Source organism: Winogradskyella psychrotolerans RS-3, assembly GCF_000427335.1.
Lineage (GTDB): Bacteria > Bacteroidota > Bacteroidia > Flavobacteriales > Flavobacteriaceae > Winogradskyella > Winogradskyella psychrotolerans.
In genome coordinates, this window is the sequence record NZ_ATMR01000128.1 from 1 (window position 1) to 57,671 (window position 57,671).

Sequence of the window (57,671 nt, forward strand, 5' to 3'; positions counted from 1 at the left end):
TTTTTTGTGAAGTCATTTCGAGTGGACCGAAGCAATCTCTTACAAGTTATTTATTTACTCAAAGCTTTGATAATACGTTCTTAGTCAATTATGATATTTCGATAAAAACATACAGTTTAAACTTAATTTTACTTTTAAGTATTCAATATGTTTAGTAATAGTTAAAATAAAATAGTATCACATGTTGAAATAAAACTCTGATAATGAGAGCTTAAATATATGATTGTTAGGTTTATTATTTTTTCAGGAGGTATAGATGAAGTAAATATCAAAAATTTAGCATATATTCGTCTAAACGCATATTTCATCGTTAAATTGTGTTTATCCTAACCTAACTTACCCAAGAATGATTGTAGAGCAGTTATCTCTAAACGATTCAACATGGCATAATAGCATAAACAATATTGAGATTGTACCCAATGTAATCTTATTATTTGTGTCTCCTTTGTTTTATGCTAAAGCAGATTTGGTTAATCACTTATTGAAAATATACCCTGAGGTAGACCTCTTGGGGTGTTCTACTGCAGGTGAAATATCTGGAATTACGGTTTCTGACGAAACCGTATCATTAACGGCAATTAAATTTGAAAAAGTACAGCATAGATTAGAAACAGTCGAAGTAGGAAATAGAGACGAAAGTTTTAATGCAGGTTTTAGTTTAGCTCAAAAACTTAGGTCTAATGATTTAAAACATATTCTATTATTTAGTGATGGGCTTAATGTTAATGGTTCAGATTTGGTGTCTGGTTTAAGAAGTATGTTACCAGAAACGGGTATTACCGGAGCTTTAGCTGGAGATGGTTACAATTTTAAGGAAACCTTTGTGATTTCAAATGGTCTAATATCAGATGGCATTGTTGTTGGATTAGGCTTATATGGAGATCATTTAAAAGTGGGTTACAGTTCTAAGAGCGGATGGGATGGTTTTGGTATTGAGCGATTGGTAACTAAATCAGACAATAACGTATTGTACGAATTAGATGGTTTGCCGGCATTAAAAATTTATAAATCATTTTTAGGCGATAGGGTAACAGACCTGTCAAGAGGAGCTTTGCGTTTTCCGCTTAGCATACGTGTCAATGAAACTGAAGAACCAGTTGTTAGAACAGTTGTAAGCTTCAATGAAGAGCATCAAAGTTTAACGTTTACGGACAGAATACCTGAAGGTGCGTTAGTTCGTTTAATGAATTCTAATGTTAATCGATTAATTGATGGAGCAAAGGATTCTGCTAAAGAGGCTACTAATGTAATTAATAAAAATGCAGAACTAGCCATTTTAATCAGTTGTGCAGGAAGGCGATTAATGCTTAAACAGTTGGTTGAAGAAGAGGTTGATGCTGTTAGGAATATTATTGGAGAAAAGCCAAAAATCACAGGTATTTATTCTTATGGTGAAATAGGACCGTATAGAGAATTTGCACCATGTAAATTTCATAATCAAACTATAACAATTACAATATTATCGGAATGCTAAACGGTGATCGACATAGACTTTTAAGTAGGCAAATCGCTAAGGCAGGTTTTGACCCAGAAGATTTAGAAAAATTTAAATTTTTTTCGATGCTGTAAATGATGCCTATAATGGTTTTGATGATGATGTTAAAAATGCAGAAAATATTTTAGAAGAAAGCTCTAACGAACTTTTTAAAGCGAATCAAACTTTAAAATCTGAAGTTGTAAGAGCAGAATCTGAGATAAACATTATGGTTGATACGATTGAAGGTGTCATTTTTAAAACCGACATGGATGGCAATTTCAAGTATCTAAATAAAGGATGTTTAGAGTTAACAGGTATTTCAGCAGAAGACGCATTAAATAAAAATTATCTAGATTTTTTAATTGGTATTAATAATAGTGAAAACAAAAGACTTCAAACGTTTTTTTCGGACTACCATGAAGATTTTGTTACCCTGTTTAAATTTTTCAAACCCACAGGGGAGAAGGTATGGATTCAACTGCGTTTGGTGCTTACATACGATGATGATGGCTTAGCTAACGGCACTATTGGTACAATGACCGATGTTACGCAATTGAAGGAAACAGAAATTAAACTAAATCTAGCCAATAAAACTAAGGACGAATTTTTATCTACAATGTCACATGAAATCAGAACACCATTAAACGCCGTTATTGGTATGTCTGATATTCTATTAATGGAAAATTTTTTGCCAGAGCAATTAGAAAATCTTCAAGTATTAAAATATTCTAGTGAGCATTTATTAGCTTTAATTAATGATCTTTTAAATCTCAATAAATTTAAATCTAATGAAGTAAAATTAGCTGAAGATGATTTTAACCTTTCAGAACTAATTCAAAATATTCAATTACATTTTAAGCATACGGCGGTTAATAAGAGTCTAAGTTTTGAAACCATATTAGATAGCTGTATTCCTGCTGTTTTAAAAGGAGATAGTTTAAAACTATCTCAAGTCTTAAAAAACCTACTGAGTAATGCTTTTAAATTTACTCATAAAGGAGGTATTGTTTTTAAGGTAGAATTATTAAGTTCAGACTTAGATGTTACAATAATTAGATTTAGCGTAAAAGATTCGGGTATTGGAGTCTCTTATAATAAACAAAAAGATATTTTTAAAAGTTTTGTGCAAGCCAGTGATAACACGTCTCAATTATATGGTGGTTCTGGGCTTGGGTTATACATATGTAAAGAACTTTTAAGTATTCAATCTACAAGTCTGCAATTAGAAAGTGTTGAGGGAGAAGGGTCAAAATTTTGGTTTGATATTTCACTTAAAAATTCAGATAATGAAAGTGCTTTAAAACAAAATCATATATCAAAAACAAATCCAATTGCTTTAAAAGTGCTCGTAGCAGAAGATAACCAAATTAATGCTTTGGTACTTAAAAAGTTATTTAATAAGTGGGAAGTCACCTATGAAATAGCAAAAAACGGGCAAGAGCTTTTAGATATATATGATCAAAAAGATTTTGATTTAATTTTAATGGATTTGCAAATGCCAATATTAAATGGATATGACACCACTAGATTTATTAGAAAGATGAATGATAAAAGTAAATCTACAGTTCCAATTATTGCGCTTACTGCTTTTTCTCAGTCTGAAGTTAAAGAAAAGACAAAACGTTATAAAATGAATGGTTATCTCAGTAAACCATTTAATGTTAATGAACTGCATGAGCTTCTAAGTTTTTATAGTGTTAGAAAACAAGAAGCCGTTTAGAGGTTTTAATCTAAGATTTTAGTATTTTAGTACATGCAAGAAGACTTCCTTCATTACATATGGAAACATAAAGCCTTCAATACGTCTTTGTTACAAACAACAAAAGATGAGTCTATTGCTATTACTAATTTAGGCCAACACAATCATAATTCTGGTCCAGATTTCTTCAATGCGCAATTGAGTATTGCTAATCAGCTTTGGGCTGGTAATGTTGAAATTCATATTAAATCGTCGGATTGGTATGTGCATAATCATGAAGTTGATAAAGCTTATGATAATGTAATTCTTCATGTAGTTTGGGAGCACGATACCGAAATTTTTAGAAAAGATAATTCTGAAATTCCTACTCTAGAATTAAAACACTACGTTGATAAATCGCTACTCCATAAATATCAAAAACTGATGCAATCAAAATCGTGGATTAATTGCGAATCTGATTTCAATGGCGTTGATGATTTTCTACTTAATAATTGGTTAGAGCGTCTTTATATAGAGCGCTTAGAGGAGAAATCAAAAACTATTCAACACTTATTAGAATCTTCCAATAACGATTGGGAAACCGTGTTATTCAAAATGCTATTGAAAAACTTTGGTTTAAAAGTTAATGGTGATCCTTTTTTAAGTTTGGCAAATTCTTTTGATTTTTCTATAATTAGAAAATTGCAAAAGGATGTTTTAAATTTGGAAGCTTTGTTTTTTGGACAATCTGGTTTACTAGAAGAAAGTACTATTGAAGATATTTATTTTTTAGACCTTAAGCAGCGGTATGGATTCCTAAAACGAAAATTTGAATTAGATAACAATGGAGTTCTACCGTTACAGTTTTTTAGATTGAGACCGCCAAATTTTCCAACGATACGTTTATCTCAATTTGCTAATTTGTATAGTTCAGAACCGAATTTGTTTTCAAAAGTGATGGATTTAAATACACGACAGGAGTTTTATAACTTCTTAGATATAGGCGTTACGCAGTTTTGGATGACGCATTATACATTTGCAAAATCATCTAAGCCTTATAAAAAAGGAATCACCAAGTCTTTTATAGATTTATTAATTATTAATACAATTATTCCATTAAAATTCAGCTACGCAAAAGCACAAGGAAAATCGATTGAAGACACTATTTTTCAGCTTTTAAAAGACATTAAAATGGAAAACAATAGTATTGTGTCTAAATTTCTAGACTTAAAAACTATTGAGAAGAACTCCTTAAATTCTCAAGCTTTATTGCAATTAAAGCATCAGTATTGTGATAAAAATAAGTGTTTGCAATGTGCTATTGGTAATAGCTTTATCGTGAAAATTAAGTAACTTGCAACAAGTATCCTAAATAAACAATAGATATAAACGCATGAATTGGTTCTACAACCTCTTATTATATTTTCAAAAACGTGGCTATTATGTTTGTCAACGTATAGCAGATCGTTTAGGGATTAGAGCAAAAATTGTAAGAACTTCTTTTATATATCTTACGTTTGTTACTGTAGGTTTCGGATTTGCACTCTATTTATTCTTAGCCTTTTGGATGCGTATTAAAGATATCGTGTATACAAAACGGTCTTCAGTTTTCGATTTATAATTATGTTGATGTCATATGGATAATCCGTTATTAAAACTTTATAGGTCTAAGATCTACACAGCCATAATGATGTTGGTTTTGTTGCTTTGTATAGGCGTTTTAGGTTATAGATTTATTTCGGGGTATTTATGGCTAGATGCTGTTTATATGACGGTGATTACAGTAACAACTGTTGGTTTTGCGGAAGTCATCCCTCTCGATCCCGTTTCTAAAATTTTTACTATTTTTTTAATTTTAACCAGTGTGGTAATTGTTGGTTATGCCATTTCTATCATAACTGATTACATTCTTAGTAGAAATAATATGGAAGATATAAAACAACGTAAGATGCAAAAGAAAATTGATGCAATGCTCAATCATATCATTATTTGTGGTTATGGCCGTAACGGTAAACAAGCAGCAAAAAAACTAAGTGATTACGGAAAGCCTTTTGTAATTATAGAACGTAATAAAGATATTATTGAAAAATGTCAAGACGATACTATAGCTTTTATTGAAGGAAATGCCAACGAAGACGAAACCCTTTTTGCTGCAGGTATTGAAAAAGCGAGTACGCTAATTTGCGCCTTGCCAAATGATGCAGATAATTTATTTGTGGTATTATCGGCTCGGCAGATTAATGCTAAATTATCTATTATTAGTAGAGCTTCTGAGGAAACATCCTATAATAAATTGAAATTAGCAGGTGCTAACAATGTTATTTTACCAGATAAAATAGGAGGAGATCATATGGCATCTTTAGTGGTGATTCCAGATTTGGTAGAGTTTATCGACAACTTAGGTATTGTAGGAGAACGCAACATTAATATTGAAGAAGTTAAAGTAGAACAACTTTATAATATGAATGAAGTTAAAACAATAAGGGACTTGGATTTACGTAAAAACACGGGCTGTACAGTCATTGGTTTTAAGGATGATAAAGGCGAGTATATTGTGAATCCTGAAGCAGATACAAAATTAATTCCTGGCTCAAAAATCATTGTTTTAGGACGTCCAGAACAGATTATAAAATTGAATTCTGAGTACAATATTGAATAAGTAATACATTCATTTTATGAGTTGAGACTTTACAAGCTCAATTTTTTTTTGCATCTTGTCGTCTTTAAAACGCAATAACTAACCATAAAACTAACTAATAACTACAACTCATGAAGAAATATCTTCTATCAATTTTTACAATTTTATTACCCTTTTTGACTTTCGCACAAGAAACAACTTCCGAAAAAATTGATACTATTTTTAAGGATTACACAGGTTGGTTTGTTGAAGCTATTTTTTATGAAATTCCATTTTCGGAAACCTATAAAATTCCTTGGGTACTTATTGTATTAGTTGGAGGTGCTTTGTTTTTTACTATTTATTTTAAATTTATCAATATTACAGGTTTTAGAATGGCTATTAGAGTTGTTAGAGGACAGTATGAAGATATTGAAAAACATGGTGCTGATAATTTATATGGAGATAATGCATCAGAAAACTTAGCAGATATTCAGCAAATTGATGCTGATAAAATAAGTGCAGATACGCTTTACGGAGATAGTACAAGTAATGAAAAAGAAGATGTTATTGAAACGATAAGAGATGAAAGTGCAGACGGTGAAGTTTCGCACTTTCAAGCTTTAACAGCAGCACTGTCTGCTACTGTTGGTTTGGGTAATATTGCAGGTGTTGCCGTAGCCTTATCTATTGGTGGGCCTGGTGCAACATTTTGGATGATTGTTGCTGGTTTATTAGGTATGGCTTCAAAATTTGCAGAATGTACACTTGGTGTAAAATATAGAGATGTTGGTGAAGATGGTACCGTTTATGGTGGTCCAATGTATTACCTAACTAAAGGTTTAAAAGCCAAAGGTATGGGTGGTTTTGGTAAAGTATTAGCTGTATTATTTGCCATATTTGTTATAGGAGGATCTTTTGGAGGTGGAAATATGTTCCAAGCCAATCAAGCTGCTGCACAATTCGTTAAGGTATTCGATTTAGATCCAGCGTCTAACGCAGGTATGTATTTTGGTATGGTTATGGCTGTACTTGTGGCTATAGTAATTATTGGTGGAATTAAGCGTATTGCTAAGGTGACTGAAAAAGTAGTGCCGTTTATGGCTGGAATATATGTATTAGCGGCTTTAATAATTTTAGGAGCTAATTTTAGCTTAATTGATGATGCTTTCGCATTGATTTATCACGGAGCTTTTTCAGGACTAGGAATAGCAGGTGGACTTGTAGGTGTAATGATTCAAGGTATTAGAAGAGGTGCATTTTCTAACGAAGCAGGAGTTGGTTCTGCAGCTATTGCGCACTCTGCCGTACGTACAAAATATCCAGCTTCAGAAGGTATTGTGGCGCTTTTAGAACCGTTTGTAGATACTGTTGTAATTTGTACAATGACCGCTTTAGTAATTGTAATTACTAATTTTGATGGTCAATTTATGGAGTATGGAGTAGAAATTACAGAAGGTGTAGAACTTACAGCTATAGCTTTTGATTCTGTAATTCCACATTTCTCAATTATATTGACTATTGCAGTAATATTATTCGCTTTTTCAACTATGATTTCATGGTCGTACTACGGTATGCAAGGTTGGGTGTTTTTATTCGGAAAAGGTAAAATATCTGATTTAGCTTATAAAGTGTTGTTCTTATTCTTTGTTGTTGTTGGAGCGTCCATTAGTTTAGGTGCTGTTATTAATTTCTCTGATGCTATGATTTTTGCAATGGTAGTACCGAATATAATTGGTGTAATTATATTATCACCTATTATTAAAATGGAATTAAAGAAATACTACAAGGCAATTAATGTTAAGAATGATGCTATTGAAGAAGGTGCAGAAGATTTAAATGAAATATTATAAATAAACAATAATCTCATATGAAATCCCATTTCCAGTTTTCTAATCAACAGCGGAATGGGATTTTTCTATTGTTAGCAATTGTACTCATTGGTCAGTGTGTATATTGGTTTGCTCCCAATAGCTTTACGAGGTCTAATAAAGACCTTGCTGAAAATCAAAATCAATTAGAGGCTTTTAAAAACGAATTAGATTCACTTCGTTTGGTTGAACTAGAAAATAGTAAACCAAAAATCTATCCATTCAACCCCAATTACATTACAGATTATAAAGGCTATACTTTAGGAATGACCAATGAAGAAACCGATAGACTTCATAAATTTAGAGAAACAAATCAATGGGTGAATTCTGCCAAACAGTTTCAACACGTCACTAAAGTTTCAGATTCTTTTTTAGAAACTATTTCATCCTATTTTAAATTTCCAGAATGGGTAACGAATCCTAAACCAAAAACTCAAGCGTTTTCAAATTCCTATTCAAGTAACACAAAACCAAAATCATTTGATCAAAAAACAGATTTAAATAGCGCCACGGCTGCTCAATTAAAGAAAGTGTATGGAGTAGGTGAGAAGCTATCTGAACGTATTATTACCTATCGCACTAAATTTAGAGGTGGTTTTATTGCAGATATACAGTTGAGTGAAGTTTATGGTTTATCTCCAGAAGTTATAGAGCGTATTCAAAATGACTTCACGGTTAAAACACCACGAGCAATTAAAACCTTTAATATCAATACCGCAACTAGAGATGAATTAGTAACCATTCAGTATATAGATTATGAAGTCGCAAATAATATTATTGAAGAACGGACGCTAAGAGACGGCTTTAATTCTTTAGAGGATTTAACAAAAGTAGAAGATTTTCCTATCCAAAAAATCGAGATAATTAAGTTATATTTGCATCTCTAATAAACAATAATTTATGTCTAATTTATATTTCACTGAAGAGCACAATTTATTCCGGGAAAGTCTCAGGAGTTTCTTACAAAAAGAAGTGGTGCCGCATATTGACAAATGGGAAGAAACAGGTCACATAGAACGTTTCATCTGGAAGAAGTTTGGTGATATGGGATATTTTGGTTTGGCAACACCAGAAGCCTATGGTGGATTGGATTTAGATTTATTTTATACGGTGATTTTTCTTGAAGAATTACAACGCATCAACTCTGGTGGATTTGCAGCAGCAATGTGGGCACATGCTTATTTAGCAATGACACACTTAAACAAAGAAGGTAACCACGAGCAAAAAGAAAAATATCTTACACCAAGTGCATTAGGTGATGCTATAGGTTGTCTTTGTATTACAGAGCCTTTTGGCGGAAGTGACGTTGCAGGTATGCGAACAACGGCAGCTAAAAAAGGTGATACCTATGTAATTAACGGCTCTAAAACGTTTATTACCAATGGTGTTTATAGCGATTATTTAGTAGTTGCGGCTAAAACGAGTCCTGAATTAGGAAATAAAGGCATTAGTATTTTTGTAATGGATAGGGATACTCCTGGTATTTCTGCGACCAAATTAGATAAGTTAGGTTGGAGAGCGTCAGATACAGGGGAAATTGCATTTGATAATGTGGTGATTCCTGCTTCAAATATAATGGGAGAAGAAGGGCAAGGATTTCCATATATAATGCAACACTTTTCATTAGAGCGTTTAATTATGGGTGTAAATTCTCATGCTAGAGCACAATATGCTTTAGAATACGCAAAACAATACATGTCTGAAAGAACTGCTTTCGGAAGAACCATTGATAAATTTCAAGCCTTAAGACATACTTATGCAGATTGTGAAACACAAATGGAAATTTGTAAGCAATTCAATTATTACGTTGCTAAACGTTTAGATATGGGAGATTATGTTGTGAAAGAAGCGACGATGTCTAAGTTACAATCCACAAAGATGGCCGATGATGTTATTTACCAATGTCTGCAATTTTTAGGAGGTTACGGTTATATGGAAGATTATCCTTTAGCACGTATGTCTAGAGATAGTCGATTAGGACCAATTGGAGGAGGAACATCAGAAATACTAAAAGAAATCATTGCTAAAATGGTAATCGATAATAAAGATTATAAGCCAGCGACTTAATAGCGTATATAGAAATATATAATTTAAAATCCTGCTATTCGGCAGGATTTTTTTGTTCTTACTCAATATTAGTTGAAGTTAATAGTTATATTTAAAATTCATCAAACAAGTTTAATGAGCCTAAAATCGTTTTCAGATTATTTAGTACTAGAAAAGGCATATTCTAAGCACACAGTTTTAGCTTATACAAGAGATATTGAAAATTTTCAAGACTTTTTAAATCAGCATCACGATTCACAAAATGTAGCTCAAGTAGGTTATTCTGAATTAAGACAATGGATTGTTGCGTTGGTAGATCGTAAAATTTCTAACCGAACAATTAACAGAAAAGTATCATCATTAAATACGTATTATAAATTCTTACTTAAAACTGAAGATATTGATGTCAATCCTTTAAAAAAGCATAAAGCTTTAAAAGTAGGAAAGAAGGTTCAGCTTCCGTTTTCAGAGCAAGAATTAAAATCCGTGTTAGAAGACGCTATTGAAATCAATGATTTTGAAAGTGCCAGAAATCATTTGATTATCGAATTATTTTATGCAACAGGAATCAGACGTATTGAACTTGTAAACTTGAAGTTGTCAGATGTCGATAGTGGCAACCATCAAATAAAAGTAATTGGCAAACGCAATAAAGAACGTTACATTCCTTTAATAGATTCTATAACTAAATCTTTAATACGTTATTTAAGTTATAGAAGCGAATTAAATATAGAAGATAGGGAGGTTTTGTTTTTAACAAAAAAAGGTCTTAAAATTTACGAAAAGCTTGTTTACAGAATAATAAATAAGTATTTTAGTATAGCATCTACGAAAGCAAAATGCAGCCCTCATGTATTAAGACATTCGTTTGCAACGCACTTACTAAACCAAGGTGCAGATTTAAATGCAATAAAGGAACTTCTTGGACATACTAGTTTGGCAGCAACTCAAGTGTACACACACAATAGTATTGCCGAATTAAAAAAGGTACACGCCAAGGCACATCCCAGAAATCAAAGTTAAGTTCCACTTAACTTTTACAAATCCGTGTTAGGTTAAATCATCTAACGCTTATGTTTAATTTAAAATAAACGAAATGAAAGTAAACACCCAATCCGTAAATTTTACAGCAGATAGCAAATTAATTGAGTTCATTCAGAAACGAATGGATAAGCTAGATATGTTCTATGATAAAATAATTCAATCCGATGTATATCTGAAAGTTGAAAACACAAGCGATAAGGAGAATAAAATCTTTGAAGTTAAGCTTAGTGTCCCCGGGGATAGCTTTGTAGTGAAGAAACAATGTAAAACTTTTGAAGAAGGTGCAGATGCCGCAATTGCCTCATTAGGAAGGCAAATTAAAAAGCGAAAAGAAAAATTAAGGGCACATAGTTAAATTTTTTTAAAAAATGTTTTGAATAGTAAAATAAAGTCTTACATTTGCAGTCCGTTAGAAATAGCGGACTTTTTTATAGTCTCATTTAGATGATAAACAAGTAATAAAAGCCGATGTAGCTCAGCTGGCTAGAGCAGCTGATTTGTAATCAGCAGGTCGTGGGTTCGAGTCCCTCCATCGGCTCTTTAAGAGTTTAGTTTTTAGTAAAACAAACGCTTAATGTTTTTGAAATATTGAAATTAAGTTTTGGGGAGATACTCAAGCGGCCAACGAGGGCAGACTGTAAATCTGCTGACTACGTCTTCGCAGGTTCGAATCCTGCTCTCCCCACAAATATTTTTTAACGATTAGTTAATAAAAGTTATACCTTTGCAAAGCTAAAAGTAGAAAATGAACTAATCAACGCGCACAGCGAAGTGATTAAATTTGAAATATTGAAAACCATTAATTAAGTAAGATTAATTAAGAAATGCGAGAGTAGCTCAGTTGGTAGAGCGTCAGCCTTCCAAGCTGAATGTCGCCGGTTCGAACCCGGTCTCTCGCTCAAAATTTGCGAATTAAGACGCGTGATTTTCACTTCGTAAATCTAACCAATCGGTAATCGTAAATGAAATGCCGGTGTAGCTCAGGGGTAGAGCGTTTCCTTGGTAAGGAAGAGGTCACGAGTTCAATTCTCGTCATTGGCTCTTTTTTCTAAGATACATTTAGAATAACAATTGAACACTAATAATATAATAAGATTAAAATAAATTAAACATGGCAAAGGCAACTTTCGATCGTTCAAAACCGCACTTAAACATAGGTACTATTGGACACGTAGATCACGGTAAAACAACTTTAACTGCTGCTATTACTAAAGTATTAGCTGATGCAGGTTATTCTGAAGCAAGATCATTTGATCAAATTGATAATGCGCCGGAAGAAAAAGAAAGAGGTATTACAATTAATACTTCACACGTAGAATATGCAACAGCAAATCGTCATTACGCACACGTTGACTGTCCAGGTCACGCGGATTACGTAAAGAACATGGTTACTGGTGCTGCTCAAATGGACGGTGCTATTTTAGTTGTTGCTGCAACAGATGGACCTATGCCACAAACACGTGAGCATATCTTACTTGGTCGTCAGGTAGGTATTCCTCGTATGGTTGTATTCATGAATAAAGTGGATATGGTTGATGATGAAGAATTATTAGAATTAGTAGAAATGGAAATTAGAGATTTATTATCATTCTATCAGTATGATGGTGATAATGGACCTGTAATCGCTGGTTCTGCTTTAGGTGCACTTAACGGTGAACAAAAATGGGTAGATAGTGTATTAGAATTGATGGAATCAGTTGATTCATGGATTGAAGAGCCTACTCGTGATATGGATAAGCCTTTCTTAATGCCTATTGAAGATGTGTTCTCAATTACAGGTCGTGGAACTGTTGCTACAGGTCGTATCGAAACTGGTGTTGGTAATACAGGTGATCCAGTTGAGATTATCGGTATGGGTGCTGAGAAATTAACATCTACAATTACTGGTATTGAAATGTTCCGTCAAATATTAGATAGAGGTGAAGCTGGTGATAATGCTGGTATCTTATTAAGAGGTATTGAGAAGTCTCAAATCTCTAGAGGTATGGTTATTTGTAAGCCAGGTTCTGTAACACCACATGCTAAATTTAAAGCTGAGGTTTACGTTCTTAAAAAAGAAGAAGGTGGTCGTCATACACCATTCCATAATAACTACCGTCCACAGTTCTACGTTCGTACAACGGATGTAACTGGAAACATTATGCTTCCAGATGGTGTTGAAATGGTAATGCCAGGTGATAACTTAACTATTACTGTTGATTTAATTCAACCGATTGCAATGAACGTAGGTTTACGTTTCGCTATCCGTGAAGGTGGTAGAACAGTTGGTGCTGGTCAGGTTACTGAGATTTTAGACTAATCTATATAGTTAAAATATTTAATTAAGGTGTCTCGATAATTCGGGACGCCTTGATTATTGTTTACGGGTTTAGCTCAGTTGGTAGAGCACTGGTCTCCAAAACCAGGTGTCGTGAGTTCGAGTCTCTCAACCCGTGCAAAAAAGTATAAATGGATTATTTTTTTAATCCTTAATAAAAGTAATAATCAAATGGCAGGATTAATAACATATGTAAAGGAATCGTTTGGAGAGTTAAAGAACAATGTGTCTTGGACACCATGGCCAGAAGCTCAAAAATTAACAGTGATTGTTGCTGTGTTTTCAATTATTTTTTCATTAGCCATTTGGGGAGTTGATACTGTTTTTAGTAGAGCGGTAAAAGCTTATTTTGAAATGATTCACTAACAATTATACAAGAAGAGAGTATGTCTGATAAAAAATGGTATGTTGTTAGAGCGGTAAGCGGTCAAGAAAACAAAATCAAAACTTATATTGAAAATGAAATTTCAAGATTAGGTTTAGAAGATTTTGTTGATCAAGTTTTAGTCCCAACCGAAAAAGTAATTCAAATACGTAACGGAAAAAAATAAACAAAGAGAAGGTTTATTTTCCAGGTTACATTATGGTTCAAGCCAACTTAAGTGGTGAGATTCCTCACATTATTAAATCGATTACAAACGTTATCGGTTTCTTAGGTGAAACAAAAGGAGGTGATCCTGTACCGTTAAGACAATCTGAAGTAAACAGAATGTTAGGTAAGGTAGATGAATTGTCTGTAGAAGCAGATGCTAATGTAGCGATTCCATTTACAAAAGGGGAAACTGTAAAAGTTATCGATGGTCCATTCAATGGTTTTGATGGTACAATCGAGAAGATTAATGAAGAAAAGCGTAAGCTTGAAGTAATGGTTAAGATTTTTGGAAGAAAAACGCCATTAGAGTTAAGTTATATGCAAGTAGAAAAAGTTTAATAATTGTTACATAAAGAGCGTATTATCTATGCTTCCAATATAGATAAGCGTAATAAACATTAAAAAATGGCAAAAGAAATAGACAAAGTAGTTAAGCTACAAGTTCGGGGAGGTGCTGCGAATCCATCGCCACCGGTAGGACCCGCTTTAGGTGCCGCTGGAGTTAATATCATGGAGTTCTGTAAGCAGTTTAATGCTAGAACACAAGATAAACAAGGTAAAGTTTTACCTGTGGCAATCTCTGTTTACAAAGACAAATCATTTGACTTTGTAATCAAGACCCCACCAGCAGCAGTACAATTATTAGAAGCGGCCAAAGTAAAGAAAGGATCAGGAGAACCAAACCGACGTAAAGTAGCAAAAGTAACTTGGGATCAAGTAAAAGCGATTGCTGAAGACAAGATGGTAGATTTAAATGCCTTTGAAATCGGATCAGCTATGAAAATGGTTGCCGGTACAGCAAGATCGATGGGTATCACTGTTAAAGGAGGAGAAGCTCCAAACTAAATTTTTAGAAATGGCAAGATTAACAAAGAAGCAAAAAGAAGCAAGAGCAAAGGTTGATAATAACAAGATTTACTCTTTAGAAGAAGCTTCAGCTTTACTAAAAGAAATTACATACACAAAGTTTGATGCTTCTATCGATTTAGCGATCAGATTAGGTGTAGATCCACGTAAAGCCAATCAAATGGTTCGTGGTGTAGTTTCATTACCACACGGTACAGGTAAAGATATGAAGGTTCTTGCACTTGTAACTCCAGATAAAGAAGAAGAGGCTAAAGCAGCTGGCGCGGATTATGTTGGGTTAGATGAATACTTACAGAAAATTAAAGATGGTTGGACAGATGTTGACGTTATCGTTACTATGCCAAGTATTATGGGTAAGTTAGGACCATTAGGTAGAGTATTAGGACCAAGAGGTCTTATGCCTAACCCTAAGACAGGAACAGTAACTATGGATGTAGCTAAAGCAGTTGCAGAAGTAAAAGCTGGTAAGATAGATTTTAAAGTAGATAAAACAGGTATCGTACATGCACCGATAGGTAAAGCGTCGTTTGATACTGATAAAATTATTGGGAATGCTCAAGAATTATTATCTACAATTATGAAGTTAAAACCAACTGCTTCAAAGGGTGTTTATGTAAAGAGCATTTATATGTCTAGTACAATGAGCCCAAGTATAGCAGTTGATACAAAAATAGGATAGTAGTTAAACTTAGAATATTATGACAAGAGAAGAAAAATCCCAAGTAATTGAAGAGTTGACTGCTCAATTAGCAGATAATTCAAATATCTATTTAACAGATATTTCGGGATTAAATGCTGTAGCAACTTCAAACTTAAGAAGAGCATGTTTCAAAGCTAACATTAAATTAGCAGTTGTAAAGAATACACTTTTAGAGAAAGCTATGGAAGCATCGGATAGAGAATTCGGTGACTTACCTACAACTTTAAAAGGAAATACATCAGTAATGTATTCTGAAACAGGTAACGGTCCAGCGAAAGTAATTAAAGAATTCCGCAAAAAATCTGAAAAGCCTTTATTAAAAGGAGCATTTATTGAGGAGACGGTTTACATTGGCGACGATTTATTAGATACTTTAGTTGATATTAAGTCTAGAGAAGAACTTATTGGCGAAATAGTAGGCTTATTACAGTCTCCTGCTAAGAACGTTATCTCAGCACTTAAATCAAGTGGAGGAACTATTGCAGGCATCGTTAAAACATTATCCGAAAGAGAAGGATAATTTTAGAACTACACACATAGAAAATTATATTATAACACACATTATTAAACAATAGAAAAATGGCAGATTTAAAAGATTTCGCAGAACAATTAGTTAACTTAACAGTAAAAGAAGTTAATGAATTAGCAACAATATTAAAAGATGAGTACGGTATCGAGCCTGCTGCTGCTGCAGTAGCTATGGCTGGTCCAGCTGCAGGTGCAGAAGCTGCTGAAGAGCAAACTGAATTTGATGTTATCTTAAAAGCAGCAGGTGCTTCTAAGTTAGCTGTAGTGAAATTAGTTAAAGAATTAACTGGTTTAGGTTTAAAAGAAGCTAAAGGATTAGTTGATGATGCACCAAGCCCAATTAAGGAAGGTGTAACAAAAGACGAAGCAGAAGCTTTAAAATCTCAATTAGAAGAGGCTGGAGCTGAAGTTGAGCTTAAGTAAGCTTACTCATTTAACAATACAAGGTTTAGGTCTGGAGTCGTACTCTAAGACCTAAACCCTTTTGTGTATATAAACGTTATATACATTTTTTAGTTTTTATTTTAATAAAATCTCGTTCATCAATGTTAGCAAAAAAGGCTGAAAGAATTAATTTCTCTTCTATTGTAAATAGGACAGATTACCCAGACTTTTTGGATATCCAAATTAAATCCTTCCAGGATTTTTTCCAATTAGAAACAAAGTCAGAAGAAAGAGGTACTGAAGGTTTATACAACACCTTCATGGAGAACTTCCCAATAACAGACACGCGTAATCAATTCGTACTAGAATTTTTAGATTACTTTATCGATCCACCTAGATATTCTATAGAAGAATGTATTGAAAGAGGATTAACATACAGTGTGCCTTTAAAAGCAAGATTGAAATTGTATTGTACGGATCCAGAGCATGAGGATTTCGAAACAATCGTTCAAGATGTGTATTTAGGTACTATTCCTTACATGACTCCGAGTGGTACATTTTGTATCAATGGTGCAGAACGTGTTGTAGTTTCTCAATTACATAGATCACCTGGTGTGTTTTTTAGCCAGTCATTTCATGCTAATGGAACTAAATTGTATTCTGCCAGAGTAATTCCTTTTAAAGGATCATGGATAGAATTTGCAACTGATATCAATCAAGTAATGTATGCTTATATTGATAGAAAGAAAAAATTACCAGTTACTACGCTTTTCCGTGCTATCGGTTTTGAACGTGATAAAGATATTTTAGAGATTTTTGATCTTGCTGAAGAAGTAAAGGTTTCAAAATCTGGATTAAAGAAAGTTATCGGTCGTAAATTAGCTGCTCGTGTATTGAATACATGGCATGAGGATTTCGTTGATGAAGATACAGGTGAAGTGGTATCTATTGAGCGTAACGAAATTGTACTAGATCGTGATACAATTATAGACAAAGACAATATTGAAGAAATTCTTGACGCAGACGTAAAAACAATTCTTTTACATAAAGAAAGTGCGCAACAAGGAGATTACGCAATTATTCATAATACATTACAGAAAGATCCAACAAACTCTGAAAAAGAAGCTGTTGAGCACATCTACCGTCAATTACGTAACGCTGAGCCGCCAGATGAGGAGACTGCACGTGGTATTATTGATAAATTATTCTTTTCTGACCAACGTTACTCTTTAGGTGAAGTAGGTCGTTATAGAATGAACAAAAAATTACAGTTAGATATTGGTATGGACAAACAAGTTTTGACCAAATTAGATATCATAACTATCATAAAATATTTAATTGAACTTATCAATTCTAAAGCAGAGATTGATGATATTGACCACTTATCTAACCGTCGTGTACGTACAGTAGGTGAGCAATTATCTTCTCAGTTTGGTGTTGGTTTAGCACGTATGGCACGTACTATTCGTGAACGTATGAACGTTCGTGATAATGAAGTGTTTACTCCAATAGATTTAATTAATGCGAAGACATTATCGTCTGTTATTAATTCATTCTTTGGTACAAACCAGTTATCTCAATTTATGGATCAAACGAATCCTCTTGCAGAGATTACGCATAAGCGTCGTCTTTCAGCATTAGGACCAGGTGGTTTATCAAGAGAAAGAGCAGGTTTCGAAGTACGTGATGTTCACTATACACACTACGGACGTTTATGTCCTATTGAAACACCAGAAGGACCAAACATTGGTTTAATTTCTTCTTTATCTTGTTTTGCGAAAGTGAATGCTATGGGATTCATTGAAACTCCATATCGTAAAGTTGAGAACGGTGTTGTAGATATTAAAAATGCACCAATATATCTTAGTGCTGAAGAGGAAGAAGATATGTTAATTGCACAAGCAACTATTAAGGTTGATGACAATGGTAAAATATTAGCAGATAAAATTATCTCTCGTCAAGAAGGTGATTTCCCTGTTATCGAACCAACAAGCGTTAACTATACTGACGTTGCACCAAACCAAATTGCATCGATTTCAGCATCTTTAATTCCATTCTTGGAACATGATGATGCCAACCGTGCATTGATGGGATCTAACATGATGCGTCAGGCTGTACCATTATTACGTCCTGAAGCACCAATTGTAGGTACTGGTTTAGAGCGTCAAGTAGCATCAGACTCAAGAGTATTAATTAATGCAGAAGGAGCTGGTACTGTAGAGTATGTAGATGCTCAGAAAGTTACTATTAGATACGAACGTTCTGAAGAAGCTGCAATGGTTAGCTTTGAGAGTGATACTAAAACGTATCCATTAGTAAAATTCAGAAAAACCAATCAAGGTACATCAATTAACTTAAAGCCAATCGTTGAGAAAGGAGATAAAGTTGAAAAAGGACAAGTACTTTGTGAAGGTTATGCAACTGAAAATGGAGAATTAGCACTTGGTAGAAATATGAAAGTAGCCTTTATGCCTTGGAAAGGGTATAACTTTGAGGATGCAATTGTAATTTCTGAAAAAGTAGTTAGAGAAGATGTATTTACATCTATTCATATTGATGAATATTCTTTAGAAGTTAGAGATACAAAATTAGGTAACGAAGAGTTAACTAATGATATTCCTAATGTTTCTGAAGAAGCAACTAAAGATTTAGATGAAAATGGTATGATTCGCATTGGTGCGGAAATTAAGCCAGGTGATATCTTAATCGGTAAAATTACACCTAAAGGGGAGTCAGATCCTACACCAGAAGAAAAACTTTTAAGAGCAATTTTCGGTGATAAAGCAGGTGATGTAAAAGATGCATCTTTAAAAGCATCTCCATCGCTTCATGGTGTCGTAATTGATAAAAAATTATTTGCCAGAGCCGTTAAAGATAAGCGTAAGAGAGCTCAAGATAAAGAAGATATCGAAAAGCTAGAAGATGTTTACGATAACAGATTTGATGATCTTAAAAATGTTCTTGTTGATAAATTATTCAACATCGTTAATGGTAAGACTGCTCAAGGTATCTATAATGATTTAGGAGAAGAAATTATTCCTAAAGGTAAGAAGTATACATTAAAAATGTTAAACGCTGTAGATGATTATACGCACTTAACATCAGGAAAATGGACTACTGATGACCATACAAATGAACTTGTTGCAGATTTAATCCATAATTACAAGATTAAGGAAAATGATCTTCAAGGATCTTTAAGACGTGAGAAGTTTACAATCTCTGTTGGTGATGAATTACCTGCAGGTATCATTAAGTTAGCTAAAGTTTATATTGCTAAAAAACGTAAACTTAAAGTTGGTGATAAAATGGCAGGTCGTCACGGTAACAAAGGTATTGTTGCTCGTATCGTTCGTCAAGAAGATATGCCTTTCTTAGAAGATGGAACTCCAGTTGATATTGTATTAAATCCACTTGGTGTACCTTCTCGTATGAACATTGGTCAGATTTATGAAACCGTTTTAGGTTGGGCTGGTCAAGATTTAGGGAAAAAGTATGCAACTCCAATTTTCGATGGTGCAACTTTAGATCAAATCAACGCTTATACAGATGAAGCTGGTATTCCAAGATTTGGTCATACGTATCTTTATGATGGTGGAACAGGTGATCGTTTTGATCAACCAGCAACAGTTGGTGTGATTTATATGATTAAGCTTGGTCACATGATTGATGATAAAATGCACGCACGTTCAATAGGACCATACTCATTAATTACACAACAACCATTAGGTGGTAAAGCACAATTTGGTGGTCAACGTTTTGGTGAGATGGAAGTATGGGCACTTGAGGCATATGGAGCATCAAGCACACTACGTGAGATCCTTACTGTAAAATCAGATGATGTTATTGGTAGAGCTAAAACTTACGAAGCAATCGTTAAGGGAGAGCCAATGCCAGAACCAGGACTTCCAGAATCGTTCAACGTACTTATGCACGAATTGAAAGGTTTAGGATTAGATATTAGATTAGAAGAATAATGTAAGGGCAACTTTCGAGTTGCCCATACATAACAAAAAATAACATGGCAAGAAGACAAGATAAAAATACAGTGCAGAAATTTAACAAAATTTCTATTGGTTTAGCGTCACCTGAGTCTGTTTTAGGAGCGTCTCGTGGTGAGGTATTAAAGCCAGAAACTATTAATTATCGAACACACAAACCAGAAAGAGATGGTTTGTTCTGTGAGCGTATTTTTGGTCCTGTGAAGGATTTTGAATGTGCTTGTGGTAAATATAAAAGAATCCGTTACAAAGGTATTGTTTGTGACCGTTGTGGTGTAGAAGTAACAGAAAAGAAAGTACGTAGAGATAGAGTAGGGCACATTAATTTAGTGGTACCTGTTGCGCATATCTGGTACTTCCGTTCGTTACCAAATAAAATAGGTTACCTTCTTGGATTACCATCTAAGAAATTAGATATGATTATCTATTATGAGCGTTACGTGGTTATTCAACCAGGTATTGCCATGAACGCAGAAGGTGAGCCAGTTCAAAAAATGGATTTCTTAACTGAAGAAGAATATTTAACTATTTTAGAATCTCTTCAAAAAGAAAACCAATATTTAGACGATACAGACCCTAACAAATTCATCGCTAAGATGGGTGCTGAGTGTCTTATCGATTTATTAGCGCGTATTGATTTAGATCAGTTATCTTACGATTTAAGACATAAAGCTAATAATGAAACATCTAAGCAACGTAAAACAGAAGCTTTAAAACGTTTACAAGTTGTTGAAGCGTTTAGAGATTCGAACTTAAACAGAGAAAACAGACCAGAATGGATGATCATGAAGGCTGTTCCTGTAATTCCACCAGAATTAAGACCTTTAGTGCCTTTAGATGGTGGTCGTTTTGCGACTTCAGATTTAAATGATTTATACCGTCGTGTAATTATCCGTAACAATCGTCTTAAGAGATTAGTGGAGATAAAAGCACCAGAAGTTATTTTACGTAATGAAAAACGTATGTTACAAGAATCAGTAGATTCATTGTTTGATAACACACGTAAATCATCTGCAGTAAAAACAGATTCTAACAGACCATTAAAATCATTATCAGATTCACTTAAAGGTAAGCAGGGACGTTTCCGTCAAAACTTACTTGGTAAGCGTGTGGATTATTCAGCACGTTCTGTAATTGTTGTTGGACCAGAATTGAGATTATTCGAATGTGGTTTACCAAAAGATATGGCTGCTGAGCTTTACAAGCCTTTTGTTATTAGAAAACTAATTGAAAGAGGAATTGTAAAAACTGTAAAATCTGCAAAGAAAATTATAGACAGAAAAGAACCTGTAGTTTGGGATATCTTAGAGAATGTTTTAAAAGGACATCCAGTGCTTTTAAACCGTGCTCCTACGTTACACAGACTTGGTATACAAGCATTCCAACCGAAACTTATCGAAGGTAAAGCAATTCAGTTGCACCCATTAGTGTGTACTGCATTTAATGCCGATTTCGATGGTGATCAGATGGCTGTGCATTTACCATTAGGACCAGAAGCTATTTTAGAATGTCAACTTTTAATGTTGGCTTCACATAATATATTGAATCCTGCAAATGGTTCACCAGTAACTGTACCTTCTCAGGATATGGTACTTGGTCTATATTATATGACTAAGTTGCGTGTAACTGATGAAACTTATACTGTAAAAGGTGAAGGTTTAACATTCTATTCTCCAGAAGAAGTAAATATTGCTTACAACGAGAGAAAAGTTGATTTAAATGCCGGAATTAAAGTAAGAACAAAAGACTTTAATGAAGAAGGAGAGTTAACAAGTCAAATTATAGAAACTACTGTAGGTCGTGTACTTTTTAACGAACATGTACCTGAAGCTGCTGGTTATATAAATGAGGTTTTAACAAAAAAATCATTAAGAGAAATTATTCACGGTATTCTTAAAAAGACAAGTGTACCTGAAACGGCTGATTTCTTAGATGCAATTAAAACTCAAGGTTATAAGTTTGCATTCCAAGGTGGATTATCATTTAGTTTAGGTGATATTATTATTCCAAAGGAGAAGCAAGGTATGATTGATGCTGCTAACAAGCAGGTTGATGGTATTATGGGTAACTATAACATGGGACTTATTACCAACAACGAACGTTATAATCAGGTTATTGATATTTGGACATCTACAAATGCTGAATTGACTGAATTGTCAATGAAACGTATTAGAGAAGACCAACAAGGATTTAACTCGGTGTTTATGATGCTTGATTCTGGTGCAAGGGGTTCTAAAGAACAAATTCGTCAGTTAACAGGTATGCGTGGATTAATGGCTAAGCCTAAAAAATCTACAGCTGCAGGTGGAGAAATTATTGAAAATCCAATTCTTTCTAACTTTAAGGAAGGTCTTTCAATTTTAGAATACTTTATTTCTACTCACGGTGCGCGTAAAGGTCTTGCGGATACGGCTCTTAAAACTGCCGATGCAGGTTACTTAACACGTCGTTTGGTAGATGTTTCTCAAGATGTAATTGTATACGAAGAAGATTGTGGCACATTAAGAGGTATTGAAGTTTCAGCACTTAAGAAGAACGAAGAAATCGTTGAAAACTTAGAAGCTAGAATCGTTGGTAGAACATCATTAAATGATGTATATAATCCATTAACTGAAGAGTTATTAGTGGAAGCAGGTGGTCATATTAATGATGCTATTGCTAAGAAAATTGGAAATTCTCCAATTGATGCTATAGAAGTGCGTTCTGCATTAACTTGTGAAGCTAAGAAAGGAATCTGTGTTAAATGTTACGGACGTAACCTTGCTACTGGTAAACTAGTACAAAGAGGTGAAGCTGTTGGTGTTGTAGCTGCTCAATCTATTGGGGAACCAGGAACACAGTTAACATTACGTACATTCCACGTAGGTGGTATTGCAGGTAACATTTCTGAAGAGAATAAATTAACTGTTAAGTTTGATGGTATTGCTGAGATTGAAGATTTAAAAACAGTTAAATCAAAAGATAAAGAAGGTAAAGAGGTTGATGTTGTTATCTCAAGAACTTCAGAATTGAAATTAGTAGATGCTAAGACGGGAATCGTCCTTAGTACAAATAATATCCCTTATGGTTCTTTCATCTATGTGAACAGTGGAAGCAAACTTAAGAGAGGTGATGTAATTTGTGAATGGGATCCATATAATGGTGTTATTATTTCAGAATTTGCTGGTAAAGTGAAGTATGAAAACATCGAACAAGGGGTAACATATCAAGTTGAAATTGATGAACAAACAGGTTTCCAAGAAAAAGTTATTTCAGAATCTAGAAACAAGAAGTTGATTCCAACTTTATTAATTGAAGATTCTAAAGGAGAAACTATACGTTCATACAACTTACCAGTTGGTGCTCACATTATGATTAATGATGGAGACAAGATTGATATAGGTAAGATTTTAGTTAAGATTCCTCGTAAATCATCTAAAGCGGGTGATATTACAGGTGGTCTTCCTCGTGTAACAGAATTATTTGAAGCACGTAACCCTTCTAATCCTGCTGTAGTTAGTGCGATTGATGGTGTTGTTTCATTCGGTAAAATTAAGCGTGGTAACCGTGAAATCATAATCGAGTCTAAATTAGGTGAGGTTAAGAAATACTTAGTAAAATTATCTAGTCAAATTCTTGTACAAGAAAACGATTACGTAAAAGCAGGTATGCCTTTATCTGATGGATCTATTACACCAAATGATATTCTTAACATTAAAGGCCCATCTGCGGTTCAACAATACTTAGTAAATGAAGTACAAGAAGTATATCGTTTACAAGGTGTGAAGATTAATGATAAGCACTTTGAGGTGGTTGTAAGACAGATGATGCGTAAAGTTAGAATCATTGATTCTGGTGATACTATTTTCTTAGAGAACCAATTAGTTCATAAATCAGATTTCATTGAAGAAAACGATAAGATTTTCGGAATGAAAGTGGTTGAGGATGCTGGTGATTCAGAAAACTTGAAATCAGGTCAAATTGTAAGTGTTAGAGATTTAAGAGATGAAAACTCAAGCTTACGTAGAGAAGATAAAAATCTTGTAACAGCGAGAGATGTTAGTCCTGCGACTGCAACTCCAATCTTACAAGGTATTACAAGAGCTTCACTACAAACTAAGTCGTTTATATCTGCAGCATCGTTCCAAGAAACTACTAAGGTTCTTAACGAAGCCGCTGTAAATGGTAAAGTTGATTCGCTTGAAGGACTTAAAGAAAATGTAATTGTTGGTCATAGAATTCCAGCAGGTACAGGTGTTAGAGATTACGAAAACATCATTGTAGGTTCTAGAGAAGAGTTTAATGAAATGATGAAGGCTAAAGAAGAAATGAACTTCAATTAGTAGTTGTCATTCCTACGAGATCTAAGATTAAAAAATTCATTAATATCGAATAACTAATTAATGATTAAAATAGGAATCTAAATAACAAAAAGCCTTCAAGCATTTATTTGCATGAAGGCTTTTTAATTTAAATAAATATAAACAAGGTTTTCATTCAGTGAGAAACATAAAATAAATTTATAATGGCAGACGAAAAGAATAATCCTAATAATAAAAAAGGTCAAATTAATATAGAGCTAGACGAGAAAATAGCAGAAGGTACATATTCTAACTTGGCAATAATTAACCATTCAGTATCAGAATTTGTGGTAGACTTTGTAAGCATTATGCCTGGTACTCCAAAAAGTAAAGTAAAGTCTCGGATTATCTTAACTCCACAGCACGCTAAACGTTTATTAAAAGCCTTAGGTGAAAATGTGACGCGTTTTGAAAAAGCACATGGTGAAATTAAGGATTATGAGCAACCACCAATTCCATTGAATTTTGGGCCAACTGGTCAAGCTTAAAGTATTAACTAGTATATAGTCATAAAAAAACCTTGTAATTATACATTCAAAGGTTTTTTGTTATTTGATTAATTCTTAAAATTTAAGCAACTTCCTTTTTATTTAAGTGATACTTTAAAGCACCAGAAGGACATTTGTTAATCTGATTAATAATGACATCAGATTGAGCGCCTTCTAAATCAATCCAAGGAATCACAGAATTTCTAAATACATTTGATAATTCTTTTGCACAAAATTCTGCATTCGTACAACAGCGAGGCTCGTAGGTTACAGTAATCTCACTGTTACTGAAAACGTTTTCGTTATTATCCATAATAAATAGATTAGTTTGGGGTTAATCTTAATTTTAAGCTAAAAATAGTTAGTAAACCTAATTTAAACAAAAGCTAAAAGCAAAAATCTTCGATAAAATGCGTGTTATTTTAACATTTTAAACTGACTTTAGCGTAGGTTTTATTCAAATTCAGAGGTCATGTGAAATGTTATATTTGGGTATTTTTGCTGTGTCATTTGTAAAGAAAACATAGAGTCAGCTAAAAACACCAACTGATTTTGTTTATCTTTAGCTAAGAAACGCTGTTTTACGCGCAAGAACTCTTTAAATTCAGTACTCTTTTTATCATTTGTTTCAACCCAACACGCTTTATGTACATTCAAGTTCTCATAGGTACATTTTGCTCCGTATTCATGTTCTAGTCTGTACTGGATAACTTCATATTGTAACGCTCCAACAGTACCAATTACCTTTCTACCATTTAAGTCTAAGGTAAATAATTGCGCAACTCCTTCATCCATCAACTGATCTATACCCTTATAGAGTTGTTTAGCTTTCATCGGATCTGCGTTGTTGATGTATCTAAAATGTTCTGGAGAGAAGCTTGGAACACCTTTATAGTTTAATATTTCTCCTTCAGTTAGTGTATCTCCAATTTTAAAACTTCCTGTATCTTGTAAACCAACAATGTCACCAGGATAAGAAATGTCAACAATCTCTTTCTTTTCAGCAAAAAAGGCATTCGGACTAGAAAACTTCATTTTCTTATTAAGTCTTACATGCAGATAAGGTGTATTACGTTTAAATTCCCCTGACACAATTTTAATAAACGCTAATCGGTTTCTGTGATTAGGATCCATGTTGGCATGAATCTTAAAAACAAATCCACTAAACTGATCCTCTTCAGGTTTAACTAATCGTTCCTCACTATTTTTTGATCTAGGTTTAGGTGCAATATCAACAAAACAATCTAATAGTTCTCTGACTCCAAAATTGTTTAAAGCAGAACCAAAGAAAACAGGTTGTTGCTTACCATTTAAATAGTCTTCTTTATTAAAGTGAGGATAAATTCCGTCTACTAATTCTATTTCCTCTCTTAAAGTATTGGCTGCCTTTTCACCTACAAGTTTATTCAATTCTGGTGAAGATAAATCTGAAATCTCAATAGTTTCTTCAATATCTTTTCGATTATCGCCAGAAAAAAGATTGATGTTTTTTTCCCATATGTTGTAAATCCCTTTAAAATCGTAGCCCATTCCGATAGGAAAGCTTAAAGGCACAACCTTTAAACCTAATTTTTGTTCAATTTCATCTAACAGATCAAAAGCATCTTTACCTTCTCTATCCATTTTATTAATAAAAACAATCATTGGGATGTTACGCATTCTACAAACTTCAACCAATTTTTCAGTCTGCTCTTCAACACCTTTGGCGACATCAATTACAACAATAACACTATCTACAGCAGTTAAAGTTCTAAAGGTGTCTTCAGCAAAATCTTTGTGACCAGGCGTATCAAGAATATTAATTTTTATACCATTATATTCAAAGGCTAAAACAGAAGTTGCTACAGAAATTCCACGCTGACGTTCAATTTCCATAAAGTCACTTGTGGCTCCTTTCTTTATTTTATTGCTTTTTACGGCACCAGCTTCTTGTATGGCACCACCAAATAAAAGTAGTTTTTCAGTTAAGGTCGTTTTACCAGCATCTGGATGCGAAATGATTCCAAAGGTTCGTCGTCTGTTTATTTCTTTTAAAAAGCTCATAGGTATTATTAAAAATCGAGTGCAAATATAGGAGTATAAAAAGATAAATTATAGAACCATAATAATTATAAGTTATTAAAAATAAATATTAATCTTTTAAAGACGTATGAAGAATATTTATTCTAGCTCTAAGAATATCTAATTGCTTTAGATAATATGTTCTTTTTTGTAAGAATTAAGTGTCAGAGATTCATTGTTTTAGATTATTGAGAGCGCTAAATGTTAAAAAAACGTGTATTTCGTCGAATAAAAATGCATATAATTTAATTTTAGTTAAATAATGTTAATTTCATAATATATTGTTATTTAAAGCTGTTATGGTTAGTTTTAATTTATGATTTTAAGTTAATTACTGAGTTTTTGCTATCTTGTTAACGATTTCTTAACACTTTTATTTTTTTATCCCTATTTAATAATTTTTCCCCTACGAAACATTGTTAACAAAACATAATTGATTTTTCTCAGCAGTTAAATGCTCATGCTTAATGTAAGAGTAATTATGTTTCGTTTTTGTTTAACAAGTCTGCCCATAGCTATTAATTTGCTAATGGTTAATGGATTATATATACTAACCTAACTATCATAAATTATGAGAGTACCTACTACCTTCTCTGCTTACGCGGCTATTAAAAGTTTTTTTTACATACCAAATCAGTATTATTCTTAATGGGTTTGGCGTTAACGCTATTTTCTTTTGTTAATTCAGCAGATTTAGGCGCAGATGAAAACATTAGTGAGGTTGATGTTCCAATCACCAATCCATGTAATACAGATTTCCCTACATCTATTACAGCATTAAATTATGATGATTTATCCGTTACATCTGATACTGACGGTATCTGTATTTTAGGTTGTGGTATAGATGATGAAGATTATTTAATTGATTCAAATGACAGTAATTATACCACTTTAACTACACTCGTTGGCTTAGGTGTCACTCATACGCTAAGGGTGACTGATAATACTACGGATGAATTTTATACTGCAGGTGGTTTTGCAGGTTTTTTAATTGAAAACACCTCTGTGGTACAAGTTGATCTACTCAATAAAATGGTGATTACAACATATTTAGATGGAGTAGTGCAAGAGTTAAAGGAAAGTAGTTCGTTAGCTGTTGTAAATAGTGACTTATTATCGAGTAACCAATTTTATGTCGGATTTGAAACAACGCTAGATTTTGATGCTATTGAAATTTCGATATCAAGTATTGCGGGTGTTTTTTCTAGAACAAAAGTATATGCTGCTGTCACTGAAAATTTTTGTGCAGGACCAGAATTAGTATGTAATACTCCAACCATGTTTGCCAAACCAGAATTTCCTGCTAGAATAGTGGAGGAACACACTGGGATGGGCGGATTTTTAAGTGTTGGAAATGTTATTGATGCTGAAGCAGCTGTAGATTCTAATACAAATAACTATGCGAGTATCAATATTATTTTAGGAGCCTTAGCATCAGGGAGTTTAGCTATAAAAGATGAGTTTACAGACTATCCAGCAAATACATATGCTGGATTTGATATTGAAAATTCATCCGTACTAAATTTAGATTTATTTGATAGGGTTACTATTACAACCTATTTGGATGGTTTACTTCAAGAAAGTCAAACAGGAAGCTCAGAACTCATAGCTTTAGATAGTGCTTTACTATTAACAGGAACTGAACGCTCGCGTGTTGGTTTCGTATCAACGTTACCTTTTAATGAGGTTCAAATCAGTATTAATCAAACTGTTTCAGTAGACTTAGGAAGTACGAGAGTTTACGGATTAGTTTTAGAATCATTTTGTGAAGGAGAATTAGACTGTAATACAGCAACAGTATTAAGCAATCCATCGCAGCCGGTAATTATTAATACTTCGAATACAGGAGTAGACGGTTTAGCTTGTGTGGGTTGTGAAGTTGATAATGCTATAAATGTAATCAGTGAAAGCAATTCAGATTTTGCAATGATAAATGTTGTTGCAGGTGTGGCTAATTCAGCTTCTATTTCAGTAGAAAATGTATTAACTACGTTTCCATCAGGAAGTACAGCAGGATTTATAATTAGAGATACCAATGATTTATTAGAAGTCGATTTATTAAACTCGCTAACATTAACCACCTATTTAGATGGTATAGTGCAAGAGTCTGAAACATCGAGTAGTTTACTAGCACTCGAGGCTTTAGGATTAATAAATATTACACCTTCATATACTGATGGATTTTATTTAGTAGGTTTTGAAACGAGTCTTCCCTATGATGAAGTCAGAATAACAGTTGGTGCGTTGGTAGCTGTTATAAACAGTATAGAGGTTTATGGAAGTTATGTAGACACCTCAATTAAAATTGAGGGAACGATTGTCAATGAGACTGTTCTTGGTGTTTCAGATGGGAGTATTTCCGTATCTGTATCAGGTGGTACGCCTCCGTATTCATATTTATGGAGTCCAAACGGCGAAACTTCAAATTCAATTAGCGGTTTATCTCCAGGAACTTATACGGTAACGGTTACGGATGCTTTAGACTGTGTAGATACGGTTGAATTTATTGTTTATACAGATGGTGTTCAATATCCTGTACCTTGTAATACTCTCGATCCCGTAGAAATTACATCAATGGGTTTTACGGATTTATCAGTGTTTAAAAATACGACAGGGATCTGTGCTATAGGATGTGGTGTTGATAATGAAGGGAATCTATTAGATGAAGATAATAACAACTACGCAACCCTAGCAACGGTCGTTGGTTTAGGTGTAACGCATTCGTTAACAGTAACAGACGAAACGGTTGATGAATTTTTTACAGGAGGTGGTTATGCTGGTATGTTAATAGAGAACAATTCTATTCTTCAAGCAGATTTATTGGAAGCTATTGTAATCACAACCTATTTAGATGGTGTAGAACAAGAATCAGAAACAAATACAGCTTTAGCTGTAGTGAATAGTACATTATTAGGAACTGATAAATATTATGTAGGGTTTTATACAACCATGGATTATGATGCCGTTGAAATTTCAATATCAAGTTTATTGAATGTGCTTTCTACTACTAATGTCTATCATGCTGTGACCAACAGTTTTTGTGAAGGTCCAGATTTAATATGTAATACGCCAACAGCATTGACAAAACCAAGTTTTCCGGTAAGAATTGTGGACGAACGCACAGGTACCGGTGGGATATTAAGTGTTGGAAGTATTAATAATACAAATCGTCTTTTTGATTCAAATACGGGGAATTATGCTACAATCGATTTGTTAGCAAGTGTTGCGGGTACTGTTTCATTAGCGGTTAAAGATGAAATAACGGATTATCCGGCGATGACTTATGCAGGATTTGATATTGAAAATGCAACGCTTTTAAATACACAATTGTTTGATGCTATAACGGTTTCGACCTATCTAGACGGCACATTTGTTGAGTCGCGCACAGGGTCAACTGAGCTTGTTCCTGTAAATTCAGGTTTATTACTAACTAGTAACGAAGCTTTAAGAGTGGGATTTGTTTCAACAGCTCCTTTTGATGAAGTGCAAATCACCCTTTCTCAACTTGTATCCTTAAATTTAGGAAGTACACGCGTCTATAGTGTGGTGTTAGAATCCTTTTGTCCTGGAACGATAAATTGTGATGAGCCTTATGTATTATCTAATCCAAACGATTCTGTAATTATCAATTCATACAGAACAGGAACAGAAGGCATAGCTTGTGTGGCATGTGAAGTTGATAATTCTCAACATGTAATTTCTCAAGATGGAAGTGATTTTGCCCTAATTAATGTTGTAGCAGGAGTTGCAAGTACAGCTTCAATTTCTGTACAAGATGTACTTTTAGATTATCCGATTGGTACAAGAGCAGGTTTTATTATAAGAGATACAAATGATTTATTAGAAGTTGATTTATTAAACTCAATAACACTGACAACTTATCTTGATGGTCTTCAACAAGAACAAAAAACAGCAGGTAATCTATTAGCTTTAGAAGCATTGGGTTTAATTAATATTACTCCATTAACTACTGATGGTTTATACATTGTTGCTTTTAATGCTGCTTTAAGCTTTGATGAAATACAAATTACCATCGCATCACTCGTAGGTGTTATTAATTCAATTGAAGTGTATGGTGGTTATATTGACGCCACAAATTCAATATTATGTGATACAGCAAAAATTGCGATTGTAAAAACAGGAGTCTTTAATGATGAGAATAGTGATAACTGTAGCGATTCTGGTGAAACCATAACTTATAATTTTAGTGTAACTAATGAAGGAGTTGTCGATTTAGCTTCAGTAGAATTAACGGACTTAATGTTAGGTGGAGTACTTACTTTGGTTTCTGGAGATGATGATGCCGATAATGAATTAGACGTTGATGAAACTTGGCTATATGCAGCTAATTATACATTAACGCCACCTGATATAGATGCGGGTGTCGTGAGTAACCAAGCTACGGTTGAAGCTGTAAATGTTATCGATGGTACAACGGAAACAGACCTTTCAGATAATGACAGTGTTTTTGAAGATAACCCAACTGAAACAATTCTATGTCAATCTGCAGATATCGCAGTAATTAAAACAGCTGTCTTTAATGATGAGAATAATGATAGTTGTAGTGATTCTGGCGAAACTATAACGTATACATTTAATGTTACTAACGAAGGAAATACAAGTATTACTTCAGTAGTGTTAACGGATGCCATGTTAGGTGGAATTATCGCTTTAGCATCTGGAGATGATGATGCAGATAACGAATTAGATAGTGATGAAACTTGGATCTATACAGCGAATTATACAGTAGTACAATCTGATATTGATTCGGGTATTTTAAATAATCAAGCGACGGTTACAGGAATAGATAGTATCGATGGTTCAGAGGTAACAGATCTTTCTGATGATAATAGTGTTCTAGAAGATCATCCAACCGAAACAATTTTATGCCAATCAGCAGATATCGCAATAATTAAAACAGCTGTTTTTAATGACGAGAATAATGATAATTGTACGGATTCTGGAGAAACTATAACGTATACATTTAATGTTACTAACGAAGGAAATACAAGTATTACTGCGGTAGAATTAACTGATACTATGTTAGGTGGAATTATCACTTTGGCATCTGGAGATGATGATGCTGATGATGTATTAGATGTAGATGAAACTTGGATCTATACGACGAATTATACAGTAGTGCAATCTGATATTGATGCTGGTATTGTCAGTAATCAAGCGACTGTTACAGGAATAGATAGTATTGATGGTTCAATAGTAACAGATCTGTCTGATGACAATAGTGTTTTAGAAGATGAAGCAACTGAAACAGATTTATGTCAAACAGCAGAAATTGCTGTAATCAAAACAGGCATTTATAACGATGATAATACAGACGGTTGCGGGAATGAAGGTGAAACTATTACGTATACATTTTCAGTTACTAACGAAGGAAATACGGCCATTACTACAGTAGAGTTAACAGATACTATGCTAGGAGGAATAATCGCTTTAGCATCAGGAGATGATGATACAAATAATGAATTAGATGTTGATGAAACTTGGATCTATACAGCAGATTATACGCTATTGCAAACAGATATCGATGCTGGTGTTGTCAATAATCAAGCGACCGTAACAGGAGTAGATAGTATTGATGGTTCAACGGTAACAGATCTTTCAGATGATAATAGTGTTTTAGAAGACGATGCCACTGAAACTGACTTATGTCAATCTGCAGAAATTGCAGTCATTAAAACGGGTGTATTCAATGATGAGAACAATGATAGTTGTAGCGATGCAGGTGAAACGATTACGTATACGTTTAACGTAACCAACGAAGGGAATTCAAGTATTATTTCTGTAGAATTAACAGACACAATGTTAGGAGGAATAATCGGTTTAGAGTCTGGCGATACAGATGCGGATAATGAATTAGATGCTAATGAAACTTGGATTTATACAGCAACGTACACACTAACACAATCTGATATTGATGCAGGTGCTGTAAACAACCAAGCGACCGTAACAGGAATCAATATTATAGATAGTTCAGTATTAACGGATTTATCAGATGATAATAGCGTTTTGGAAGATGAAGTTACTGAAACCATTTTATGTCAAACAACTGAAATTGCCTTAATAAAAACGGGAGACGTTAACGACGCTAATAACGATGGGTGTGGTAACGTAGATGAAACAATTACTTACACATTTACGGTAACTAATAAAGGAAATACGACTATCACTTCAGTCGAGCTTTCCGATACGATGTTAGGAGGAATAATCGCTTTAGAGTCTGGGGATGATGATTCTGATAATGAATTAGATGTTGATGAAACCTGGATTTATACAGCAAATTATATACTAACCCAATCTGATATTGATGCAGGTGTTGTAACTAACCAAGCTACGGTTACAGGTTTAGATAATATAGACGGTTCTATCGTAACAGATCTTTCAGATGATGATAGTGTTTCTGAAGATGATGTCACTGAAACATCAGTATGTCAATCAGCTGTAATAGCATTAATAAAAACAGCAGAAATTAATGACGAGGACAATGATGGATGTGGTAATGTAGATGAAACGATTACTTATACATTTACGGTGACTAACGAAGGAAATACAACTATTACCTCAGTAGAATTAAATGATACGATGTTAGGTGGAGTTATTGCTTTAGCGTTTGGAGATGATGATTCTGATAATGAATTAGGAGTTAATGAAACCTGGGTTTATACAGCAGACTATGCATTAACACAATCCGATATTGATGCTGGTGTTGTAAATAATCAAGCGACTGTTACAGGTTTAGATAGTATAGATGGTTCTGTAGTAACAGATCTTTCAGACGATGATAGTGTTTCTGAAGATAATGTTACTGAAACGGCTTTATGTCAAACTGCAACAATAGCAGTTGTGAAAACCGGCATTTATAATGACGTAAATACTGATGGCTGTGCGGATGCAGGCGAAACAATTACATACAATTTTACGGTAACTAACGAAGGGAATTCAAGTATTACTTCGGTAGAGTTAACAGACACTATGTTAGGTGGAATAATGGACATGTCTTCTGGTGATGATGATGCGGATAATGAATTAGACGTCGATGAGGTTTGGTTCTATACAGCAGATTATATATTGACACAGGCAGATATTGATGCAGGTGTTGTAAATAACCAGGCCATTGTTACAGGAATTAGTATCATAAATGGTGCTGTATTAACCGATTTGTCTGATGATAATAGTGCATTAGAAAATGATATCACAGAAATGTTTTTATGCCAGAGAGCATCTATCGCAGTTGTAAAAACAGGCGTATTTAACGATGATAATTCAGATGGATGCGGAAATTTAGGGGAGACAATCACCTATACATTTGAAGTTACTAATGAGGGTAATATAAGTGTACCTGTAGTAGAGTTATGGGATAGTATGTTAGGTGGAGTAATGGTTTTAGCGTCTGGAGACGATGATGCTGATGCTGAGCTAGATGTTGATGAAACGTGGTGGTACACGGCAGATTATATGCTAACACAATCTGATATAGATGCAGGTGTTGTAAATAATCAAGCTACTCTTACGGGAATGAATATTATGGATGGTACCATGCTAACAGATTTATCAGATGATGATAATGCGATGGAAGATGATGTCACAACTACTGTAATATGTCAATCAGGATCGATATCTCTCGAAAAAGTAGGTGTATTTAATGATGAGAATAGAAATGGTGTTGCTGAGATAGGTGAGACTTTAACTTACACATTTACGGTTTATAATACAGGATCAATTACGCTCTATAATATTAGTATAGAAGATCCGCTTCCAGGTATAGTGATTGAAGGCGGGCCGATTGTTTCTTTAGCGGCTGGCGAAATAGATGATTTTACTTTTACAGCAATATATACACTGACACAAGAGGATATTGATAATGGCGAGATAACAAATCAAGCTGTTGCTACTAGTACTGGATCGGATGGTGAAACCTACACCGATACATCTGATGATCCAAATAATTTTGATGATGTAGATAATAACGATGATGATGAACCAGATGATCCTACAATTACAGACTTGCCTGAAATATTGAGTTCAGACTTTGAAATATTTAATGCAATTACTCCAGATGGAGATGGTGAAAATGATTTCTTTAAAATAGTTGGGATAGAAGATTTTCCTAAGAATAATCTTAAAATATTTAATCGATGGGGAATTTTAATTTACGAAATGGATGGCTATGGAATAAATGGTAAAGTATTTAGAGGATTCTCAGATGGTAGAAGTACTATTAATAGGGATGAGGAACTACCTACAGGAACTTATTTCTATATACTGAGACGATTTGTCGGAAACCAAACATTAACTAATGAAGGATATTTATATATAAAAAATAACTAAACCCCAGAAATCTTATGAAATATTATTTTTTATTACTACTAGTTTTTATGAGTGTTAGTTTGAGCTTTTCTCAACAAGATTCGCAATACACACAATACATGTATAACACGCAAGTTATTAATCCTGGTTATATAGGGTCTAAAGATGTACTTAGTTTTGGACTGTTATATAGATCACAATGGGTAGGATTTGAAGGCGCACCAAAGACAGGGACATTTACAATAAGTTCTCCCATAGGAGAAACTAAAAAAATGGGAATAGGGCTTTCTATTGTAAGTGATCAAATTGGTCCTGCTGCAGAAACAAATATTGTTGTTGATTATTCATATTCTCTAATGTTTTCTGAGGTGTCAAGATTGTCATTTGGCGTAAAGGCAGGTGTGAACTTCTTAGACGTTGATTATACTAAGCTTAATATTTACGATGTTAATGATTATCAGTTTTCAGAGAATATAAATAATAAGCTTTATCCACAAATAGGTGCTGGAATATATTATAATACAGATAAAATGTATTTAGGGTTATCGGTTCCTAATCTTTTAAATTCAAAGCATTATAACACCGATAATATAGATAATATAAGTGTTGATGCACTCGCCATTGAGCGCTTACACTACTTTCTAATAGCAGGCTATGTTTTTGATATTAATGAGAATTTAAAATTTAAACCAGCAACGATGATTAAGATGGTTGATGGGTCTCCGCTTCAAGTTGATATCTCAGGAAACTTTCTGATTAATGAGAAATTTACATTGGGTGCAGCATATCGCTTTGATGCTGCAATTACTGCCATGGCAGGATTTCAAATTACCAATAAACTATTTATAGGTATGGGATATGATTATCAAACAACAGATATCGAAACTTACAGTGATGGCTCATATGAGGTATTCTTAAAATTTGATGTTTTCAAAAATGTCGAACGTATACTAACCCCTAGATTTTTCTAAACTTTTAAGATTATGAATACACGTATATATAAAATAATACTATGTTTTTTATCACTCATTTTCTTTGTGAGTTCTTTTGCTCAAACAGGGAAATTAGAAAAGGCAAATGTTAAATTCGATAAGTATCATTATATAGATGCTCGAGAAATTTATTTAAAAGTAGTCGATAATGGTTACCGATCTGCTGAAATTTATAGAAAGTTAAGCGAAACCTATTATTTTAATAGTGAGTATTCTGGAGCCTCTAAATGGTATTATAAATTATTAAATGAGTTTCCAGATGATTTGGTCGTTACTGATTATTTTAGAGCAGCACAATGTTTGAAAAGTTCAGGCGAACCGAGAGAAGCAGAACGTTTAATGGAAATTTATAAAACTAAAGGAGGCACGGCTCTAACTATAGATTCTTATAAAAATGTGGCAGATACGCTTTTTGAAAAAGGGGTGAATGATAAATTATTTGAGCTAGCTAAAATAACGGTCAATACTGAGTACTCAGATTTTGGTCCTGCATTCTACGGTGATAAAATTGTTTTTGCATCAAGTGATAAATCTGTAAATGCGTTTGAAGATCAATCTGTTGATCTTGCAGGATGGGATAAACAACCTTTTTTAGATTTGTATCAGGTTGTTGTAGATGAAGACATGAATCTTAAAGAGGTAGAACTTCTTAAAGGTGAGATTAATACGAAATATCATGAGTCTACTGCTGTTTTTTCTAAAGATGGAAATACAATGTATTTTACAAGAAATAATTTCTTAGACGGTAAGAAAAGAAAAGATAAAGATTTTGTCATCAGGCTTAAGATTTATAAGGCGACCAAGGCAGGAGATGCATGGGGAAATATTAAGGAGCTTCCGTTTAATAGCGATAGCTATTCTATTGGCCACCCAGCATTAAGCACTGATGAAAATAGACTTTATTTTGCTTCTGATATGCCTGGTACATTTGGAATGTCAGACTTATGGTATGTTGATGTTTTAGGAAACGATAGCTATACCAAACCTGTAAATATGGGTAATAAAATTAATACGGCTGCTAGAGAAACATTCCCATTTGTAAGTACAGAAAACAACTTGTACTTCTCTAGTGACGGTCATAAAGGGTATGGAGGCTTAGATATTTTTGTGACCAAATTAAACGAAGATGATTTTGGAGAGATCGCAACCTTTGGCGAGCCTATTAACAGTGTGAAAGATGATTTTAGCTTTATTATTAAAGAAGGACGAATTGGGTATTTTACGTCAAATAGAGACGGAGATGAAGGCAGTAAAAGTGATGATATTTATCAAATTTGGGAGCATTGCGAAATTACAATTCAAGGACCAATTACAGATGAAGATACAGGTGAATTAATACCTAATGCAGAAGTTACGCTGTTGGATAGTAACAATGACGAAATTCAAAAACTAGTTACAGGAGATGATGCATTATTTACATTCAATTTAGAGTGTAACCAAAGGTATGTCATTAGAGCAAAAAAAGAGGGGTATAATCCTAAAGAGGAAATCTTTGAAACGCCTAAAAATCCTAAGACCATTGAGATGCCAATTGTTTTAAATATTCCTTTGACGATGAAGGTTTCAGATCCTTGTCCACCTAATGATTTAGGTTGTAAGTTAACGTTGCAGCCCATTTATTTTGACTATGATCAATCTAATGTTCGCCTAGATGCAGAGATAGAATTAGCTAAAATATTAGCAGCATTAAATGAATATCCGCAATTAAGAATCCATATAGAATCTCATACGGATTCTAGAGGTAGAGATGCCTATAATCTAAAATTATCGCAACGTAGAGCTAAATCTACATTACAATGGTTATTAGATAAAGGAATTGCTAAAAACAGATTGTCAGCAAAAGGTTATGGAGAGTCTCAATTGATTAATAAATGTGTTAATAATGTTGAGTGTAGTGAAGAAGAACATCAATTAAATCGTAGATCAATGTTTATTATAAAAGAATAACTCATAATTTTCACCGAATATAAAATACCTTGACTGTGTTATATAGTCAAGGTTTTTTGCGTTATTTCAATTCCTTTTTATGAAAACATTAATGGATTTTAAAGTTTTACTTGGTATTTTTGCTACATGATCGAAGAACAAGTCATCTTAGTAGATGAAAATGATAATAAAATTGGTTTAATGCCAAAGATGGAAGCACATGAGAAGGCGCTTTTACATCGTGCATTTTCCGTATTTATATTTAATGATAAGAACGAACTAATGCTTCAGCAACGTGCTATGCACAAATATCATACTCCAGGTTTATGGACTAACACCTGTTGTAGTCATCAACGCGATGGTGAAAGTAATTTGGAAGCCGGTAAACGACGTTTGCAAGAGGAGATGGGTTTTGTAACAGATTTAGAAGAAAAGACCTCATTTATCTATAAAGCCCCTTTTGATAATGGATTAACAGAGCATGAATATGATCATGTCATGGTTGGATATTTTAACGATAACCCAAATATTAATCCGGAGGAAGTGGCGAGTTGGAAATGGATGTCATTAGAAGCTGTAAAAGCTGATATTGCTGAAAACCCACAACTATACACGGCTTGGTTCAAAATTATTTTTGAAAAATTTTACGAATTCATAAATGTTAACAAACAATAATGAAGGTTACAGTACATAGAAAAGCACATTTTAATGCAGCGCATAGATTATATAGAAAGGATTGGACTTTTGAAAAAAATGATGCCGTATTTGGTCTGTGTAATAACCCAAATTTTCATGGTCACAATTATGAGTTAATTGCGAGTGTTACAGGAGAAATTGATCCAGAAACGGGTTATGTTATTGATATTAAAACATTGAAGGATATTATTAAATTAGAAGTTGAAGATGCTTTTGATCATAAGAATTTAAATGTTGAAGTCCCAGAGTTTAAAGATTTAAATCCTACAGCAGAAAATATTGCTGTGGTTATTTACAATAAAATTAAACCAAAACTCAACGCTAAGTTTCATCTCGAAATCACATTGTACGAAACGCCTCGTAACTTTGTAACCTATTCAGGAAATTAATAAAGAAGCATGTTATATCCGTTAAAATTTCAACCGATTCTTAAAGATAAAATTTGGGGAGGAGAAAAGTTAAATCAGTACTTCAATAAAGCTTCGAGTTCAAAAAACCTAGGTGAGAGCTGGGAGATTAGTACAGTGCCAAATGATATTTCTGTTGTTGGTAATGGCCAATTAAAAGGACAATCACTTCAAGATTTAGTAAATAATTATAAATCAAATCTTTTAGGAGATAAAAACTGGAAACGTTTTGGTAACGAATTTCCTTTGCTCATAAAATTTATTGATGCAAAACAAGATCTAAGTATTCAGTTACATCCTAATGATGAATTGGCGAAAAAACGACACAATTCATTTGGTAAAACCGAGATGTGGTATGTAATGCAAGCCGATAAAGACGCTAATCTTATTGTTGGATTTAAAGGAGAGGTCGATAAAGAAACTTACTTAGAGAATTTAGAAAAGAATACGCTTACTGAAATTTTAAATTTTGACAACGTAAAAGAAGGAGATACCTATTTTATAGAAGCAGGAAGAGTCCATGCTATTGGTGCAGGCGTATTATTAGCAGAAATTCAGCAAACTAGTGATGTAACGTATCGTGTTTACGATTGGGATCGTGTTGATGATAATGGTAATGAGCGCGAATTACATAACGATATAGCCATTGATGCTTTTGATTTTGAAATGGAAAACGATTTTAGAATCGACTACCAAAAACAAAAAAATATATCTAACGAAATGGTAAGTTGCCATTTCTTTACTACAAATTTTATAGAAATAGCGTCTGAGCTAGACATTCAAAACACACACGATTCATTTGTAATATATATGTGTGTTGATGGAGATGTTGAGGTTTTGACTAAAGATTCTACAGAACATATTTCTAAAGGGGAAACCATTTTGATTCCTGCTGAAATTAAAAACTTTAAATTAAAATCGGTTTACGGTAAACTTCTAGAAGTGTACGTTTAAAACTTACGATAAAAAATAATAATGAGAATCAAATAACTAAAAGGATTTAGTACTTTTGCGGTTATTATAAAAAATAATTATCATGTCGAATAAAAGAGATTTAAAAAAAGATATCAACTACGTATTAGGAGATATTATTGAAGCAGTTTACGTTTGGGAATTAGCGAATGCTGAAAAGCCAACCAAAGAAAGCGAAGCTGTTATAGATGAAGCTATCGTAACGTTTGATGAGTTAATTGCTCGTGTTAATGATAGGGGTGCAGAAAATAAAAAAGCTCATTTTAAAGCGATTAGCGCAGATCTTGAAACTAAAGGAAGAGCTCTTATCGAAAAAATCAATAAATTAAAGTAAATTGATTTGCAAATTTGAAAATCTATTTTAAATTTGCGCTCGCTTACCGAAATAAGGTAAGCATTTTTTGCCGATGTAGCTCAGCTGGCTAGAGCAGCTGATTTGTAATCAGCAGGTCGTGGGTTCGAGTCCCTCCATCGGCTCTTAATTAAAACTTCAATTACTGTAAAGTAGTTGGAGTTTTTTTATTTGGTGCAAGCAATGATAAACGGCAGAAGAGAAGATTAGGCCGAACTTGCTTAAGTCAATTCAGTCCTTCAATAAGCTTTATAAAACAAAAAAATCCAATCATATTAATGATTGGATTTTTTAAATGCAGAAAGACTAGACGAAGTTTTTTATCGCGTACTAATTATTAGAATTTCTATTTGCTATAACTTCACTTAACTTTTTACCATATAGCGAATTTTTAATTTCAGGATTTAAATTGTTATAGATAGAATCTATATAAACCGGATTGGCATTTCGTGCTTCATATAAGGCTAAATATGGCGAGATTTCACTATCCTTATTATTCATGGCGTACTGAATGGTATAAGCATATTTACGCTTTATAAGGTGATCTGCTAATGTGTTCAAAGAATCTAGTGCAATACTGTCATTTTTTTGTTGAGCCTTAAAACTTGCTTCAATGATATCTAAATTTCTATTATTATAATTAGACATCACGCTTAGGTATTCTTCCAAAAGTTCTTGTTGTTTAGAACCTTTAATTTCAGAATCATAATTAAAACCTTTTAATGACGTTGAAATTTCAGTAATACCTTTATCTGCAAAAAACGGAATATAATGCTCAGCCCCATCATTTTTGAAAAGTTTTAAATAGAGTAGAATAGGCTCGTCTATATTGGTGTGTAGTGTGAATTCTGTTTGACCTTTAATAGTCATAGAATCTAAATCTACGATACTAGAATCTCCATCCTTTTGAAGATAAACGACTCCCTTTTTTAAACCTTTAATATTTCCTTTTAAGGTAAAGTTAGCGTCGTTGTTTTTACCACAAGAAACGGCTAATATTATTAAAATTATGAGACTTAGTACTTTGTTTAATTTTGTCATCTTTTTGCTAAATAATTAGGTGCGCAAATATCTTATAATAGTTTTAATATTACTAACTAACAGCTGCTAATTCCATTAAAATTGTACAACCAATGGCAGCAATAGTCCCAACCGCATATCCAAATACGGCAAGCAAAACTCCAACAGTAGCTAAAGAAGGGTGAAAAGCAGAAGCGACAATAGGAGCAGAGGCTGCGCCACCAACGTTAGCCTGACTTCCAACGGCTAAAAAGAAATAGGGTGCTTTAATAAGTTTAGCAACAACAATTAATAGTATGGCGTGAATTGTCATCCAAACAACACCGATTGCAATAAGTCCAAGGTTATCAAAAATCATTGTCAGATCCATTTTCATTCCGATACTAGCTACAAGAATGTAGATAAATACACTACCGAATTTACTCGCGCCAGCACCTTCATAATTTTTAGCTTTTGTGTTAGATAATACGATGGCGATTATAGTAGCAATACTAATCATCCAAAAGAATTTTGAACCTAAAAAGGTAAAGATATTACGTGTGGTTGGTGATTGAATATCTGCAACAATGCCCTCAAAAAGTGGGGCGAGAAAATTGGCACTTAAGTGTGCAATACTTACCGTACCAAAAGCAATGGCACAAATAACCATTATATCCGTAAGCGATGGATTTCGTTTTACTTTTTCAGAAAACGTTGACATTTTTTCTTTCAATTCCTCAATTGACGATGTGTCTGCTTTTAACCATTTATTAATACGATTTCTTTTTCCGATACCAATTAATATAATAGCCATCCAAATATTAGCGACAACAATATCTACAAATACCATTCCGCCGTATTTAGCTTGGTTGTATCCATAAATTTCTAACATCGCCGTTTGGTTGGCTCCGCCACCAATCCAACTTCCTGCTAGAGTAGAAAGGCCTCTCCAAACTGCATCTGGTCCAACACCACCAACAGTTTCTGGTGATACGCTTGCAATTAATATAATCGCAATTGGTCCACCGATTACGATGCCTATTGTTCCTGTGAAAAACATAACTAAAGCTTTCCAACCTAAATTGAAAACGGCTTTTAAATCAATACTCAAAGTCATTAATACTAAAGCAGCAGGTAGTAAGTAGCGGCTAGCCACATAATATAGACTAGAACTATGTTCTGTAATAACACCTGTGTCAGAAATCGTTGTCCATTCTGGTGAAATTAAACCTGTGGTTGTTAAAACAGCAGGAACCATATAGGCCATAAATAATCCTGGGACTATTTTGTAAAACTTAGCCCAAAATCCTGTTTTTATGGACTCGGTTATAAACACAAATCCTAAGGCTAACATTAAGAGCCCAAATACAATAGTATCATCAGTAAAAATCGGAGTATTATCCATGGTTTAGTTTATTTAGAACACGCAAAATACGAAAATTTAAAACTAAAAAAGTGACCGTTTCCGATCACTTTTTTTCTGTTGAATTATCCTTTGGCTTGGGTTGCCGGTTATGTTCTTTTAGATACTGCATTAGCATCCATTCTATCTGGCCATTAGTACTACGAAATTCGTCTGATGCCCATTTTTCAACGGCTTTCAGCATATCTTCATTCATTCGTAAAGCAAAGGCTTTCTTCTTAGACATATTAATGTTACTGTTTAAATTTTAATTTATAGGTCGCAATAGTGTTTTTAGCATTTTCTTCGTGTTGTGTACCAATTAAAAGGTTTTTACCGTTTTTTAATGTGATTTGAATTCCGACGTCGCCAGAAACGTTTAAGGCTTTTCCTTTAGATGATGTATTCCAAATTGCTGTACCTCTTATACCCCAACCACCATATTCTCTAAAAGGATTGTAGGTCCTTACATAAACGTTATCTATAGCATTCCATGTAATGGTTTTATAACTCCAATGAAACGGAAAAAATTGATAGTGAATGCCTTTTTCATCTATTCTGGTACTCAGCTTAAACAGAAATAGTATTGCAGAAGCCAAAATAATGAAACTAATAATTGATAATAATTCTGAGGTGGTTAACGTGTTAGGGTCTTCGATGTAAGTTTTTATTACAACACCAATAGGAACGAATAAACTGATTAGCATAAGTATAATTAACCATGGTTGATTAAAACGTTGTTCTTCTTTAAAGATTTTCATTATCTATTTTTATCACGTTCAAAAACTACGGTTGCCCAATTCACAGCAATATCCTTAACAACCCAACCCTCACGAGCATATTGATTAAGAAGATCTTCAAAATTTTGAATACGATTTCTAAAGCCTAATTTGGGTGTCACCACTTTATATTCTTTCATAATGTATCATTTTTACGGTCTGCCTTAAAAAACACGAAGGCAAATATAATTCCTATTAATGTTCCGATAATTGAACCAAATATTAAACTCGTTGCAATGGTATCTGTTATAGCACCAATAGTGGTACCTATGCTACTTCCAATAGCTGATCCTATACCGATACTATAAATCTGTTTTTGATTCATTTTAATGATTTAAAGTTCCTGTATTTAAAACTGGTGAGGCATCTTTATCTCCACAAAGCACAACCATAAGATTACTAACCATTGCTGCTTTTCGTTCTTCATCTAAATCGACAACATTTTTTTTGCTAAGCTGCTCAATGGCCATTTCTACCATGCTTACGGCTCCTTCTACAATTTTGTGACGTGCTGCAACAATCGCTGTGGCTTGCTGGCGCTTAAGCATAGCATTAGCAATTTCTTGCGCATAGGCCAAGTAGCCAATTCGTGCTTCTAAAACCTCGATGCCTGCAATGGATAAACGTTCGTCTATCTCTTTTTCTAAGGCGTTGCTCACTTCATTAACACTAGAGCGCAACGTAATATCTTCGTCTACACCTTCATCTGCAAAATTATCATAAGGATACATACTTGCTAGTTTACGAACAGCGGCATCGGTTTGCACACGAACAAAGTTTTCGTAATTATCTACATCAAAAGCTGCTTTATAAGTATTATGAACACGCCAAACTAAGATGGTGCTAATCATAATAGGGTTACCTAATTTATCATTCACCTTTAAGCGTTCGCTATCAAAATTGCTTGCTCTAAGTGAAATCTTCTTTTTAGTGTAAAACGGATTTACCCAATAGAAACCATTCTTTTTTACGGTACCAACGTATTTTCCAAATAAAAGTAGAACTCTAGAACCGTTAGGTTGTACCATTAAAAACCCGAAGGCTAATACCAATGCGAATACGATACCAAATACAGGCCATCCAGTTTCTGTAATTGGGATTAAGGCAATACTTCCAAAGAAGAGTAATATAAATAAAAATAGCATTAGGTAGCCATTGGCTGGGACGATGATTTTTTCTTCTTTCATAAGTTTAGAATTTGGTTGGTTAATTATTTTTTAATTCAAAGTGATATTAAAATGATATCATAAAGATATACTTAAATTCATAAGTATGCAATTTTTAAAAAAATAAAGTTTGGCACAAGGTTTGCACACTAATAATTGTAATGATTATTACAGCTGTTGTCAACTGATAACAGCACTACAAAGTCGTAACATTACATTGGTTGGTTAGTTAGAAAAAGCATCTCGTGGTTGGGATGCTTTTCATTTTATTAAGTTAGTTAAGTTAAAAAAGCATCTCATTTCTGATATTTATCAGTAGAGATGCTTTTTGTTTTATGTGGATAGAAAATAAGATTAAGACTTCATAAATGCTGTTACACCAGTTATAAGTTGCGGAGAAATAGCTCTAAACGATTCGTTGTACGATTTTGAATTTTCTAAATCGTCACCTTCAATTTCAAAAAGTACATGGTTCATGTTTTCTATAATCAATAGTTCTGCTTCGCTATTCGCTTCTTTTAGGACTTCAGCTTCACTAACAGAAACTTGAAGGTCTTTTGTGCCATTAATAATAAGAATTGGCATTTGTAGTTCTTTAATAATCTCAGTAGGATTGTAAGACATCCAATTCATCATAAAATCTTGTATGTCCGGACCAAATAGTGATCCCAATGCATCAGGAAAATCCGTTGTAGTTTCTCCTTTCTTTAATAAAGTGACGACACGCTGTGTTTCCTCACCTAGTTTTGGAGCCATTTTAGTGACTTGTTCTATGAGAACATCTCCTATATTATTACCAGCACCTGCCAGAGAAATAAATCCGTCAGCTTTATCTTTAGCGGATAACATACCAACTAAACTACCTTGGCTATGACCAACGATATAGATTTTATTGTAAGTCTCTTTGTCTTTAAAATAATTTAAAACATCTGATGCATCATTCACAAAATCATCGAACATGATGTCTTTAGCGACCTTATTTTGAAGAATTTGTTTTACAATACGCTTATCGTATCTAAATGTGGCAATGCCGTTTTCGGTAAGGCCTTCTGCTAATTTTTTTAAAGAGTTGTTTTTAAGGAAATTTTGATTACCATTTCTATTGGTGGGGCCAGAGCCTGCTATTATTATTGCTAAATTAGGTTTATCTATAGTTTTAGGAATAAGTAATGTGCCATCGATCCATTTTGAGATTGATAATTCTTCCTCATTATAAGTTTTATCTTGACTAAACCCAAGAGTGCTAACTAAACATAGAATGAAAATTAAATAGTGTTTCATTTTTTTAAATTTTTAAGAGGTATAAAGTTAATCCATATTAGACTGAATTCTATATTTGTTTCAAATTTTATACCAGTCTATGCGTCCTATTATGAAAATCACGCCACGTACAGAACTGTATTTCATCGTTGAAATGCCTCGTTTTATCTTTAAATGTTAAAATTACATGTATTTCAGCGATTAAATATGTTTTTTAGCGTTGTAATTGAAAATGAATTATATATTTGACTCGTACTAAAATTTAGTTTTTAGTTCAATGGATTAATTAATTAATATTTGCCTTGTGTTTTGTTGACTTAGAGACCCTAAATCTACTAGCATAAAAAAAAGCAAATAAATGAAAACCGAGATTGAGGGATCTCGGTTTTTTGTTTTTATGGCTTCAACTACGCTCAGCCACCAAGTCTATTATCAAAGATTCATAATGTCTCATAATAGAATTTGGAATGTAAATTAATTCCGCATTTGGCAACTAAAAATGTTGTTTCTCTTCTGAAAACAAATTCATAATTTTATTTTTGATTAAATTAGTGCATTGATATGAATTATAAAACGCTTATATATTTAGGAAGCCTGTTGTTAATCACTTTAGGTTTTAGTAAACAACAGATCTTACCTGATGGTTTTGTGTATGCTAAATCTGTAATTCCGGATTTAGATGTGGAGTTAAGATATTTCTCGCAAAACAATTTTGTTGGTGATACTATTGATGGTTATAATGCCAATCGTTTAATTATTACCAAAGGCACAGCGGAAAAATTAAAATTAGTTCAAAACGAGTTACAAGAGCAAAATCTTTGTCTTAAAGTTTATGATGGTTACAGACCACAACGTGCCGTGAATCATTTTATAACTTGGGCACGCAAGCTGAATGATACCGTTAACAAAGCCATTTTTTATCCTGAAGTTCAAAAGAAAAACTTATTTAAAGCGGGTTATATTGCATCACGATCTGGCCACAGTAGAGGTAGTACCGTCGATTTAACGATTACAGATGGTGAAACAGGGAAACCTTTAGATATGGGAAGTCCTTATGATTTTTTTGGTGAAGCCTCTTGGGTTGCTCATGATGCCTTAACGGACGAACAAAAGAAAAACAGACAGTTATTACAAACGGTTATGCTGAAACATAATTTTAGAAACTACTCAAAAGAGTGGTGGCATTTTGCATTACGTTGGGAGCCTTTCCCAAAGACCTATTTTGATTTTGAAGTAGAATAATCTAGTTTTTTTTAAGTAAATCAACCCAATTATAGGACCTAATGCTAAAACTACAAAAGCATAAGGTGCAAAAGCGATATCCGTAAATAAATAGTTTAATAATTGAATGCTGATTATTGTTAAGCTAAATCCAATACAATTTACTATGGTCAATGCTGTTCCAATAGATTGAACTTCACAATTTTGAGCAACCAAAGTAGAGAATAAAGGTGAATCTGCGATGACTACCATTCCCCACATTACTAGAAACAGAATAAAAATAGGTGTAGAGCTAATCATAAAAAATAACGGAGACAACAAACAACACAATCCGGAAATGGTTAATGCCCAAACAGCAGTTTTTTTGACGCCTAATTTATGAGAAATAAGTCCACCTAAAACACAAGACACCGTTCCTGAGGCTATAACAATAAAAGAATATAAAGGTATATTCAGTGATACATTATGTAGTTCTGAATGCATCATTAGTAGTATCGGAACAAATGTCCAAAAGGCATAGAGTTCCCACATGTGTCCAAAATATCCGAATGCTGCAGAGCGAAAACTAGAATTTTTAAAAACGTTTAACACCTTAGACATATCAAATTTAGCAGCGCGCTTTTGGTAAGGTCCATTAGGCACTAATATTACAATTAGAAAGCCACCTATTAACGCTAATGCTGAAGTTGCCCATATGACGACTTCCCATTTAAGATTAAATTCAAAAGACTGAATGAGATAGGGAAAAGCGGTGCCTAAAACTAAGGCTGCAATTAAAAAACTCAGTGATTTCCCTAAGCCTTTTTCAAAATGATCTGCTGCAATTTTCATTCCCACAGGATATATACCAGCTAAGCAAAATCCAGTGAGAAACCTAAAAACTAATAACGTGAAAATCGTATTACTAGAATATAGGATACCAAGATTAAATATGGCACCCAAAACAGCACAGATAAAAAATACACGAGATGGTGAAAATCGATCGCTTAGCGTAAAAATGGCAAAAATAAAAGTACCGATAATAAATCCGAATTGTACAGAAGAACTAATGTAGCCTAAGGATTCTGAACTAAGATTAAAGAACGAAATTAAATCGTCTATAATAGAGTTTCCTGCAAACCACAACGACGTACAACAAAATTGAGAAAAGATAATTATGGGGAGCACCCATTTTATAATCGTAGTCTGATTTTTCAAAAGTAACTTAGTTTAAATAGATCCAAGCCCAATACATCAAGCCAAACTGAAGCGGTAAGCGTAATATTAAAATCCATTTCGGAATTCCGGCAGCCGCTTTTTCGCTAGAAAGCATGTAAACATGAACTAAAAGAAACACGGCGAGCATTGCCATAATACCATAAATAGAAAATGCTTTTACTGCGGGAATACACAAACCTATGCCTAAGACTATTTCGGCAACTCCACTCAAATACACTAAAGCCTTATGATTTGGTAAATACCTTGGCATTATACGCATATACATTTTTGGCTTTATAAAATGTATGAGTCCTGCAATTATGTACATTGCAGCCATTATATAAAGTCCAATAGGTTCACTCATCTTTATAAGTTTTATAGGTCAATCCTATACCGTAATTAAATAGATTTTTATCTAATAAACTCGATTTAAATTGATCGCCTAAGTCGAATTTCAACCAATTATTGCCATTAATAAATACACGTTTTATAAAGGTGTTTTTTGTTTCCATTTGATCAGTAAAAGGTAATAATGGTCTAAAATTGGTTGGTATTTTTACAACGTCTCCTTGTCTAGATTTTATTTCTTTATATTTTTTATTCGGTAATAATTTGCCTTCATCGTTAGTATAGCCTAACACCTGAAGCGATACAAAAAAGCCATTTTCAGGAATAAAAAGGTTATAGTCCTCAATATTTAGTGTATAAGCATCTCCATCTTTTTCAGTGGCTCTAAAAACAGTCGTTTCATAGGTTAAAACCTTACCCGGTTTTCCATCATTATTTTCGTAGAATTGCACTTTAAATAGGGTAGAGAACTTTTTTTTATCACTGTTAGAGCGGTTTCTTTTATTCCAATCTTTTGATTCTAAAGCAATAGGGAATAGTACCTCTGAAAGTTGTTGATCTTTAGAAGTTGTTTTAGGGAAATAAACAGCAATTTCAGATTCAATAGTAGGTAACCAACATTTATAATAGTCGTCATCTAAATAAGGTTTTAGTTTCTCTTCTTTAAATTTTCGATCTATTTTATTAGCAATCATAACGGCATCTAATTGATGTGCTTCTGGTTGCATTACTAATTGATTTGGTAAATTATTTGTTGCAATATTTAGGTCCTTAAAACCTAAAGCGGATATAAATAATGAATCAATATCTGGATATAATTTTTTTGTAAAGACAAATTGACCTTCATCGTCAGCAAATAGACCGTTACCATTACCAAAAGATATGGTTGCGTAGCTCACAGGATATGTTGTGATGCTATCTTTAATTGTAATTTGAGCAAACGAGATTTGCCCAATGAATAAAAGAATAAATAAGAATTTCTGCATGGTTAAGCTTATAGATTTTAAAGATACATTATTTATACGCATAAAAAAACGCCTCATTTCGAGACGTTTTTTATATTGTTTACTAATCAGGATAATACCAAAATGGTATAGAAGCTTCAGTTTTTGATATAGTATCTGATTCTTTTAGTTCTCTTCGTTTTACATAAAGCATATGTTTACCTTCTTCTATGTTTTTAATACCAATATAAGTTTCAAAGCCATTTTGCTTTTTTACGGTTTTTCCAAGTACAAAATCGGTTTTATACAGAGTAGAATCAATTTCAACAGAATAGAGCGTATTAAAAGTTTTTAAATAGTCACTTTTTAATGAGCTATCATTGGAGCCAGAATTCATGGAACCTATTTCAGATGTAATCCCTCTAGTGTCTTCCTCAGGTTTTAAACTTGGGTTGAATTGGTAAATTTCGTCTTCTATAAATTTATCAAAAGCTATAAAGACTTTAACGTATGGTTCGCTAATTACTTTACTATTAATCGCAATATTTTTAATGAAATCAGATTCCTCAACTAACATATCTTCGTAATTTAAAGAATTAGAAATGTTATTGCTCGAGTCCTCAATAAAATTAAAATAGTTAGATTGATTGTAATATAAAGAAGTCATCCATATCAATAAAATATATATAGGAAGTAAAAAAAGACTCAGCCGTTTTCCAAATTTATTGTCTAGAAAATTATAAATTAATGGTCGGTATAAAAAGGAAAGTGTGATAATGCTAAAAACCCAGTAGAAAGGAAAATATACTTTGCTAAGCCATTTTTTCTTTTTAAATAACCGAGCGTAATAAAGTCGATAAAAGTTAGTAGCATACCAATAACTACAAATGCTAAAAGGATAATACCAACGTACGTAGAAAAATCACGAAAGGTATGACCATTAAAAAACACTGAAATTATTGTAGCAATTGATCCTATGATTAGAACAAGAGCGAGTAAATAAAAGATGAGTAAAAACGTGATTGCGAAAATAATGCTACAGTAGTCTTCTAATCTTGCAATATACCTATCAAACGAGCCTACTTTTATTTTTAGATAATTGCTAAATCGTTCGGTATAATTTAAAGTGTCGTATTCAATGTCTCCAGAAACATACCGTAATCCTAAGGCACCAATCCATAAGCCTCGTAAAAGCACATGGAGAAGTAAGTTAAAAATTAATATGGAACATGCAGAAAGTGCAAGAATTAAAATCAATGTAAAAAACAGATTATTATCGTTTTGAGACTGGTGATAGGCCATCTTCATTTCTAAAGCTGGATAGGCTGAGAATAATCCAAAAATAGCAAAACCAGAAATCAGCAATTCTAATTGCCAGCTTTCTTCTTGTAATCGATCTAATAATTTTTTAAACGCAGGTTTCTTGTAATCGTCGCTCATCTTTATATTGGGTAGATTGAAATTCAGGTTAAAATTAGACATATTCAATTAAAATCAATCTTTTTTATTCTATTTTGAAACGCTTTCTAAATTCTATCGTTTTTATAATAGAACTCATCTTGATTTTTTGTTTTTAGCCGAAAATGAGAAGAAATTTATTCAGACGAGTCTATTTTGGAAAGTCATAGCATAGCTACGCGTAAAAAAATAGATGAAGAATGTGTGAATTTCAGCCATTTTTTAGGAAATAGAAAAAGTCAATATGAGTTCTTAAAACCGCTAACCAACCCAATGCAGAAATTAGAAACTAAACTTATTAAGCTTTGCAAAAAAGGAAATCAAGTTGCGCAAATGCAAGTTTATGATAAGTATAGTCAAGCTATGTTCACCATTGCCTGTCGATATCTAAGTGAAGAAGATGCAAAAGATGCGATGCAAGAAGGCTTTTTAAAAGCCTTTAGACATATTGAATCTTATAAGCCAGAAGCCACTTTTGGAGCTTGGTTAAAACGGATTATCGTTAACCAATGTTTAGACGTTTTAAAGAAAAATAAAATAGAGTTTGAAGCGGTTGAGGTGTCAGAATTGCAGATTTCAAATGAGGATGATTGGCAATTTGATACTTCAATTACGAAACAAGAGATTTTATTTGCCATTGAGCAGATTAATGAAAAACATAGAATTGTAGTAAAGCTTTATTTATTAGAAGGCTACGATCACGAAGAGATTTCAGAGATATTAGAAATTCCCACAAAAACATCACGTACACATCTAAGACGTGGTAAATTAAAGTTACAAGATCTATTAAAACATAAGTATAATGAAGCAAGATATTAGAACCTTATTTACAGAGGAAGACGATTTAAAACCGCTTCCTAAAAATCATAGAAGTGAATTTGCAGATAAACTTAAGAAGCAATCCAAACCAAAACAGAATCCTTATGCTTGGTTAAGCGCTGCAGCTATATTGATTATTGCATTAGCTATAGGGTTTAATGTGAGGGACATGGAATCAAAACCAGAACTAAATCAAGTGTCTCCAATTATAGCACAAGTAGAAGCCGTAGAGGCAGAGTATCTTAAAGATATTGAAACCGAATGGCAGAGTTTTGTAGCTATCGCAGATGATGCCGTTTTGATAGAACGTTTCAGGAAAAAGCTAAAAGACCTAGATACAGATTACAAAGCTATTTCTGTTCAGTTTAAAGACGATTCTAATAACATTTTAGTCATTGAGGCATTGGTTGAAAATCTTCAAACGCGATTACAGATTTTAAAAGACATTCAAAATCACATCAACATATTAAATCAAACAAACGAACAATATGAAAACACTATTTAGATTATTATTTGTATTGCTCATCACAATGCAAACAGTATTAGGGCAAAATGTAAAAGTTTTCTCTAAAAGTTTTAAAACAGATAAAAATACAACCGCATATATTGAGATACCTGACGGTTCAGTGAAATTCGTGTCCTCACCAGACGATAGTATTCATATTGATTATGATATTAATTTTATTAAATTACCTAAAAAAGAACATCAAAGAATACTAGATAGTGTAAGAATTGAAGCGACTCAAGAAAACAATCTTATAAGTATTAAGAAACATCCAAATGTTAAGCAAAGTTTAAACGCATCTAGTTATGTATCTATTTTTTCATTAGATAGACTTATATACGAAGCAAAAGATACAACGACAATATCTAGAAAACTAAAGGAAGATATTTCAAATGAAATTACAGAAATTAAATCTTACAAATCATATCATGAAGCAAGAGCAAAAATCATATATGTTAATGATTTAAAGCGAAAAGAGAGACTTCTAAAAAAAGCAGTTAAATGGCAAAATAACAGAAATTTTAAAAGAAATTTTATAATTAAAATCCCAAAGCACATCAGTCTTAAAATTATTGCTAAAGGTAGTTTGCTAAATTTTCATGACGAATTTGATAATCAATTATCCCTTCGTTTAGATTATGGAAGACTCTACATCAATAGAATAGAAAACCCAAAAAATGAATTGAAAATTCATAATTCTTTATTGATTGCTCGTAATATTTCTGGTGGTAAACTAGAAACAGATAGAGTTTTTAAGGCTTTAATAACAGAATTAAATAATGTAGATATTGAATCTGAATTCTCAAAAATAGAAATTGGTGAATTAGGAAGCAATAATAAAATCACAGACTTTAATAGTGAATATTTCTTTTATAATTGGACTGAAGATTTTCAACGTTTCGATCTATTTTCCGACTACTCAAAAATTCATTTTTTCTATCCAAATTTAAATCATGGTTTGGAAGTCATTGGTTATAATACTAGGAATGTCGTGGGAAACGACAATTTTGAAGTAACAATGCAACCAAAAAGTAAGGAGAGAAATCGATTAATGTCCAAGCCATTAAACCCAAAAGAGAAATCTTCGGGTTTTATTTTCTTTGATATTATCAATGGTATTATTTACTCATACAACGATTCAATCAAAAAATAAAATTTAAATAATTCATTCTTAAAACAAACAAAAAAAGCACTTAGGGTCACTAAGTGCTTTTTATTTTTTCTAACAGCCAACAGCCAACAGCCAACAGCCAACAGCCAACAGCCAACAGCCAACAGCCAACAGCCAAGAGCTAATCTAATACCAACGCTTTTTCTTCTTCTTAGAAGCTTCACTTTTACGACCTTTCTTATACTTACTACCTTGTCTTTTATGGACAACAGGTTCCGCTTTCGGATCTAACGGATAAGGATGATCGGTTACTACCGGAATCTGAACATTAATAGCTTGTTCTATCTTTTTTACATAATTCTTCTCATCAGCAGAACACAGTGAATACGCATTACCTGTATGTCCGGCTCTACCAGTTCTACCAATACGATGTACATACGTTTCGGGTATGCCTGGCATATCAAAATTAAGAACGTTGTCTAACTCATTAATGTCAATGCCACGTGCTGCAACATCTGTAGCAATAAGGATTTTAACGTAACCGTTTTTAAATTTGTTTAAAGCCGTTTGTCTTTCACTTTGAGGTTTATCACCATGAATGCTATTTACTGAGAATCCATTTTTCAACAACGTTTCTTCAAGCTTATCTACACCATTTCTAGTACGTCTAAAAATAAGAACGTTACCTTCAATAGTGTTACGCATTAAATGTAAACACAGTTCAATTTTATTCTGTTTAGGCACATAATACAATGTCTGATTTACATTTTTAGCAACCGATTTTGTCGGAGTCACATCAATACGTTCAGGATCTTTAAGTAGTGTATTGGCTAATTCTTCAATTTTAAATGGAATCGTTGCCGAAAATAATAAGGTTTGTTTTTCTTGAGGACAAAGACGTTCTATCTTTTTTACATCATCAATAAAGCCCATGGCCAACATTAAATCGGCTTCATCCAAAACAAAAGTTTCAATGAAATCGAGATTAATATAATCTTGTTTGTGTAAATCGAGTAAACGACCAGGAGTGGCGACTAAAATATCGACACCTTTTTTTAATACATCTATTTGAGGTTCTATAGATGAACCACCAAAAACGACTAAAGACGTTAGATTCGTAAACTCAGCATAGGTTTTAAAATTCTTCTGAATCTGAATAGCCAATTCTCTTGTTGGACTTATAATTAGTGCTCTTATCTTTTTACCCTTTTTTGGTGCATCTTGCTTATCATACAATTTTTGCAAAATAGGTAACGCAAAAGCAGCTGTTTTTCCTGTACCTGTTTGTGCAGATACAATAACATCTTTACCCTCTAAAATTAGTGGAATAGAACGTTGTTGAACTAAAGTTGGTTCAACATAACCAGAAGCTGCAACAGCTTTTTGAATGGGTTTTATAAGATGTAAGTCTTTAAATGACATAGGTATTGTGTTTATTAAGTTTGTCATTCCTGCGAAAGCAGGAATCCACTTTGTTAATCGTAGCTTGTAGATTCCTGCCTTCGCAGGACCGACAAATAAGGTAACAAAGGTAGAATATTTGTTAATTCAAACTTTGGTATAAAAATTTTAAAATTACAAACCGCTTATTTCGAGTGATTTGTGAAGTGTAAGCAAGTAGCATCGAGAACTCTATTGATTCAATTACTTCTCGAAATACTCCGCTGAAAAAAAGGATTACTCTAAGTAACGTAATCTTATTAAAAACGTTCTTTTATCCAGTCGTTTTGTTCTTGTTCTGTTAAAAAGGTCCAAGCGATAAACCTACTAACTTTATGGCCTTGTCCCATTTCTATAGTTTTTACAACAGTCGCATTCACTTTTTCTAAAACTTTATAAGTTGGTTTTAGCGTCACTTCTTTCGAAATTAAACTTGTAAACCAGAAGCATTGTTTGCCAAAATGCTTGCTTTCATAAATCATGTCTTTTACAAAGCGTGCTTCACCTCCTTTGGTCCATAATTCGTTATGTTGTCCGCCAAAATTTAAAAGTGCTTTATTAGGGCGTTTCCCTTTAAGATTCCTTTGTTTTTTTAAGCTTGCTTTTTGAGCATCTTCTGCAGACGCATGAAACGGTGGATTACAAATAGAGAAATCTACTTTTTCTTCAGGTTTTAAAATATCATAAAAAAAGTTGTTCGCTTTCTCTTGACGTCTAATTTCTAGAGTAGATCTTAAATCATAATTTTTCTGCTCAATTTCTTTCGCAGATATAATAGCGGCTTCATCGGTATCACTTCCTATAAATGACCATCCATATTCATGATGACCAATAATAGGGTAAATACAATTGGCACCCACACCAATATCAATACCTTTAATATGATTTCCTTTAGGAATAACAGTGCCTTCACCTTTTAAAAGGTCGGCAATATTATGAATGTAATCTGCTCTTCCTGGAATCGGTGGGCATAAATAATGCTCAGGAATATCCCAGTAGTCTAATCCGTAATGGTGAATTAGTAAAGCCTTGTTCAATGCTTTAACAGCCGCAGGATTAAAAAAATCGATGGAATCGTCACCGTATTTATTAGGTGCAACATAAGGACTTAATTTTGGTGAACTTTTTATAAGTGCGTCAAAATTGTAGCGTGATCTATGTTGATTTCTTGGGTGAAGTTCTGATTTTACTTCAGGATGCTGTTTTTTCTTTTCCAATACTTAATAATTTATGGAGGCAAAGATAGTGGAAAAGAAATTGGGTTATTGAGACCTTAGCCTAAATAACCCAATTCATTTTGAATATAATAACAATGAAATTAATCTACTTTTTTGAAACGTAGCATTTCGTCACCAGCTTCATTGTAAAAAGTTAACGTTAACCCTTCTTTTTATACGTTGAAATGCTGTTAAATGCCTTGTCAAAACGATCTGGAATTGCCATATCCATACACATTTTTCGAGTGGATGCCATAGCGCCAAACTCAATAGTATCAGAAGTGATGTTTTTTATTTGTCCGGTGTAATTATTACAACCATTAGTTCCAGAAGCGCGCATTTCAGTGGTGTTTAGTTCAAGCGTTGGTACATTACTTGTGCTTTCTATCACTTTACCATTAATATGTGTGGCCGCCCAAATATCGTGAATCGCTAATTTTGGATCTTGCTTTTTTTCTAACACTTTTATAAGATCATATTGAATTGAAGATGCATCAGCAGGAACACCTTCAGCATCTAACTGTGTTTCTGTAACTTCAATTTTTTGTAAGTAACCAGGTTCAAAAGTGAAACCATTTATAGGTGCATAAAAATTAGACCATTCTGCATTTTCATGATTCTCGGCTTTTGAAATCTGCAAACATGTTGTTTTTCCGACTCCAGCATCGCAATCTACTTTGGCGCTGTTTACCCAATAGGTAGCTGTCGTTTTTTTTGTTGTGGAGCAAGAGGTTAGCATTACTGTTAAAATTACTACTGACATTGTTTTTAGTATAGTCATAAATATAAATATTGGTTATGATAGTTGAAAATCAAAAGTCTTGCCAATTTTAAATTAAACACCATAGTTTGATTACTATTCCATAGTAACTACCAAATCATCTTGTTTAACCATACTACCTTCAGATAAGCTTACCGATTTTATTTTTCCGGATTTATGTGCTGTAACGGTTGTTTCCATTTTCATGGCTTCAATGACGAACAAAGGATCATTTTCCTTAACGTTTGAACCCTTCTTTACTAAAACTTTATATAACGATCCTTGCAAAGGAGCTCCAATTTGGTTGGCATCTTCTTTATCAATTTTTACGTTTTCTACTTTAGTTATATTTAATGACGTATCAAAT

General features: G+C 33.3%; 49 protein-coding genes, 6 tRNA genes and 1 pseudogene (1 of these 56 running past the window's edge). 37 read left to right on the forward strand and 19 right to left on the reverse strand.

The window, feature by feature from the left end:
- Window positions 1–346 precede the first annotated feature (346 nt).
- From ADIWIN_RS13265 to ADIWIN_RS13385, 25 genes and pseudogenes are all read left to right on the forward strand, one after another.
- Window positions 347–1,474, forward strand: coding sequence for an FIST signal transduction protein (locus ADIWIN_RS13265; protein WP_020896652.1), 1,128 nt, complete (start codon window positions 347–349; stop codon window positions 1,472–1,474).
- Window positions 1,475–1,703: 229 nt separating this feature from the next.
- Window positions 1,704–3,197, forward strand: a complete 1,494-nt coding sequence (locus ADIWIN_RS13270) for a PAS domain-containing hybrid sensor histidine kinase/response regulator (protein WP_020896653.1) — start codon at window positions 1,704–1,706, stop codon at window positions 3,195–3,197.
- A 33-nt stretch (window positions 3,198–3,230) separates the two neighbouring features.
- Window positions 3,231–4,508 (forward strand): DUF2851 family protein, encoded by a 1,278-nt coding sequence (locus tag ADIWIN_RS13275; protein WP_040757360.1) that lies wholly within the window; start codon window positions 3,231–3,233, stop codon window positions 4,506–4,508.
- Window positions 4,509–4,548: 40 nt separating this feature from the next.
- Window positions 4,549–4,776 (forward strand): PspC domain-containing protein, encoded by a 228-nt coding sequence (locus tag ADIWIN_RS13280; RefSeq protein WP_020896655.1) that lies wholly within the window; start codon window positions 4,549–4,551, stop codon window positions 4,774–4,776.
- Window positions 4,777–4,791: 15 nt separating this feature from the next.
- On the forward strand, window positions 4,792–5,814 hold the full coding sequence (locus ADIWIN_RS13285; protein ID WP_020896656.1) for a potassium channel family protein: 1,023 nt from the start codon (window positions 4,792–4,794) through the stop codon (window positions 5,812–5,814).
- A gap of 110 nt (window positions 5,815–5,924) precedes the next feature.
- A complete protein-coding gene (locus tag ADIWIN_RS13290) occupies window positions 5,925–7,625 on the forward strand; it encodes an alanine/glycine:cation symporter family protein (protein WP_020896657.1) in 1,701 nt (566 codons plus the stop codon).
- Between the two features lie 17 nt (window positions 7,626–7,642).
- On the forward strand, window positions 7,643–8,530 hold the full coding sequence (locus tag ADIWIN_RS13295; protein ID WP_020896658.1) for a ComEA family DNA-binding protein: 888 nt from the start codon (window positions 7,643–7,645) through the stop codon (window positions 8,528–8,530).
- A 13-nt stretch (window positions 8,531–8,543) separates the two neighbouring features.
- Window positions 8,544–9,710, forward strand: coding sequence for an acyl-CoA dehydrogenase family protein (locus ADIWIN_RS13300; RefSeq protein ID WP_020896659.1), 1,167 nt, complete (start codon window positions 8,544–8,546; stop codon window positions 9,708–9,710).
- Window positions 9,711–9,824: 114 nt separating this feature from the next.
- Complete coding sequence (locus ADIWIN_RS13305) at window positions 9,825–10,712, forward strand: tyrosine-type recombinase/integrase (RefSeq protein WP_020896660.1); 888 nt, start codon at window positions 9,825–9,827, stop codon at window positions 10,710–10,712.
- A 73-nt stretch (window positions 10,713–10,785) separates the two neighbouring features.
- A complete protein-coding gene (hpf, locus tag ADIWIN_RS13310) occupies window positions 10,786–11,088 on the forward strand; it encodes a ribosome hibernation-promoting factor, HPF/YfiA family (RefSeq protein ID WP_020896661.1) in 303 nt (100 codons plus the stop codon).
- Window positions 11,089–11,197: 109 nt separating this feature from the next.
- A tRNA-Thr gene (locus ADIWIN_RS13315) sits at window positions 11,198–11,271 on the forward strand.
- A 65-nt stretch (window positions 11,272–11,336) separates the two neighbouring features.
- Window positions 11,337–11,418, forward strand: a tRNA-Tyr gene (locus ADIWIN_RS13320).
- 141 nt (window positions 11,419–11,559) lie between these two features.
- Window positions 11,560–11,632, forward strand: a tRNA-Gly gene (locus tag ADIWIN_RS13325).
- Between the two features lie 70 nt (window positions 11,633–11,702).
- Window positions 11,703–11,774, forward strand: a tRNA-Thr gene (locus ADIWIN_RS13330).
- A gap of 70 nt (window positions 11,775–11,844) precedes the next feature.
- Window positions 11,845–13,032, forward strand: a complete 1,188-nt coding sequence (gene tuf, locus ADIWIN_RS13335; RefSeq protein WP_020896662.1) for an elongation factor Tu — start codon at window positions 11,845–11,847, stop codon at window positions 13,030–13,032.
- A gap of 63 nt (window positions 13,033–13,095) precedes the next feature.
- Window positions 13,096–13,168, forward strand: a tRNA-Trp gene (locus ADIWIN_RS13340).
- 53 nt (window positions 13,169–13,221) lie between these two features.
- Window positions 13,222–13,416, forward strand: a complete 195-nt coding sequence (gene secE, locus ADIWIN_RS20105; RefSeq protein ID WP_020896663.1) for a preprotein translocase subunit SecE — start codon at window positions 13,222–13,224, stop codon at window positions 13,414–13,416.
- Between the two features lie 20 nt (window positions 13,417–13,436).
- Window positions 13,437–13,981 (forward strand): annotated as a pseudogene (gene nusG / locus ADIWIN_RS13350) (transcription termination/antitermination protein NusG).
- Between the two features lie 66 nt (window positions 13,982–14,047).
- Entirely contained in the window at window positions 14,048–14,488 is a 441-nt protein-coding gene (gene rplK, locus ADIWIN_RS13355) for a 50S ribosomal protein L11 (protein WP_020896666.1), read from the forward strand.
- A gap of 10 nt (window positions 14,489–14,498) precedes the next feature.
- Complete coding sequence (gene rplA, locus ADIWIN_RS13360) at window positions 14,499–15,188, forward strand: 50S ribosomal protein L1 (RefSeq protein WP_020896667.1); 690 nt, start codon at window positions 14,499–14,501, stop codon at window positions 15,186–15,188.
- Window positions 15,189–15,207: 19 nt separating this feature from the next.
- Window positions 15,208–15,729 (forward strand): 50S ribosomal protein L10, encoded by a 522-nt coding sequence (gene rplJ, locus ADIWIN_RS13365; protein ID WP_020896668.1) that lies wholly within the window; start codon window positions 15,208–15,210, stop codon window positions 15,727–15,729.
- A gap of 59 nt (window positions 15,730–15,788) precedes the next feature.
- Window positions 15,789–16,160, forward strand: a complete 372-nt coding sequence (rplL, locus tag ADIWIN_RS13370) for a 50S ribosomal protein L7/L12 (RefSeq protein ID WP_020896669.1) — start codon at window positions 15,789–15,791, stop codon at window positions 16,158–16,160.
- A gap of 122 nt (window positions 16,161–16,282) precedes the next feature.
- On the forward strand, window positions 16,283–20,095 hold the full coding sequence (gene rpoB, locus ADIWIN_RS13375) for a DNA-directed RNA polymerase subunit beta (RefSeq protein ID WP_020896670.1): 3,813 nt from the start codon (window positions 16,283–16,285) through the stop codon (window positions 20,093–20,095).
- 44 nt (window positions 20,096–20,139) lie between these two features.
- A complete protein-coding gene (gene rpoC / locus ADIWIN_RS13380; RefSeq protein ID WP_020896671.1) occupies window positions 20,140–24,441 on the forward strand; it encodes a DNA-directed RNA polymerase subunit beta' in 4,302 nt (1,433 codons plus the stop codon).
- Between the two features lie 182 nt (window positions 24,442–24,623).
- Window positions 24,624–24,947, forward strand: a complete 324-nt coding sequence (locus tag ADIWIN_RS13385) for a DUF3467 domain-containing protein (protein ID WP_020896672.1) — start codon at window positions 24,624–24,626, stop codon at window positions 24,945–24,947.
- Between the two features lie 82 nt (window positions 24,948–25,029).
- Here ADIWIN_RS13385 and ADIWIN_RS13390 read toward each other — a convergent pair whose 3' ends face one another.
- On the reverse strand, window positions 25,030–25,260 hold the full coding sequence (locus ADIWIN_RS13390; RefSeq protein WP_040757363.1) for a (4Fe-4S)-binding protein: 231 nt from the start codon (window positions 25,258–25,260) through the stop codon (window positions 25,030–25,032).
- A gap of 140 nt (window positions 25,261–25,400) precedes the next feature.
- Window positions 25,401–26,990, reverse strand: a complete 1,590-nt coding sequence (locus ADIWIN_RS13395; RefSeq protein WP_020896674.1) for a peptide chain release factor 3 — start codon at window positions 26,988–26,990, stop codon at window positions 25,401–25,403.
- Window positions 26,991–27,656: 666 nt separating this feature from the next.
- Between ADIWIN_RS13395 and ADIWIN_RS13400 the strand changes: the two genes are divergently transcribed.
- From ADIWIN_RS13400 to ADIWIN_RS13435, 8 genes are all read left to right on the forward strand, one after another.
- Complete coding sequence (locus ADIWIN_RS13400; protein ID WP_020896675.1) at window positions 27,657–35,354, forward strand: CLIPPER-2 domain-containing protein; 7,698 nt, start codon at window positions 27,657–27,659, stop codon at window positions 35,352–35,354.
- A 14-nt stretch (window positions 35,355–35,368) separates the two neighbouring features.
- Window positions 35,369–36,304 carry a PorP/SprF family type IX secretion system membrane protein gene (locus tag ADIWIN_RS13405; protein WP_020896676.1) on the forward strand — a complete coding sequence of 312 codons (936 nt, stop codon included), beginning with the start codon at window positions 35,369–35,371 and terminating at the stop codon, window positions 36,302–36,304.
- Between the two features lie 12 nt (window positions 36,305–36,316).
- Entirely contained in the window at window positions 36,317–38,272 is a 1,956-nt protein-coding gene (locus ADIWIN_RS13410; protein WP_020896677.1) for an OmpA family protein, read from the forward strand.
- Window positions 38,273–38,398: 126 nt separating this feature from the next.
- A complete protein-coding gene (gene idi, locus ADIWIN_RS13415) occupies window positions 38,399–38,926 on the forward strand; it encodes an isopentenyl-diphosphate Delta-isomerase (RefSeq protein WP_020896678.1) in 528 nt (175 codons plus the stop codon).
- Window positions 38,926–39,336, forward strand: coding sequence for a 6-pyruvoyl trahydropterin synthase family protein (locus tag ADIWIN_RS13420; RefSeq protein WP_020896679.1), 411 nt, complete (start codon window positions 38,926–38,928; stop codon window positions 39,334–39,336). Before idi ends, ADIWIN_RS13420 begins: the two co-directional genes overlap by 1 nt.
- Window positions 39,337–39,345: 9 nt before the next feature.
- The gene (locus ADIWIN_RS13425) at window positions 39,346–40,308 is read left to right on the forward strand and encodes a type I phosphomannose isomerase catalytic subunit (protein WP_020896680.1); all 963 of its coding nucleotides are present in this window, start codon (window positions 39,346–39,348) and stop codon (window positions 40,306–40,308) included.
- Between the two features lie 82 nt (window positions 40,309–40,390).
- Window positions 40,391–40,660 (forward strand): hypothetical protein, encoded by a 270-nt coding sequence (locus ADIWIN_RS13430; RefSeq protein ID WP_020896681.1) that lies wholly within the window; start codon window positions 40,391–40,393, stop codon window positions 40,658–40,660.
- Between the two features lie 69 nt (window positions 40,661–40,729).
- Window positions 40,730–40,803 (forward strand) — tRNA-Thr (locus ADIWIN_RS13435).
- A gap of 205 nt (window positions 40,804–41,008) precedes the next feature.
- Here the strand turns inward: ADIWIN_RS13435 and ADIWIN_RS13440 are convergent.
- From ADIWIN_RS13440 to ADIWIN_RS13470, 8 genes are all read right to left on the reverse strand, one after another.
- Window positions 41,009–41,719 carry a DUF4369 domain-containing protein gene (locus ADIWIN_RS13440; protein WP_020896682.1) on the reverse strand — a complete coding sequence of 237 codons (711 nt, stop codon included), beginning with the start codon at window positions 41,717–41,719 and terminating at the stop codon, window positions 41,009–41,011.
- A gap of 52 nt (window positions 41,720–41,771) precedes the next feature.
- Window positions 41,772–43,082 (reverse strand): DUF819 family protein, encoded by a 1,311-nt coding sequence (locus ADIWIN_RS13445; RefSeq protein WP_020896683.1) that lies wholly within the window; start codon window positions 43,080–43,082, stop codon window positions 41,772–41,774.
- Between the two features lie 64 nt (window positions 43,083–43,146).
- Window positions 43,147–43,326, reverse strand: coding sequence for a type II toxin-antitoxin system antitoxin (locus ADIWIN_RS13450; protein WP_020896684.1), 180 nt, complete (start codon window positions 43,324–43,326; stop codon window positions 43,147–43,149).
- Between the two features lie 7 nt (window positions 43,327–43,333).
- A complete protein-coding gene (locus tag ADIWIN_RS13455; RefSeq protein WP_020896685.1) occupies window positions 43,334–43,840 on the reverse strand; it encodes a hypothetical protein in 507 nt (168 codons plus the stop codon).
- Window positions 43,840–43,998, reverse strand: coding sequence for a DUF4177 domain-containing protein (locus ADIWIN_RS20110; RefSeq protein ID WP_020896686.1), 159 nt, complete (start codon window positions 43,996–43,998; stop codon window positions 43,840–43,842). Before ADIWIN_RS20110 ends, ADIWIN_RS13455 begins: the two co-directional genes overlap by 1 nt.
- Window positions 43,995–44,183: a hypothetical protein gene (locus ADIWIN_RS13460; protein ID WP_020896687.1), complete on the reverse strand. Its 189-nt coding sequence runs from the start codon at window positions 44,181–44,183 to the stop codon at window positions 43,995–43,997. The genes ADIWIN_RS20110 and ADIWIN_RS13460 overlap by 4 nt, the downstream gene beginning before the upstream one ends.
- 1 nt (window position 44,184) lies before the next feature.
- Window positions 44,185–45,045 (reverse strand): SPFH domain-containing protein, encoded by an 861-nt coding sequence (locus ADIWIN_RS13465; protein WP_020896688.1) that lies wholly within the window; start codon window positions 45,043–45,045, stop codon window positions 44,185–44,187.
- A gap of 333 nt (window positions 45,046–45,378) precedes the next feature.
- Complete coding sequence (locus ADIWIN_RS13470) at window positions 45,379–46,305, reverse strand: alpha/beta hydrolase family protein (protein WP_020896689.1); 927 nt, start codon at window positions 46,303–46,305, stop codon at window positions 45,379–45,381.
- 540 nt (window positions 46,306–46,845) lie between these two features.
- On the opposite strand from ADIWIN_RS13470, the gene ADIWIN_RS13475 reads away from it, so the two are divergent.
- Window positions 46,846–47,526 (forward strand): M15 family metallopeptidase, encoded by a 681-nt coding sequence (locus ADIWIN_RS13475; RefSeq protein ID WP_020896690.1) that lies wholly within the window; start codon window positions 46,846–46,848, stop codon window positions 47,524–47,526.
- Here the strand turns inward: ADIWIN_RS13475 and ADIWIN_RS13480 are convergent.
- From ADIWIN_RS13480 to ADIWIN_RS13500, 5 genes are all read right to left on the reverse strand, one after another.
- Complete coding sequence (locus ADIWIN_RS13480) at window positions 47,476–48,702, reverse strand: MFS transporter (protein WP_051155468.1); 1,227 nt, start codon at window positions 48,700–48,702, stop codon at window positions 47,476–47,478. The two genes, ADIWIN_RS13475 and ADIWIN_RS13480, sit on opposite strands and share 51 nt — an antisense overlap.
- Before the next feature lie 7 nt (window positions 48,703–48,709).
- Window positions 48,710–49,066, reverse strand: coding sequence for a DoxX family protein (locus ADIWIN_RS13485; protein ID WP_020896692.1), 357 nt, complete (start codon window positions 49,064–49,066; stop codon window positions 48,710–48,712).
- The gene (locus ADIWIN_RS13490) at window positions 49,059–50,093 is read right to left on the reverse strand and encodes a hypothetical protein (protein ID WP_020896693.1); all 1,035 of its coding nucleotides are present in this window, start codon (window positions 50,091–50,093) and stop codon (window positions 49,059–49,061) included. The genes ADIWIN_RS13485 and ADIWIN_RS13490 overlap by 8 nt, the downstream gene beginning before the upstream one ends.
- A 25-nt stretch (window positions 50,094–50,118) precedes the next feature.
- Window positions 50,119–50,661, reverse strand: coding sequence for a hypothetical protein (locus ADIWIN_RS13495; RefSeq protein ID WP_020896694.1), 543 nt, complete (start codon window positions 50,659–50,661; stop codon window positions 50,119–50,121).
- A gap of 77 nt (window positions 50,662–50,738) precedes the next feature.
- The gene (locus tag ADIWIN_RS13500) at window positions 50,739–51,434 is read right to left on the reverse strand and encodes a hypothetical protein (protein WP_040757365.1); all 696 of its coding nucleotides are present in this window, start codon (window positions 51,432–51,434) and stop codon (window positions 50,739–50,741) included.
- A 174-nt stretch (window positions 51,435–51,608) separates the two neighbouring features.
- Here ADIWIN_RS13500 and ADIWIN_RS13505 point away from each other — a divergent pair, with 174 nt between their 5' ends.
- From ADIWIN_RS13505 to ADIWIN_RS13515, 3 genes are read left to right on the forward strand one after another with little or no spacing between them, the layout of a single operon-like run.
- Window positions 51,609–52,271, forward strand: a complete 663-nt coding sequence (locus ADIWIN_RS13505) for an RNA polymerase sigma factor (protein WP_020896696.1) — start codon at window positions 51,609–51,611, stop codon at window positions 52,269–52,271.
- On the forward strand, window positions 52,255–52,776 hold the full coding sequence (locus ADIWIN_RS13510) for a hypothetical protein (protein WP_020896697.1): 522 nt from the start codon (window positions 52,255–52,257) through the stop codon (window positions 52,774–52,776). Before ADIWIN_RS13505 ends, ADIWIN_RS13510 begins: the two co-directional genes overlap by 17 nt.
- Window positions 52,760–53,929 (forward strand): hypothetical protein, encoded by a 1,170-nt coding sequence (locus ADIWIN_RS13515; RefSeq protein WP_020896698.1) that lies wholly within the window; start codon window positions 52,760–52,762, stop codon window positions 53,927–53,929. The genes ADIWIN_RS13510 and ADIWIN_RS13515 overlap by 17 nt, the downstream gene beginning before the upstream one ends.
- A gap of 144 nt (window positions 53,930–54,073) precedes the next feature.
- Here ADIWIN_RS13515 and ADIWIN_RS13520 read toward each other — a convergent pair whose 3' ends face one another.
- From ADIWIN_RS13520 to ADIWIN_RS13535, 4 genes are all read right to left on the reverse strand, one after another.
- A complete protein-coding gene (locus tag ADIWIN_RS13520; protein WP_020896699.1) occupies window positions 54,074–55,309 on the reverse strand; it encodes a DEAD/DEAH box helicase in 1,236 nt (411 codons plus the stop codon).
- 278 nt (window positions 55,310–55,587) lie between these two features.
- Window positions 55,588–56,544, reverse strand: coding sequence for a 23S rRNA (adenine(1618)-N(6))-methyltransferase RlmF (gene rlmF / locus ADIWIN_RS13525; RefSeq protein WP_020896700.1), 957 nt, complete (start codon window positions 56,542–56,544; stop codon window positions 55,588–55,590).
- A gap of 160 nt (window positions 56,545–56,704) precedes the next feature.
- Window positions 56,705–57,307 (reverse strand): DUF4377 domain-containing protein, encoded by a 603-nt coding sequence (locus ADIWIN_RS13530; RefSeq protein WP_161624676.1) that lies wholly within the window; start codon window positions 57,305–57,307, stop codon window positions 56,705–56,707.
- Window positions 57,308–57,400: 93 nt separating this feature from the next.
- Window positions 57,401–57,671: the 3' end of a pyruvate carboxylase gene (locus ADIWIN_RS13535; protein ID WP_020896702.1), read on the reverse strand. It continues 3,182 nt past the right edge of the window; 271 of the gene's 3,453 nt are visible here — the last part of the coding sequence; the start codon falls outside the window, past its right edge — the gene reads right to left on this strand; the stop codon is at window positions 57,401–57,403.

What these genes read in the sequence shown, in the direction of transcription:
- ADIWIN_RS13265 (WP_020896652.1), top strand. Translation starts at nt 347, where the DNA reads ATGATTGTAGAGCAGTTATCTCTAAACGATTCAACATGGCATAATAGC.
- ADIWIN_RS13270 (WP_020896653.1), top strand. Translation starts at nt 1,704, where the DNA reads ATGGTTGATACGATTGAAGGTGTCATTTTTAAAACCGACATGGATGGC.
- ADIWIN_RS13275 (WP_040757360.1), top strand. Translation starts at nt 3,231, where the DNA reads ATGCAAGAAGACTTCCTTCATTACATATGGAAACATAAAGCCTTCAAT.
- ADIWIN_RS13280 (WP_020896655.1), top strand. Translation starts at nt 4,549, where the DNA reads ATGAATTGGTTCTACAACCTCTTATTATATTTTCAAAAACGTGGCTAT.
- ADIWIN_RS13285 (WP_020896656.1), top strand. Translation starts at nt 4,792, where the DNA reads ATGGATAATCCGTTATTAAAACTTTATAGGTCTAAGATCTACACAGCC.
- ADIWIN_RS13290 (WP_020896657.1), top strand. Translation starts at nt 5,925, where the DNA reads ATGAAGAAATATCTTCTATCAATTTTTACAATTTTATTACCCTTTTTG.
- ADIWIN_RS13295 (WP_020896658.1), top strand. Translation starts at nt 7,643, where the DNA reads ATGAAATCCCATTTCCAGTTTTCTAATCAACAGCGGAATGGGATTTTT.
- ADIWIN_RS13300 (WP_020896659.1), top strand. Translation starts at nt 8,544, where the DNA reads ATGTCTAATTTATATTTCACTGAAGAGCACAATTTATTCCGGGAAAGT.
- ADIWIN_RS13305 (WP_020896660.1), top strand. Translation starts at nt 9,825, where the DNA reads ATGAGCCTAAAATCGTTTTCAGATTATTTAGTACTAGAAAAGGCATAT.
- hpf (WP_020896661.1), top strand. Translation starts at nt 10,786, where the DNA reads ATGAAAGTAAACACCCAATCCGTAAATTTTACAGCAGATAGCAAATTA.
- tuf (WP_020896662.1), top strand. Translation starts at nt 11,845, where the DNA reads ATGGCAAAGGCAACTTTCGATCGTTCAAAACCGCACTTAAACATAGGT.
- secE (WP_020896663.1), top strand. Translation starts at nt 13,222, where the DNA reads ATGGCAGGATTAATAACATATGTAAAGGAATCGTTTGGAGAGTTAAAG.
- rplK (WP_020896666.1), top strand. Translation starts at nt 14,048, where the DNA reads ATGGCAAAAGAAATAGACAAAGTAGTTAAGCTACAAGTTCGGGGAGGT.
- rplA (WP_020896667.1), top strand. Translation starts at nt 14,499, where the DNA reads ATGGCAAGATTAACAAAGAAGCAAAAAGAAGCAAGAGCAAAGGTTGAT.
- rplJ (WP_020896668.1), top strand. Translation starts at nt 15,208, where the DNA reads ATGACAAGAGAAGAAAAATCCCAAGTAATTGAAGAGTTGACTGCTCAA.
- rplL (WP_020896669.1), top strand. Translation starts at nt 15,789, where the DNA reads ATGGCAGATTTAAAAGATTTCGCAGAACAATTAGTTAACTTAACAGTA.
- rpoB (WP_020896670.1), top strand. Translation starts at nt 16,283, where the DNA reads ATGTTAGCAAAAAAGGCTGAAAGAATTAATTTCTCTTCTATTGTAAAT.
- rpoC (WP_020896671.1), top strand. Translation starts at nt 20,140, where the DNA reads ATGGCAAGAAGACAAGATAAAAATACAGTGCAGAAATTTAACAAAATT.
- ADIWIN_RS13385 (WP_020896672.1), top strand. Translation starts at nt 24,624, where the DNA reads ATGGCAGACGAAAAGAATAATCCTAATAATAAAAAAGGTCAAATTAAT.
- ADIWIN_RS13390 (WP_040757363.1), bottom strand. Translation starts at nt 25,260, where the DNA reads ATGGATAATAACGAAAACGTTTTCAGTAACAGTGAGATTACTGTAACC.
- ADIWIN_RS13395 (WP_020896674.1), bottom strand. Translation starts at nt 26,990, where the DNA reads ATGAGCTTTTTAAAAGAAATAAACAGACGACGAACCTTTGGAATCATT.
- ADIWIN_RS13400 (WP_020896675.1), top strand. Translation starts at nt 27,657, where the DNA reads ATGGGTTTGGCGTTAACGCTATTTTCTTTTGTTAATTCAGCAGATTTA.
- ADIWIN_RS13405 (WP_020896676.1), top strand. Translation starts at nt 35,369, where the DNA reads ATGAAATATTATTTTTTATTACTACTAGTTTTTATGAGTGTTAGTTTG.
- ADIWIN_RS13410 (WP_020896677.1), top strand. Translation starts at nt 36,317, where the DNA reads ATGAATACACGTATATATAAAATAATACTATGTTTTTTATCACTCATT.
- idi (WP_020896678.1), top strand. Translation starts at nt 38,399, where the DNA reads ATGATCGAAGAACAAGTCATCTTAGTAGATGAAAATGATAATAAAATT.
- ADIWIN_RS13420 (WP_020896679.1), top strand. Translation starts at nt 38,926, where the DNA reads ATGAAGGTTACAGTACATAGAAAAGCACATTTTAATGCAGCGCATAGA.
- ADIWIN_RS13425 (WP_020896680.1), top strand. Translation starts at nt 39,346, where the DNA reads ATGTTATATCCGTTAAAATTTCAACCGATTCTTAAAGATAAAATTTGG.
- ADIWIN_RS13430 (WP_020896681.1), top strand. Translation starts at nt 40,391, where the DNA reads ATGTCGAATAAAAGAGATTTAAAAAAAGATATCAACTACGTATTAGGA.
- ADIWIN_RS13440 (WP_020896682.1), bottom strand. Translation starts at nt 41,719, where the DNA reads ATGACAAAATTAAACAAAGTACTAAGTCTCATAATTTTAATAATATTA.
- ADIWIN_RS13445 (WP_020896683.1), bottom strand. Translation starts at nt 43,082, where the DNA reads ATGGATAATACTCCGATTTTTACTGATGATACTATTGTATTTGGGCTC.
- ADIWIN_RS13450 (WP_020896684.1), bottom strand. Translation starts at nt 43,326, where the DNA reads ATGTCTAAGAAGAAAGCCTTTGCTTTACGAATGAATGAAGATATGCTG.
- ADIWIN_RS13455 (WP_020896685.1), bottom strand. Translation starts at nt 43,840, where the DNA reads ATGAAAATCTTTAAAGAAGAACAACGTTTTAATCAACCATGGTTAATT.
- ADIWIN_RS20110 (WP_020896686.1), bottom strand. Translation starts at nt 43,998, where the DNA reads ATGAAAGAATATAAAGTGGTGACACCCAAATTAGGCTTTAGAAATCGT.
- ADIWIN_RS13460 (WP_020896687.1), bottom strand. Translation starts at nt 44,183, where the DNA reads ATGAATCAAAAACAGATTTATAGTATCGGTATAGGATCAGCTATTGGA.
- ADIWIN_RS13465 (WP_020896688.1), bottom strand. Translation starts at nt 45,045, where the DNA reads ATGAAAGAAGAAAAAATCATCGTCCCAGCCAATGGCTACCTAATGCTA.
- ADIWIN_RS13470 (WP_020896689.1), bottom strand. Translation starts at nt 46,305, where the DNA reads ATGAAACACTATTTAATTTTCATTCTATGTTTAGTTAGCACTCTTGGG.
- ADIWIN_RS13475 (WP_020896690.1), top strand. Translation starts at nt 46,846, where the DNA reads ATGAATTATAAAACGCTTATATATTTAGGAAGCCTGTTGTTAATCACT.
- ADIWIN_RS13485 (WP_020896692.1), bottom strand. Translation starts at nt 49,066, where the DNA reads ATGAGTGAACCTATTGGACTTTATATAATGGCTGCAATGTACATAATT.
- ADIWIN_RS13490 (WP_020896693.1), bottom strand. Translation starts at nt 50,093, where the DNA reads ATGAGGCGTTTTTTTATGCGTATAAATAATGTATCTTTAAAATCTATA.
- ADIWIN_RS13495 (WP_020896694.1), bottom strand. Translation starts at nt 50,661, where the DNA reads ATGACTTCTTTATATTACAATCAATCTAACTATTTTAATTTTATTGAG.
- ADIWIN_RS13500 (WP_040757365.1), bottom strand. Translation starts at nt 51,434, where the DNA reads ATGAGCGACGATTACAAGAAACCTGCGTTTAAAAAATTATTAGATCGA.
- ADIWIN_RS13510 (WP_020896697.1), top strand. Translation starts at nt 52,255, where the DNA reads ATGAAGCAAGATATTAGAACCTTATTTACAGAGGAAGACGATTTAAAA.
- ADIWIN_RS13515 (WP_020896698.1), top strand. Translation starts at nt 52,760, where the DNA reads ATGAAAACACTATTTAGATTATTATTTGTATTGCTCATCACAATGCAA.
- ADIWIN_RS13520 (WP_020896699.1), bottom strand. Translation starts at nt 55,309, where the DNA reads ATGTCATTTAAAGACTTACATCTTATAAAACCCATTCAAAAAGCTGTT.
- ADIWIN_RS13530 (WP_161624676.1), bottom strand. Translation starts at nt 57,307, where the DNA reads ATGTCAGTAGTAATTTTAACAGTAATGCTAACCTCTTGCTCCACAACA.